Source organism: Lysobacter sp. F6437 (genome assembly GCF_052547215.1).
Window position 1 is genome coordinate 1 of the sequence record NZ_JBQWRB010000005.1, and the last position, 57,528, is coordinate 57,528.

Below are 57,528 nucleotides of genomic sequence, written 5' to 3' on the forward strand. Positions count from 1 at the left end.
ACTCGGAAGTGAAACGCACATGCGCCGATGGTAGTGTGGCCTAAGCCATGCAAGAGTAGGTCATCGCTGGGCATTTATACCCAAGGCCGGTCCCCGAAAGGGACCGGCCTTTTTTTGTGCGCGGATAATGTTGCGCGCCCTTGCGGGCATCCCGCAGGGCGGCACTTGTAGGAGCGGCTTCAGCCGCGATCGGGGCATCGTTCGCCTGCGCCGACTTCAGGTCGCGGTTGAAGCCGCTCCTGCAAAAGCGCGGGGTGGTCGGGACGGTGGGAGGCCCGGCCGTGACCAGAGAATGGCGGCTTTACAGCAGTCGTGGCGGTTCGCCGCCGACGATTACGATGTCGGCATTTCGACGGGCAAACAGGCCGACGCTGACGACGCCGGGAATCTGGTTGATCGCCGCTTCCAGTGCGACGGGGTCGACGATGCTCAGTCCGTGGATATCGAGGATCGCGTTGCCGTTGTCGGTGACCACGCCCTTGCCGTCGGCGTCCTGCCGCCAGACCGGTTGGCCACCGGTGCTGCCGAGGATCTCGCGCGCGACCAGGCTGCGGGCCATCGGGATGACCTCGACCGGCAACGGGAATCTGCCGAGGATGTCGACCTGCTTGGCCGGATCGATAATGCAGACGAACTTCGCACTGGCCTCGGCGATGATCTTCTCGCGCGTCAATGCGGCACCGCCGCCCTTGATCAGGCGTTTGTGTGGATCGCACTCGTCCGCGCCGTCGACATACAACGACAGCGCGCCGGTGGAATTGAGGTCGAGCACGTCGATGCCGAGTGCGCGCAATCGCTCGCTGCTTTGCTCCGAACTGGAGACCGCGCCCTGGATGCGATGCCTGATCCGACCCAGGGCCTCGATGAAATAGGCCACGGTTGATCCGGTGCCGACACCGACGATCATGCCGTCTTCCACGTAATCGATGGCTTTTTCGCCGGCCAGGCGCTTGGCTTCTGACATGTTCGGAGCTACTCGAGGGAAAGGAGGTACTTGTACTGCGCGGCGGAGACCGGGAATACCGACAGCCGGTTGCCGCGCCGGATCAGGGCGAACTCCTCACCCAGGCGATCGGCATGGCGCTTGATCTCGTCGAGCGGAATCGTGCGCGACAGTTTGCGCTCGAACTTGATGTCGACCAGCTGCCAGCGCGGTTCCTCGCGGGTGGCCTTGGGGTCGTGATAGTGCGACTTCGGGTCGAACTGGGTCTCGTCCGGGTACGCTTCGCTGGCCACCGTCGCGGTACCGACGATGCCGGGAACGGTGGTATTGGAGTGGTAGAACAGCACGCCGTCGCCGACCTTCATTCCATCGCGCATGAAGTTGCGCGCCTGGTAGTTCCGCACGCCGTTCCACGGCTCGATGTCGACCCGCTGCAGGTCGTCGATCGAGAACGCATCAGGCTCTGACTTCATCAACCAGTAGCGGCGGCGTGCTGTCATGGAGTGGCCAGTCGGAAATCGTGGGTGTTGGATTCGGTGCAGACCGCATCGAGGCCGACGTCCCAGTCGGCGGTTTCGAGTGACTCCACCTGCTGGCTCGCGAACGCTGCACCTACCAGCCATGGCGGCGCCGGGCGATCCTGACGGAAGGCGAAGCTGCGATCGTACCAACCACCGCCCATGCCGAGCCGTGCGCCGCTGTCATCGAAGCCGACAAGCGGCACCACCACCAACGACATCTGTTGCGGATCAAGCAGCGAGGCGGGGGCGAGATCGGGTTCGGGAATGCCATAAACATTGCTGACCAGGGCATCGCCGGGACGCCAAGGCGCGAATCGCAGGTGATCCCCAGCCAATACCGGGAGGCAGTACACGCAGCCGGGTGGCAACTTCAGTTGCCAGGCATGCAGGGCGATCTCACCGTCCATCGCCCAGTAGCCGGCAACATAGCCGTCGCTGGGCATGAAGGGCAGGGCAAGCAGGTTCAGGGCGAGGTGGTCGGCGGCGGCAATGCGATCGGCCGCGGGCAATGCGCGACGGCGCTGGCGGAGTTCGGAACGAAGTTGGCGGCGGGATGCTGCGTGGTCGACGGTCATCCAGTCGGATCCTGGTCGCGTGTGGCATGACGGGGCCGCAATGCAGGGACCGCAGCACAGCGGCAGCTCCCTGGCACCAATCCAGTGGCGCCACGGATTCCGGCCGCAAAAAAGAAAAGTCCTCCGCCGATGGCGATGCGCGCGAAACGACCTTGAACCCGGGGTTCAAGTGGGGACGCCTGGAGGCCTTCGGGCTTCCCGCTACCAGGGCGGACTTGCACTCCGGGCTTCCGTTGCGCCCCCATGGTCGCAATTAAGGGACAAGGCGTATGTTTGCGCACGCCGTCGTCCACAGCAGAGGACGTGCGGCGATTATAGCGCGACAGGCGCGATGGGAAGGCCCGTCTGTCGGTGTCGGCGATGCCGGGTTCAGGCAATTGCCCGGACCGCTCGCGCGTCATCCGGCGGGGGTGTCGAACAACCCGTCGAGCTTGCGTTGCAGGTCGCCAAGGCTGCGGGCGATTTCGCGACTGCTGCTCTCGTCTTCGTTGCGCAGCTGCTGCAACTCGTGCGCGAAGTTGAGTGCGGCCAGCACGGCGACGCGGTCAAGCGCGGCCATCCGGTTGCCACCGCGGATCTCGCGCATCTTGCTGTCGAGCAGCTTGGCCGCGGCAAGCAGGCTGTCGCGCTCGTCCGGCTCGCAGCCGACGGTGTATTCACGGTCGAGCAGGTGGATGCTGACCGGTTGGCTGCTGCTCACGTGTGCTGCTCCAGCGATTTCAGCCGCGCGATCATCGCTTCGACCCGGCTACGCGCCTGCTCGTTCTTGGCCAGCAATGCCGAGCGCTCGCCGGACAGGGTTTCCTGTTGCTGGCGCAGGCTGCGGTTCTCTTCCTGCAGGCGACGGGTGTTGTCGGCCAGCTCGTCGATTCGCTCGACGAGGGCCTGCAGTTGGGCGAGCAGTTCGGCACGGTCCATCCGCGCACGATAGCAGGCGCCGGGGGTGGGTCAAGGAGCGGCGTTTGGGGAAGGCCCGTCGTGTTCAGCCCGGCGTCGCCTCGATCGATTGGTGTTCGCGCAGGAATGCCTGGCACTGTGCCGGTGCCATCGGCCGGGCCAGCCAGTAGCCCTGGATCTCGTCGCAGCCGTGGACGCGAAGGAAGTGCATCTGGGCTTCGGTTTCAACGCCCTCCGCGACCACGGTCAGGCCCAGCGAGTGGGCCATGGTGATGATGGTGCTGGTGATCGCCGCGTCGTCGGGGTCGTGGGTCAGGTCGCCGATGAACTCCTTGTCGATCTTGAGCGTGGTGATCGGCAGCCGCTTGAGGTAGGACAACGAGGAGTACCCGGTCCCGAAGTCGTCGATCGCGAGGCTGACCCCGAGTTCGCGGAAGGCCTGCAACGTCGCCGCGGTTTCGTCGGCGCTGCTCATGATCACGCTTTCGGTCAGTTCCAGTTCCAGGCAACTGGCCGGAACGCCGGTCTCCGCCAGGACCCGGGCGACGACCCCCGGCAGGTTGCCGCGCAACAACTGCAACGAGGATACGTTCACCGCCATCGACAAATCAGACAATCCTTCCGCGCGCCAGCGTTGCAGCGTGCAGCAGGCCTGGCGCAAGGCCCATTCGCCGATTTCCAGGATCAGGCCGGTCTCCTCGGCCAGCGGAATGAACCGCATCGGGCTGATTTCGCCGTGTTCTAGGCTGTTCCAGCGCAACAGGGCCTCGACGCCGGTAATGCGGCCGTCGGCCAGCGACAGCCGGGGCTGGAACGCCAGCGACAGCTCGTCGGTGTCGAGCACCTTGCGCAGCGCGGCGGAGATGGTGGCGCGGACGCGGATGTCGACATCCATGCTTTCCGTGTATTGCATGAACGCGCGGCGGCCAATCGCCTTGGCCTGGTACATGGCGGTGTCGGCGTGCTTGAGCAGGTCGGTCGGGTCGCGGGCGTGGTCGGGGTACAGGCTGATCCCGATCGACGGCGAGATCACCACGTTGTGGCGCTCGTCGAAGTCCAGTGGCCCCTCGAACGCGACAAGCAGCTCGCGCGCCACGTGCTCGGCCTGCATCGCATCCTGAAGGTCCTCCAACACCACGGTGAACTCGTCACCGCCGAGGCGGGCCACGGTGTGGTGGGCGCCGACGGTCTGCTGCAGTCGGTGGGCGGCCGCGCGCAGGATGCGGTCGCCGGCGGCGTGGCCGAGCGAGTCGTTGATGTCCTTGAACCGGTCGAGGTCGAGGAACAGGACCGCGATCTTGCGGCCGCTGGCCCGGGCCTGCCCGATCGCCCGCGACAACCGCTCCGACAGCAGCGCACGATTGGGCAGGGTGGTCAGGGTGTCGTAGTTGGCCAGGTAGCGCAGCTCCTGCTCGGCACGCTTCTGGTCGGTGATGTCGCTCAGCACCGCGACGTAGTGGCCGTGCTGGCCGTTGCCGTCGTTCACCGCGCTGGCCTGCAACCAGCACAGGAACTCACTGCCATCCTTGCGTCGTTGCCAGATCTCGCCGGACCAGCGTCCGGCACGCTGCAGTTCCGCGCGCATGCGGGTGTAGAAATCCGGGTCGTGCTGGTTGCTGTCGATCAGGCTGGTCGAGCGGCCGAGCACCTCCCTGTCGCTGTAGCCGATCATCCGGGTGAAGGCCGGATTGATCGAGGCGAACATGAAGTCGCGATCGAACACCGCCACCGCCTCGGCCATCGAACGCAGGACCTCGCTGGAAATGCGGCGTTCCCGCTCGGCGCTGCGGCTGGCGGTGATGTCACGGGCGGTGCCGGCCACCCGCAAGGCGCGGCCATCGGCATCGCGATCGACGACCCGGCCGCGGGCGCGTATCCATCGCCAGTCCTCGTCGCTGGCGTCGCGGGTGCGGTGTTCCGACATGAACAGGGCAACCTCTCCGCGCAGGTGTTGGCGCAAGGTATCCAGCACTCCCGGAAGGTCTTCTTCATGGATCGAATGGGCGTTGCTGACGCGGCTCTCCACCGCGATTTCAGCTTCCGGTCGTGCCGTGGCCGACTCGGGCACGCGCATCCGGTGCATCGCGTGGGTCGCCACGTCGTAGTCCCAGAACTGGTCACCCGAAGCCCAGAGCGCGAGCTTCAGCCGCTCTTCGCGTTCACTGATCTGGCGGAACCACTCCTGTTCGCGATGGCGGCGCCGGTGCCAGCGCCAGCCGAGGGTCGCCAGCAGCACCAGCATTGCAACCACCGCCGCGGTGATCGCGAGCGGGTGGCGCCACAACGGTGGCGCGACGACCACCGGAACCCGCAATTCCATCCCGCCCCAGCCGCGGTCGCGGTTGCTGGCCTGCGCCCGGAACACGTATTTCCCAGGGGGAAGCCGGGTATAGGTGATGTCCGGGCGCGCTCCGTTGTCGATCCAGCCGCGGTCGAAGCCGTCCATCCGATAGCGGTAGCTGATGTTCGCGGCGGGGGCGAAGTCGAGTGCACCGATGCGCAGCCGCAGGATGTCGGCGCCATCGGCCACTTGCAGCTTCGCCGTGTTCCACATGATCCCGCCGTCATCGGGGGCATCGGCGCCGATACCGGCGGCCAGCAGGCGCAACGGCGGGACGTAGCCCGAGTCCTTCATCCGCGCGGGATCGAACAGGTTGAGCCCGCGTACCCCGCCCAGTGCGATCCGGCCATCGGACAGGGTGGCCGCCGCGCCGCCATTGAATTCGAGATCCTGCAGGCCGTCGGCGAGACCGTAGTTGCGCACCGTGAGCGAGCGGGTGTCGAGCTGGATCACGCCGTGGCCGGTGCCCAGCCACAACCGCCCGGAGGGCGAGTCGTTGCTGGCGATGGTGAACACCGTGGGCACAGGCTGGTCGCCCAGCGCCTCGGCCAGCGGGTGCTGGAACGTGATCTCGCCGCCAGCGCTTTCGACGACCCTGCTCAGGCCGGAGTGGGTGCCGACCCAGAGCGTCCCGTCGCGGTCCTGATACAGCGCGCGCACCAGGCCGCCCGGCAGGCCATCGAGGTTGTCGGGGTCGTGGTTGAAATGTCGAAGGAGGCCGGTCGTGGGTTCCAGTACGTCCAGGCCACCACCGGTGCCGAACCAGATCCGGCCACGTCGATCCTCGAGCAAGGCATGCACGGTCGGGTGGGCGAGTTGGTGCGGATCGTTGTCGCGATGGCTGTAGTGGACGACCCGCCCGCCACGACGCTGGTAATGCAGTGCGCCGCGGTTCTGGGTGCCGAGCCACAGGTCGCCATCGTGGTCGACCAGCAGGCTCCGCAGGCTCGTTCCGGTGAGTTCGCCAAGTGCGATTTCCTCGACCGCCCCGGACCCGGGTGCGAATCGCAACAAGCCGTTGGTGGTGGCCAGCCAGAGCCGGCCATGGCCGGCATCGGCGATCGCCATGACCCGGCGCGCCTTGCCGTCATCGGTGGGTGGCAGCCGCGCGGTCCAATCCTCGAAGCGGTCCCCGGCGACGTCGTAGCCCAGCAGCCGGGCGTTGTCGGTGCCGATCCACAACGTGCCGTCGACCCCTTCATGGATCGCGCGGATGCTGTCGTCGGCCGCGGGGTTATGGGGACGGCTGCCCTCCAGGTCGATGATGTAGCTGAAGCGGGTCCCGCGGGGATCGGTCAGCGACACCCCGCGGAACAGGCCGCCGATCCACAGCATGCCGCTGCGGTCGACCATCAGCGAAGCGATCGAATCCTCCGGCAGGCCGGCATCGAAGCGTGCGTCCTCGCGGATCGAGCGAACCGCGCCGCTGGACGGGTCGAGCCGGCGCAGTCCACCGCTGGCGATGGCCAGCCAGAGCGCGCCGTCCGGTGCCTGGACAATGGCGCGGACCGGCCCGGGATCGGCGTCGCGGGCCCCGGATCGAGGCCATGCCGGAACCAGTGTGCCGTCGCCGGACAGCCGGAACAGGCCGTCGCGTCGCCCCACCCAGAGCTGTCCGTCGCGGTCCATCAGCAGGCTGAGGGTGGCGCCGGGCGCACCGACCAGACGGGCGCGGTGGTTGCGGTCGACCTTGAACAAACCGGCGGCGCTGGCCCACCAGACGTTGCCGTCGCGATCGGCCAGCAACTGCTGGAATGGCGAGGTGCGCAATTTTTGCGGTTCCAGTTGCAGCACGCGCTCGCGTTTGCCGGTGCCCGGGTCGAACCGCTCCAGGCCCTGCATGGTGCCGATCCACACCTGGCCGTCGCGGGGCAGCAGCGCCAACACCTGGCGACCGGCCTGGCCGCCGTCCCGGGTACCCGCGGCGAAGCGGCGGATATCGCCGTTGACCAGGTCGATGCGCGACACGAACTGCGAGTACGAACCCACCCACAGCGCGCCATCGCCTTCCAGTGCCAGTGCGGTGATGTAGCTGTCGGGCAGCGTCTTCGGGTCGCGTGGGTCGTGTCGGAACGATACGTAACGTTGCCCGTCGTAGCGGTGCAGCCCGCCCTGGGTCCCGACCCAGACGAACCCCTGGGTGTCCTGCACCATCGCGGTGACGGTGTTCTGGCTCAGTCCGCGGGCGCTGCCGACCGGGGTGAAGTAGTAATCGCGGGTAGCCGCCTGCACCGGCGTGGACCACGCCGCGGCCAGCAGCAGGCAGGCCAGCACGGTCGTGCAGATGCGGCGCAGGGGGGTGACGGATGGCGGATACGGACGCACGGCACCGCGGCGGTTGGCGTGGCAGCTGGCAGTGTAGGCAGTCCCGCGGGCCGGCAACAAGTTCCGCCGCGGCGGCGCCCTGCGGATTGATAGACTGCAGGGCCCCATCGCGGTGACCGTCCATGTCGCAAAGCGCCCCGCCGACCCTGCCCGAACTGTCCGCCGTGGACGCCGAGATCCGGCGGTTGGCGCTCGCCACGTCCCCCTCCGAACTGCACGGTTCGCTATGCGGCTGGCTGGCCGGCGGCGGCGCGCCGGCTCGGGAATGGCCGGCCCGGGTAATGGTCGATGCCACCCTGGCCACGCCGGCCGAAGGCAGCGCGCTGGACCAGTTGCGGCTTGCCAGCGCGGCCCAGCTCGCGGACCGGAGCTTCGAATTCGCCTTGTTAATGCCGGATGCCGACGCGTCGCTGGCCGTGCGCAGCGGCGCCCTGTTCGACTGGTGCCGCGGGTTCCTCGGCGCCTTCGGGATGGCGGCCGGTGCTGCGCCGAAGCTGTCGGAGGAGGCCACCGAGGCCCTCGGCGACCTCGCCAAGCTCGCCGCCGCCCAACCGCAGGAGGACGGCGACGAGGAGGACGAGGCCGCGCTGGTCGAGATCGAGGAGTTCGTCCGCGTCGCGACGCTGCTGCTGCACGGGGACTGCGTGCTCGCTGCCGAGCATCGCCAGCGGCTGAACTGACATGCACAAGCCCCTGACGATGCCGGCCAAGGCCTACGCGCGGCGCCGCAAGCAGCTGATGCGCATCGCCGGCGACGACGCGATCCTGATCCTGCCGGCCGCGCCGGAGCGCGTGCGCAGCCGCGACACCCACTACCCGTATCGGCAGGATTCGGACCTGCTGTACCTGACCGGGTTCCCGGAGCCCGAGGCGGTGCTGGTGCTGGTGCCCGGGCGCGCGCATGGCGAGACGGTGCTGTTCTGCCGCGAGCGTGACCAGGACCGCGAAGGCTGGGACGGTCCGCGCTTCGGCACCGAAGGCGCGGTCGAGGCGTTCGGACTGGACGACGCCTATCCGATCACCGACCTCGATGACATCCTGCCGGGACTGCTCGAGGGCCGCTCGCGGGTCTACTACCACTTCGGCCGCGACGCCGAGTTCGACCTCAAGCTGATCGGCTGGGTCAACCGCGTGCGCGCGATGATGAAGATGGGCAACAAGCCGCCGCACGAGTTCCTCGAACTCGGCCACCTGCTCGACGAGCTGCGGCTGTTCAAGGACCGCGACGAACTGCGCTTCATGCAACGCGCCGCCGACATCAGCGTGGCCGCGCACGAGGCGGCGATGCGCGCGGTGCGGCCAGGCATGCACGAGTACGAACTGCAGGCCGAACTGGAGCGGGTGTTCCGTGCCAACGACGCGGTGCCGGCCTACGGCAGCATCGTCGGCGCCGGTGGCAACGGTTGCGTGCTGCATTACGTCGCCAACAACGGCCCGGTGCACGACGGTGACCTGGTGCTGATCGACGCCGGTGCGGAGTACCGCGGTTACGCCGCCGACATCACGCGCACGTTCCCGGCCAATGGCCGTTTCGGCAAGGAGCAACGGATCCTGCATGACCTGGTCTGCGCGGCGCAGGCCGCGGCGCTGGCGCAGGCCCGGCCGGGTACGCCCTACCAGGCAGGCCACGACGCAGCGGTCGAGACCTTGACCGAGGGCTTGCTGCAGCACGGGTTGCTCAAGGGCAAGCTGGCGAAGAACATCGCCGACGGCGGCTACAAGCGGTTCTACCGGCACAAGACCGGTCACTGGATCGGGATCGACGTGCACGATGTCGGCGAGTACCGCATCGACGGCGAGTCGCGCCTGCTGGAGCCGGGGATGGTGTTCACGATCGAGCCGGGGCTGTACATCGCGCCCGACGACACCAGCGTGGCGGCGAAGTGGCGCGGGATCGGGATCCGCATCGAGGACGACGTGCTGGTGACGAAGGACGGCCACAAGGTGCTGACCGACGGGCTGGCGCGCAGTGCGGACGAGGTCGAGGCGTTCATGGCGCAGGCGCGGGTGGGCGAATAGGGCGCAAGTGGGTTTTGTTTTGAGGCTCGCGTGTCGTGGTGCGCGTCCTTGGGGCGACAGCCAAAAGCCAAAAGCGGTAGGTCGCGCCTTCGGGCGGGAGCGTCGCCCTGTCCGGGTATTGCTACTCGGTTCGGGCGGCCATCCCTGGCCGCACTCACAGCCGTGGGCCATCCATGGCTCACTCTCCGCAATACCCGGACAGGACGCCGCGTCGCGGTTTTGGGCTGTGGCTTTGTTGGCTGCCCGACGCCACTTCCAAAGCGCACTTCGAGAGCTTCGATGAGGCGTTTCCCGCAGCCACAAAAAATCCCGGCTGCGGCCGGGATTCCTTAGTTCTGCGATCAGGTGCGAAAAACACCTGTAATCAAGACTCATCCCAACGCAGCGAACGCTTCGCGGGTCAGGTTGATCGGGTCGCCGTCGGTGCAGGCCACGTCGTCCTCGATGCGGATGCCGCCGTAGGGACGGAAGGCATCGACCTTGTCCCAGTCCACCGAGCCGGAATGCTCACCGTTGCGAAGTTCTTCCAGCAGCAGGTCGGCGAAATAGATGCCCGGCTCGATCGTCACCACCGCGCCCGGTTCCAGCACGCGGGTCAGGCGCAGGAACGGGTGGCCCGCGGGTGGCTCGATGCGACCGCCCTCGTCGGAGGCGAGGAAGCCGCCGACGTCATGCACCTGCAGGCCGATGTAATGGCCGATGCCGTGCGGGAAGAACTTGGCGCTGACGCCGGTCTCGAGCATCGATTCCGGGCTCATGTCGACCACGCCGAAGTCGCGCAGGATGGTCGCCATTTCCAGGTGCGCGTCGAGGTGGATCTGCTTGTAGTCGATGCCGCCACGGACGCGGTCGCACAGTCGCTGCTCGGCGGCGTCGACCGCGTCGATCATCGACTGGAACTCGCACGACGGATCGAATGCATGGCTGCGGGTGATGTCGCTGGCATAGCCGTCGTGGCTGCCACCGGCGTCGATCAGGAAGCTGCGGATGTCGCGGGGCGGCGCCCGGTCGCGGTCGGTGTAGTGCAACACGGCGCCGTGTTCGTTGAGGCCGATGATGTTGCCGTACGGCAGGTCGTTGGCGTCCTGGCGCGCGGCCTGGCAGTAGGCCAGGTGGATGCCGAACTCGCTGGCGCCCGCGCGGAAGGCGCGCTCGGCGGCGCGGTGGCCGCGTACGCCATGGGCGCTGGCTTCGCGCATCATCGCGATCTCGTACGGGGTCTTCAGCGCGCGGTGGTATTCGAGGTAATCGACCACCGCGGCGGGGTTGTTCGGGACGAACTCGCCCAGCGCGCTTTGCGGCTCGCCGAGGATCGCGCAGCGGCGCGGGTCCTTCGGCAGGTGCTGCAACGCCTCCTCCGGCGTGCGGATCACCACCACGTCGAACTGCTCGACCCAGTAGCCGTTCGGCGCCTCGGGCACGACGTGCCAGTAGTCGAACGGCTGCAGGTAGATCAGCCGGGGCTTCCCGCCGGGGGTGTGGACGATCCAGCTGCCGGGATTGCGGGTCAGCGGCACCCAGGCCTTGAATTGCGGGTTGACCGCATACGGGTAGTCGCGGTCGTCGAACAACTGGTAGTGGAGCGAGCCGCTGGGCACGACCAGGTGGTCGAAGCCGCCACGCTCGAGCGCCTGTGCGCTGCGGCGCTGCACTTCCTCCACGTGGCGTGGGTAGGCGTGCGCCAGGTCGGGAGCTGTCATGGGGATCCTCGTTGGGGGCGTCCGCCAATTCTGACGGATTGCCCCGCGCGCCGCAGGGGCCGTTGGGCACGGTCCCGGTTCAGGCGTAGCTGGCCCCGGGCTGGTCGAGCCAGTCGCGCAGCGCCTGGCGCTGGGACTCGGGCAGGTTGATGAAACGCAGCCCGCCGAGGCGCTGGCCTGCGGCGTTGGCGTCGTCCTGCCACAACAGGTGGGCGCCGACTTCGATCGGCAGGGCGGTGCCGCCGGGGCCATCGAGCTCGAAACGAAGCTGGTAGATGGCGTCGTCGACCAGCGCCGTGCCCGACATCAACAGCATGCCGGTTTCCGACAGGTTGCCGAGCCGCCCGACCGCGCGCCCGGTCATGCAGTCGACCACCGCGACGGTGTCGGGAACGCGCCTGCGCGGGCGGCGGCGGAATTCGGAGGCGTTGTCGTTCATGCCGATTGCTCCTGCCCCTGGGCGTGGCCGGTGATCCCGCGCAGGGCGGTGACCGCGGCTTGCCAGGCGCGGTCGACAAGCCGGGCGTGCCCGGCGGGAACCACCCGGGCCTGGCCGATTGCGACCAGTCGCGCGAGCTGGTCGAGGTCCTGCGGGCCGGTGGCGTCGTCGATGCGCTGGCCGCGCTGGTTGACGAACAGTGCGCGCCCGGTCACCGGGCTGTACCAGGCCAAACGCCGACGGACCACGTCGCCTTGCTGGTTGATAGAGAATTCGATCCAGCTGCCGAACGGAAGGGTTCGCAGGTGGTCGTGGCAGGCCTGTTCGCGCGGCGTACGCGGGGCCGCGGCCACCTTCGGCTTCTCCGCGGTGTCGGCGCCGAGTCGCGCGCGGGCCTTGAGCTTCATCGCCAGCTCGGTGCGCGAGGCGGGGTCGTCGCTGTCGTCGTCCGCGGCGGTCAGGCGGCGGGTGATCGCGGCGGCTTCCTCGCCGTGGTAACCGACCAGCGCCAGTGCCTTTTCGATCCGGTCCGCCAGCCCGTCCGGCGCCGGCACCCCGTCCACGCAGGCGGCGATGATCTGGCGGGTGGCGCCGACATGCTGTTGCCATTCGCCCGACGCCTCGCCATGGCGCAGCAGCACCAGGGTCAGGACATCGCTCCAGGCCTGGTCCAGCAGCCCACCGAGGAACCTGGGAATCGTCCGGCCGCCGGCGGCGTCCTCGATCACCTCGGTGGCCTGGCGCTTGGCCAGGTCGAGCTTCTCGCGCCCCTGGGCGGCATCGACATGGCGGCGCTCGCTGACCTCGGCCTTGCGCACCATCACCTGCAGGTGTTCCTGCAACTGCTGGTTGGCCGAATCGAACACCGCGGCGTCGCCGTCGTAATGGGTGACCACGTGGTCGACCGCGCTCTGCAGCTTGGCGTTGAGCTGCGGGTCGGCCTCGTCCTCGGCCAGCCAGACCGCGCCGGCCTCGGCCACCGCGTTCAACAGCTGCCGCGCCGGATGCTGCTGGCGCACGAAGAAGGCGCGGTCCTGCAGCGCGACCCGCAGCAATGGCACCTGCAGCTGTTCCAGCAGGGCCTTGCTCTGGGTGCCCGCGCGCAACTCGCGGCCGATCTCGGTGTACAGCATGCCGAGCAGCTCGAAAGTGTCGCTGTCCTCGCGCGAAAGCGTCGCCGCCTCGCCGAGCTTCAGCCGGCTCTGCGCGAGCAGCGCTTGGCGGATGTCCGGCACGGTGCTGGGGGACTGCGGGTTGGGTGCACGTGCCTGCAGCGCGCCCAGTGCGGCGTCGACGTCCACGGTGGGAAGCGCGACCCGCGCCCGTGTGGGACTGGTGGCGAGCTTGTCGAGCAGGTCGCGTCGTTCCGCCATCAGCTGGCGCAGCAGCGCCAGCGTCTCCGCTTCGGCGGGATCGGAGGCGGACCCGGCGAAGCTGTCCTGCGGGGCGTCGGGGCCGGGATCGGCAGCCGCGGCGCCGGTCCCGGCGCGGGCCGGGTCGCTGTCGACCGGAGTCGCGCCCCGCTTGTCGTTGCGGCGCGTGCGCAATGGCACGAAGGTCAGGCCAGGCAGCACGTTGGCGCCGTCCAGCAAGTCGTTCATCGACTCGACCAGCATCGCGTAACCGGCCATCAACTGGCGGTCGTACAACTGGTAAAGCTGCAGGCGGGCATCGAGGTTCAGTTGTAGCCGGGTGCAGGCGCGCGCCAGCAGGCGACCGAGCGATTGCGGCCCGACCGGCAGCGCCGCGGCATCGAACGCGGGCGCGCCCGCCAGCACCCCGAACCGCTGGCCCAGCAGCAGCAACGGCAGGCCGGCACGAGATTCGTGCCGCAGCGCGATGGCGCTCAACACGGCGTCCTCGCTGACCTCGCTGTCCTCGACCAGGCGCATGGCGTCGAAGCGCGGCGCTTCGGTTTCGGTCGGAGCCGGGGGGCGGCTGGCCGGGTCGCGGATGGCGACCAGGGCGTCCTCGAGTTCGCCCATGAAGAAGGGGATGAATTCGTCGCGGTGCTTGCGCAGCGTCTTCACGGTTTCGAGGTAGCCCGATTGGAGCGCCGGGTTGCGCGCGAACTCGGCCTGGCGGAACAGGTCGTGTTCCAGCGTCATCAGCAGTCGGTCAAGCTCGCGGGTCAGCTGGGTCGACAGCAGGCCCAGGAGTTGCCCGAGCAGGTGGCGCACGCGCGGGGGCAGCGCCACCATCGCCGGACTCTGTCGCAGCGGTGCGACCGGATCGATGCCGCCGGCGGGGCCGGCACCGCGGCGGGTCGCCTGGCTGGGTACGTGGTGGTCGGACATGCGAGCGGGCTCCCCCCGGGGCCGTGGTTCGATGGACGCGGTTCCGTTTGCGCCGGCCCATGACCTGAATACGCAAGGTCCGGGCCGAAGCGGACGGATGACGCCGACAACGCCCAGATTACCCCTTCCGGACGCGGGAGCGCAGGCCGGGCGCGGGAGCGCGCCGGGCGATCATTCGGCGAGGAACAGCGCCACCACGTCGTTGGTGAAGCGCCGGCCGAGTTCAGTCGGCCGTACCTGGCCGGCCTCGACCTCCAGCCAGCCGTTCCTGGAAGCGGCCTGCAGTTGCGGCCCGATCACGGTCGACGCCAGGCCGGTGCGGGCCTCGAAGGTGGCCAGGCTGAAGCCACCGACCAGCCGCAACGCGTTGAGCATGAACTCGAACGGCCGCCGCCCGGGTGCGATCCGTTCGTCGCCGCCGATTCCCGCCTCGCTGCCGGCCTCGGCCAGGTAGCGGGTCGGATGCTTGTGCTTCCAGCGCCGCAGGATGCTTTCGTCGTGGCCGAGGGTGATCTTGCCGTGGGCGCCGGCGCCGATGCCGAGGTAGTCGCCGTAGGTCCAGTAGTTGAGGTTGTGCGCGCACTGGCGGCCGGGTCTGGCGTAGGCGCTGACCTCGTACTGGGCGTAGCCGGCGTCGGCCAGCAGCGCCTGGCAATGCTCCTGCATGTCCCAGCCGGCGTCGTCGTCGGGAATGCCCGCGGGTGGGCGCGCGGCGAACACGGTGTTCGGCTCCAGGGTCAGCTGGTAATGGCTGACGTGGGTCGGCTGCAGCGCGAAAGCGCGCTGCAGGTCGCGCTCGGCCATCGCCAGGTCCTGGCCGGGCAGGGCGTACATCAGGTCGAGGTTGAAGTTGTCGAAGCCGGCGTCCTGCGCCAGCTTGACCGCGGCCTCGGCCTCGCGGCTGTCGTGGATGCGGCCGAGCCGCTGCAGGCAGCCGTCGTCGAAGCTCTGGATGCCGAAGCTCAGGCGGTTGACGCCGGCGTCGCGGTAGCCCTCGAAGCGGCCGTGCTCGGCGGTGCCGGGGTTGGTCTCCAGGGTGATCTCGCAGCCCGGGGCGAAGCGCAGCCGCGCGCTGGCGCCCTGCAGGAAGCGGTCGATGAATTCCGGCGGCATCAGGCTCGGGGTGCCACCGCCGAAGAACACGGTATGCACGGTGCGGCCCCAGGCCAGTGGCAGGTCGTGGTCGAGGTCGGCGAGCAACGCGTCGACATAGGCTGCGAACGGCAGTTCGCCACGACCCTCGTGCGAGTTGAAGTCGCAATACGGGCATTTGCGCACGCACCACGGGACGTGGACGTACAGCGAGAGCGGCGGCGGGGTGAGGGGCATGGGGCTATTGTCCCACCGGTGATGCGGTGGAGTCGTCTTGCCTTTATGTAGGAGCGGCTTCAGCCGCGATCTGGAGTCGGCGCGCGCGAACGATTTCCGATCGCGGCTGAAGCCGCTCCTACAGGAGGCCGAGCTTTTCGCGCAGGATCGCCAGGGCGCGACCGCGGTGGCTGATGCGGTTCTTGGTCGCGGGGTCCAGCTCGGCGGCGGTCAGGCCTGTGTCCGGATCGAGGAACAGCGGGTCGTAACCGAAGCCGCCCGCACCACGCCGTGCGGGCAGGACCTGGCCATGCCACTCGCCCTGTGCGATCAGCGGGCGCGGGTCGTCGGCATGGCGCAGCAACACCAGGGTGCAATGAAAATGCGCGCCGCGCTGCGCCTCGGGCATGCCATCGAGCGCCGCCAGCAGCTTGTCGATGTTGCGCGCCGCATCACTCGGTTCACCGGCATAGCGCGCCGAGTACAGCCCCGGCGCGCCATCAAGCGCGTCGATGCACAACCCGGAATCGTCGGCCAGCGCCGGCAGGCCGGTCACGCGTGCGGCGTGGCGCGCTTTCAGCAGCGCGTTCTCGACGAACGTCAGTCCGGTTTCCTCGATGTCCTCGACCCCGAGTTCGCCTTGCGCGACGAATTCGATGCCGGCGTCACCGAGCAGGCGATTGAACTCGGCCAGCTTGCCGGCATTGCCGCTGGCGACAACGATGCGGTTCATGCGCGGCAGCACCGGTTCAAGCCCACGCTGTCAGAGTCCGAGCGCTTCGCGCTGCTTTGCCACCAGCTCAGCGATGCCGGTTTCGGCCAGCGCGGTCATCGCCGCCAGCTCCTCGCGACGGAACGCGTGGCCCTCGGCGGTGCCCTGCAGTTCGATGAAACCGCCGCCGTCGTTCATCACCACGTTCATGTCGGTATCGCAGTCGCTGTCTTCGGCATAGTCGAGGTCGAGCACCGGCACGCCGCGGTAGATACCGACCGACACCGCGGCGATCGCGCCGAAGATCGGCGAACGTCCGCAGCTCGGCAGCTTGATCGCGCGCGAGGTGATCAGGCCCTGGACCGCATCGACCAGCGCCACGTAGGCGCCGGTGATCGCCGCGGTGCGGGTGCCGCCGTCGGCCTGCAGCACGTCGCAGTCGAGCGTGATGGTGCGCTCGCCAAGCAGCTTGCGGTCGACGCAGGCACGCAGTGAGCGGCCGATCAGGCGCTGGATCTCCAGCGTGCGGCCGCCCTGCTTGCCGCGCGCGGCCTCGCGGTCGTTGCGGGTGTTGGTGGCGCGCGGCAGCATGCCGTACTCGGCAGTGACCCAGCCTTCGCCCTTGCCGCGCAGGAAGCCGGGCACCCGGTTCTCGACGCTGGCGGTGCACAGCACGCGGGTATCGCCGAAGCTGATCAGCACCGAACCCTCGGCGTGGCGGGTGAAGCCGCGCTCGATCCGCACCTCGCGCAACTGGTCGGGCGCGCGGCCGCTGGGGCGTGAGAACTCGGTCGTGCCGGCAACTGGCATGGGGCGGTTTACCATCGAAGTTAGGGGGTTTGCGGCGCGCGAGTTTACCATTCGCCCCTTGCCCGACCGGCATCGATTACTTCAGGAACCGCCATGATCCGCAGCATGACCGCCTTCGCCAGCGGCGAACGCGCCACCGAATGGGGCACGCTCGGCTGCGAGTTGCGCTCGGTCAACCACCGCTTCCTCGAAATCGGCGTGCGCCTGCACGACGACCTGCGCGCGCTGGAGCCGGTGCTGCGCGAGCGCATCGCCGCGCGCCTGGGCCGCGGCAAGCTCGACCTGACCCTGCGCCTGCGTTCGCCCGAGGGTGCGAGCGGCCTGCATGCCGACCCGACCCGCCTGCGCGAACTCAGCGACCTGGCGATCGACCTGTCCGCGCGTTTCCCTGGCCTGCATACCGAGTTCACCCAGCTGCTGCAGTTCCCCGGTGTACTGCAGGCGCCGGCGACCGATGCCGCCGCGCTGCAGGCGCAGGCCCTCGCGTTGCTGGATGAGGTGCTCGACGAGTTCATCCAGGCGCGCGAGCGCGAGGGTGCGAAGCTGGCCGCGGTGATCAACGAGCGCGTCGACGGCATCGCCGCCATCGCCGCCGGTGTCCGCGAGATCATGCCGGCGATCCGGACCGGCCAGCGCACCAAGCTGGAGGCGCGGCTGGCCGACCTCACCCAGCCGGCGGACCCCGGCCGGCTGGAGCAGGAACTGGTGATCTGGTTGCAGAAGCTCGATGTCGAGGAGGAACTCGATCGGCTCGATTCGCACGTCGCCGAGGCGCGTCGGGTGCTCAAGCTGCGCGAGGCGGTCGGTCGCCGGCTCGACTTCCTGCTGCAGGAATTCAACCGCGAGGCCAACACCCTGGGCTCCAAGTCGGTCGACGCCCGCAGCTCGGCCTCGGCGGTCGAGCTCAAGGTGCTGATCGACCAGGTCCGCGAACAGGTGCAGAACATCGAATGAGCATGCGCGGAACCCTCTACATCGTCGCCGCGCCGTCGGGTGCCGGCAAATCCAGCCTGGTCAACGCGGTACTCGCGCGCGACCCCAACATCCGCCTGTCGATCTCGTTCACTTCGCGCGCGCCGCGACCCGGCGAGCGCCACGCCGAGCACTACCACTTCGTCGACGAGGCCGAGTTCGAGCGCATGGTCGAGGCCGGCGACTTCTTCGAGCATGCACGCGTCCACGGCGACTGGAAGGGCACCGCCCGGCAGTCGGTCGAGCCGCAACTGGCGTCGGGCAAGGACGTGCTGCTGGAGATCGACTGGCAGGGCGCGCGCCAGGTCCGGGCCAAGGTGCCGGGTGCTGTGAGCGTGTTCATCCTGCCGCCCTCGCGCAACGCCCTCGAGCAGCGCATGCGCAGCCGCGGCCAGGACAGCGAGGCGGTCATCGCCCAACGGCTGGCGGCCGCGCGCGAGGAGATGTCGCATTACGGCGAGTTCGACTACGTCATCGTCAACGAGCACTTCGCGGTCGCGGTCGAGGAGATGTGCGCGATCTTCACCGCCAGCCGGCTGCGCCGCGAGGCCCAGGTTGCCCGCCATGGCAAGCTGATTACGACCTTGCTGGCGTAACTGGTTGATTTTCAAGCGGGCTACTTGCCCTTGGGTCGCCGCAACCGCTACAATCCCGTCCCCTTTGTACCTGCATCGACGGCCCCGGCCGCCAGGAGCCCCATGGCCCGCATCACCGTAGAAGACTGCCTGCAAGTGGTCGACAACCGTTTCGAACTCGTCATGATGGCCGCCAAGCGCGCCCGCCAGCTCGCCAACGGCGTCGAGTCGCAGATCGACAACAGCGAATCCAACGACAAGCCGACCGTGCTCGCCCTGCGCGAGATCGCCGCGCGCGAGATCAACGCCGAGTACATCGACGCGATCGAGAAGTCCGAGCGCGAGCGCAAGGAGCGCGAGGCGCTGGAGTGGGCCGCCGCCGAGGTGGTTGCCGACGACGACCTGTCGAAGGGCGACGACTGAGACCGGTCTTCGCGAAAGGTTTGCCACGGACCCCGCCAAGTGCGGGGTTCGTGCTTTCTGCCACCGCATTGCGCCCCGATGCGACGGGCGCGTAGATTGCCTGCATGAGCCCCACCGAGCCCGCCTGTAGCCGCACCGAGCTGTCCGACGACGACGGCGCGGCGTTGCCCGACTACATGAACGAGCTCGAGCGCGCGGCCGGTTATCTTGGTGAGGAACAGCGCGCCCTGTTGCGCCGCGCCTGGACCGTCGGCGCCGCCGCCCACGCCGGCCAGAGCCGCAAGTCGGGCGAGCCCTACATCACCCACCCGGTGGCGGTGGCGCGGGTGCTGGCCGACCAGGGGCTGGATGTCGAAACCCTGATCGCCGCGATCCTGCACGACACCATCGAAGACACCCCGTTGACCCGGGACTGCATCGCCACCGAGTTCGGCGGGACCGTCGCCGAGCTGGTCGACGGTGTCACCAAGCTCGACAAGCTGCACTTCCGGGATCGCCAGGAGGCCAACGCCGAGAGCTTCCGCAAGATGCTGCTGGCGATGTCGCGCGACCTTCGGGTGATCCTGATCAAGCTCGCCGACCGCCTGCACAACATGCGCACGCTCGGCGCCAAGGACGCCGCTTCGCGTGAGCGCATCGCCCGCGAGACCCTGGAGATCTACGCACCGATCGCGCAGCGGCTGGGCATGAACCTGATCAAGGCCGAGCTGCAGGACCTCGGCTTCCGCGCGCTGTACCCGTGGCGGCACGCGGTGCTGGAAAAACGCATCCGTGCGCAACCGGTGGTGCGGCGCGAGGCGCTGGTCCAGATCGAGGCCAACCTGGCCCAGCGGCTGGCCAAGGAAAAGCTGCCGCACCACCTGATCAGCCGGGTCAAGTCGCCGTGGAGCATCTATACGAAGATGCGCGCCGAGCACAAGAACTTCGCCCAGGTCATGGACGTGTTCGGGTTCCGGGTGGTGCTGCGCTCGGTGGCCGACTGCTACCACGCACTCGGTGTCGTGCACGCGACCTACAAGCCGCTCGATGCGCGCTTCCGCGACTTCATCGCGATCCCGAAGGCGAACGGGTACCAGTCGCTGCACACGGTGCTGTTCGGTCCCTACGGCTCGCCGGTCGAGGTGCAGTTGCGGACCGAGGAGATGGACCTGATCGCCGAGAAGGGCATCGCCGCGCACTGGTCCTACAAGGACGGTGGCGAGGGCCCGAACAGCGCGCAGAGCCGCGCGCACAACTGGATCACCGGGCTGGTCGAGTCGCAGCACGCGACCGGCTCGTCGCTGGAGTTCCTCGAGAACGTCAAGGTCGACCTGTTCCCGGACGAGGTCTACCTGTTCACCCCGAAGGGCGACATCCTGTCGCTGCCGCGCAGCGCCACCGCGCTCGACTTCGCCTATTCGGTGCACACCGACGTCGGCAACCAGGCGGTCGCGGCGCGTGTCGACGGCAAGCTGGTACCGCTGCGGACCAAGCTCGCCAGCGGCCAGCGGGTCGAGATCGTCACCGCCCGCTCGTCGATCCCGAAACCGCAGTGGCTGGAATTCGTGGTCTCCGGCAAGGCCCGCACCTCGATCCGGCAGCAGCTCAAGCAGATCGAGCACGAGGATGCCGTGCAACTCGGCCACCGCATGCTCGACCGCGCGCTGGAGGTGCTCGACAGTTCGCTCGAACGGGTGCCGGTACCGCGCATGGACGGCTACCTGCAGGAGAACCGCTACCCGCGGCTGGAGGCCCTGCTGGCCGATATCGCGCTGGGCAACCGCATGCCCAGCCAGGTCGCGGCGCAACTCGCCCGCGAGCCGGGCACGGTGGACCGCCGCGTGGTCGAGCGCCCGCCGATATCGCAGGACAAGATCCTGATCACCGGCGCCGAGCGCGGCGTCATCAGCTTCGCCAACTGCTGCCTGCCGGTCCCCGGCGACGAGATCATGGGCTACCACACCACCGGCAAGGGCATCGTGGTGCATCGGATGGACTGCCCCAACGTCGCCGACTACCGCAAGTCGCCGGAGCGCTGGGTGTCGATCGGCTGGGACCGCAAGGTCAGTGGCGACTTCAGCGCCGCGTTGCGGATCGAGGTCGACAATCGCCCGGGCGCACTGGCGCAGGTCGCCGCCGCGATCGCCGAGGCCGAATCGAACATCGACCGGGTCGAGTACCTGGAGCGCGACACCCACATCGCAGTGTTGCGTTTCTCGATCGAGGTCGCCGACCGGCGCCACCTGGCCGACGTGCTGCGCAAGGTGCGCAAGCTCGGCGTGGTGGTCGGCGTGCAGCGCTTGTAGGAGCGGCTTCAGCCGCGATCGAAAATCGGCTCGCCGCGTGCTTCCCGGTTCTGGTTCGCGGCTGACGCCGCTCCTACAATGGGGCTTGCCCGCCAACTGCCGGAGTCCGCATGTCACGCACCCCCATCCAGACCGAGCAGGCTCCGGCCGCGATCGGCCCGTATTCCCAGGCCGTGCGCATGGGCGCCACGGTGTTCCTGTCCGGCCAGATCCCGCTCGACCCCGCGACCGGCGAGATCGTCGCTGGCGACATCAGCGCGCAGGCGCGGCGCGCGTTCGACAACCTCAGGGCCGTGTGCGAGGCCGCCGGCGGCTCGCTGGCGCAGGTCGCCCGGCTCGGCCTGTATGTCACCGACCTGGGTGACTTCGCCGCGGTCAACGCGGTGATGGCCGACTACTTCGACGCGCCGTACCCCGCGCGCTCGACCATCGAGGTGTCCGGACTGCCGAAGGGCGCCGCGTTCGAGGTCGATGCGATCATGGTCGTTGGCTAGACGCGCCGCCCGCCCTGCGCCCGCGCTGGCCGCGGTCGGCGACACCGCGCTGACGGCGTTGCCCGGTTGCGGCCCGAAGGTTGCCGAGAAGCTCGCCGCGCGCGGTCTGGCGTGCCTCCAGGACCTGTGGTTGCAACTGCCGCGGCAGTACGAAGACCGCACCCGATTGACTCCGATCCGCGCGCTGCAACCCGGCGTCGCGGCGCAGGTCGAGGGCCGGGTCGAAGCGGTCGAGCGTGGCTTCCGCTACCGGCCGATGTTGCGGGTCGCGGTCAGTGACGGTTCGCACGCGACGGTGGTGCTGCGCTTCTTCCATTTCCGCGCGGCGCAGGTCGCGCAGTTCCAGCCCGGCGCGCGAATCCGCTGCTATGGCACCCCGCGGCCCGGCCAGCACGGCCTGGAGATCGTGCATCCGAGTTACCGCCTGCTCGACGACGCGGTCGACGACGAGCTTGGCGAGCGGCTCGACCCGGTCTATCCGGCCATCGAGGGCGTCGGCCCGGCGTCATTGCGCCGCCTGATCGGTCTCGCCCTCGACCGCTTGCCCGATGAGGACGCGCTGGAATTGCTGCCCCGGGAATTGCGCGAGCCGTTGCGGCTGCCCGACGGCAGCATGCTGCCGTCACTGCGCGAAGCCCTGCTGACCGTGCACCGGCCGCCGCGCGACGCCGATGTCGGCACGCTGCTCGCCGGCACCCACCCGGCGCAGCGCCGGCTGGTGCTGGAGGAACTGCTGGCCCACCACCTGAGCCTGCGTCGCCAACGCATTGCCCAGCAGGCCCACGCCGCGCCGGTGTTGCGGGACACCCGGCTCGCGAACCAGTTGCGCGACGCGCTGCCATTCCGCCTGACCGGCGCGCAGCAACGTGTGTTCGAACAAATCCTGGTCGACCTGGCCCGGCCGTCGCCGATGCTGCGGCTGGTGCAGGGCGACGTCGGCAGCGGCAAGACCGTGGTCGCCGCGCTGGCGGCGATGCTCGCCGTCGCCGCCGGTCGCCAGGCGGCGTTGATGGCGCCGACCGAACTGCTGGCCGAACAGCACCTCGCGAACCTGCGCGGCTGGCTGGAACCGCTCGGCGTGCGCGTCGCCTGGCTGGCCGGCAAGGTCACCGGCCGCGCCCGCGCCAACGTGCTCGAGCAGGTCGTCTCCGGCGAGGCGCAGGTCGTGGTCGGCACCCACGCGCTGATGCAGGCCGGCGTCGCCTTCCACGACCTCGCGTTGGCAATCGTCGACGAGCAGCACCGCTTCGGCGTCCACCAGCGCCTCGCACTGCGCGACAAGGGTGCCGGCGACAGCGTCGGCGCCGCCGCGGTCGTGCCGCACCAACTGGTGATGACCGCCACCCCGATCCCACGCACGCTGGCGATGTCGGCCTATGCCGACCTCGATGTCTCCGCGATCGACGAACTGCCGCCCGGCCGTACCCCGGTGCACACCGTGGCGCTCAGCGCCGAGCGCCGGCCGGAACTGGTCGAACGCATCCGCGCCGCCTGCGCCGAAGGCCGGCAGGCGTACTGGGTCTGCACCCTGATCGACGATCCGGAAGAGTCCGACAAACCCGGCGCGGCGATGAAGATCGAGGCGCAGGCCGCGCAGAGCACGTTCGAAGCGCTGTCGGCGCAACTGCCGCAACTGCGGGTCGGCCTGGTCCACGGCCGGATGAAAGCGGCCGACAAGCAGGCGACGATGGCCGCGTTCAAGGCTGGCGACATCGACCTGCTGGTCGCCACCACCGTCATCGAGGTCGGTGTCGACGTGCCCAACGCCTCGCTGATGATCATCGAGAACGCCGAGCGCCTCGGCCTGGCCCAGCTGCACCAGTTGCGCGGGCGGGTAGGGCGCGGCAGCGCGGCGTCGAGCTGCGTGCTGCTGTATCGCTCGCCACTGTCGATGCTGGCGCGCCAGCGGCTGGAAACCATGCGCGATACCAACGACGGGTTCGTGATCGCCGAGAAGGACCTGGAGCTGCGCGGCCCTGGCGAACTGCTCGGCACGCGCCAGACCGGCCTGGCCGGGTTCCGCCTGGCCGACCTTGCGCGCGACGCCGACCTGTTGCCCCAGGTACACGCGATGGGCGAGCGCCTGCTGGCGGAATCGCCGGAGGTTGCCGAGGCGATCGTCGCGCGTTGGGTTGGGGCCGCGGCGCGTTACGCCAGCGCCTGAGTCGATCGCCCCCGGCACAGCCGGCATAATCGGGCAATGACCGAAAAGATTCCGTTGCTGATCGACACCGACCCCGGCGTGGACGATGCGCTGGCCTTGCTTATGGCGTTCAACGATCCGCGGCACGAGGTGGTCGGACTGACCATCGCCGCCGGCAACGTCGGCCTGCGGCATACCGTTGCCAACGCCTTGAAGCTTTGCGAGGTCGCCTCGGTCGAGCCGCCGGTGTTCGCCGGTTGCGCGGCGCCATTGCTGCACGCGGCGGAGGATGCCGGCTACGTCCACGGCCGCGATGGCTTTGGCGACATCGGATACGACCCGGCCGTCCGCCAGGCCGAAGTCGAGCACGCGGCGCAGGCGATCCTGCGGCTGTCGCACGCGCATGCCGGTCGCCTGCTGCTGGTCGCGCTTGGCCCGCTGACCAACCTCGCGGTCGCACTCAAGCTTGACCCGACCCTGCCGCAACGCGTCGCGCGACTGGTGGTGATGGGCGGCGCGGTCACCGGTCGCGGCAACACCAGTGCGGTCGCCGAGTTCAATATCGGGTTCGATCCCGAGGCGGCGCATATCGTGTTCGACGCTTTCGCCCGGGTCGACCTGGTCGACTGGGAGGCCGTGCTCGAGCATGGCCTGCCCCACGCCGACGTCGAGCGCTGGCTTCGATGCGGCAGCCCTCGGGCTGCGTTCTACGAGACCATTTCACGCAAGACCCGGCAATGGGCAGCCGAGCGCCGCGGCCAGCGCTGGCATTCGGCCGACGCGCTGGCGATGGCGCACGCCCTGCATCCGGATGGCGCACTCGAGGTGGCCGAGCGCCCGCTGGCGATCGAGTTGTCCGGCCTGCACAGTCGCGGCGCCACGGTGGTCGACTGGCAGCGGCGCGGCGGCGCGGCCGACAATGCGGCAATCCTGATGCGATACGACCAGGCACGGTTCGAGGGGCTGGTCGAGGCCGCGCTGGCGGTCGGCTAGGGTGGAGGGAGGGCATTTTCCGGGGCGATACATGGGCTTGCGCCGGGCGCAGGCTGGCCGGTATACTGCCCAGCTCCCTTCCGCATAATTGGTGAGTGCCAATGAAAGCCGGCATCCATCCTGAATACCGCGAAGTCGTGTTCCAGGACGTGACCAGCGACTTCCAGTTCCTGACCCGCTCGACCCTTGGCAGCAAGGAGTCGGTGAAGTGGGAGGACGGCAACGAGTACCCGTTGATCAAGGTCGACATCTCGTCGGCCTCGCACCCGTTCTACACGGGCAAGCACAAGATCATGGATACCGGCGGTCGCGTGGACAAGTTCCGCAAGCGTTACGCCAAGTAACCTGCGGCACAACACGCCGTATCCAGGTTTCGAACGACGGCTGCCGAAAGGCGGCCGTCGTTGTTTCAGGTCCACCAGCGCATCTGGACCCTCGATTTCCGGACGTGCATTCGACGGTGCCCGAGGCGTTTGGCGCTGGCGTCGCCCGGCTGCCGCCGTCTCAGTGCGCCCCCGCATTGTGCGATAATTGGGGATCGCGGCGAGCCGCGACCCTTGTCCCCCCATCCGTGTTGCACCGTGGTGCGGCATGTCGACATGAGGAGTGCTCCGTGTCAGCTTCTGCAAAGCCCGCTTCTTCCGACCCCGGCCTCGAACAGGTCACCCTTGCCGCTGGCGACACCAGCGTCGAACTGCCCGTCCAGCACCCGACCCTGGGTGCGCCGTGCATCGACATCGGCAAGCTGCCCAAGGCCACCGGCTGCTTCACCTACGATCCGGGCTTCACCGCCACCGCCAGCTGCAAGTCGGCGATCACCTACATCGACGGCGAAGAGGGCACGCTGCTCTATCGCGGCTATCCGATCGAGCAGTTGGCCGAGCAGTCCAGCTTCCTCGAAGTCGCCTACCTGCTGATCAATGGCGAACTGCCGAACAAGACCGAGTTCGCCGGTTTCGAGCACGAAGTCACCCACCACACGATGATGCACGAGGCGTTCAAGCGCTTCATCGGCGGCTTCCGCCACGACGCGCATCCGATGGCGATGCTGGTCGGCATGCTCGGTTCGATGGCGAGCTTCTACCACAACGACCTCGATCTCGAGGACCCGGAACAGCGCCGCCTGGCCGCGATCCGCCTGATCGCCAAGGTGCCGACCATTGCGGCGGCCTGCTACCGCCATTCGATCGGCTGGCCACTGCGCTACCCGCGCAACAACCTCGACTACACCACGCGCTTCCTGCACATGCTGTACGAAGTGCCGAGCGAGCCGCTGGAGTTGAACCCGATCGCGGCCAAGGCGATGGACCTGTTGTTCATCCTGCATGCCGACCACGAGCAGAACGCCTCGACCTCGACCGTTCGCCTGGTCGGCTCGACCGGCGCCAACCCGTACGTCTGCGTCGCCTCCGGCGTGGCCGCGTTGTGGGGCCCGGCGCACGGCGGCGCCAACGAGGCGGTGCTGAAGATGCTCAGCGAGATCGGCCGCCCGGAGAACGTGCAGTCGGCGGTCGACCGTGCCAAGGACAAGGACTCCGGCTTCCGCCTGATGGGCTTCGGCCACCGCGTCTACAAGAACTACGACCCGCGCGCGGCGCTGGTGCGCAAGATGACCCACGAGGTGCTCGGCGAGCTCGGCGTCAACGATCCGCTGCTGGACGTGGCCCTGAAGCTGGAAGAGGCCGCGCTGAAGGACGATTACTTCGTGCAGCGCAAGCTGTACCCGAACGTCGACTTCTACTCGGGCATCATCTACAAGGCGCTCGGCATCCCGGTGGAGATGTTCACGGTGATGTTCGCGATCGCCCGCACCGCCGGCTGGGTCGCGCACTGGCTGGAGCAGCAGGACGACCCGGAGAACAAGATCGGTCGCCCGCGGCAGATCTACACCGGGGCGGCCAACCGCGACTACGTGGGGATGGATCAGCGCTGAGGCGCCAACCGACCGTCCGAACGACGAAGAACGCCCCGCCCGGGGCGTTTTTCATGCCTCGTAATGTCCGATTTCCTCGTCGGCCAGCAACTGCCGCAGTTGCGCCGCAGTCGCGCGCGCCATCGGCTTTTCGTCGAACGCCGACAGCGGCGCCTGCCGCAACTGGGCCCGGGGCAGGACGGTGAGGTCGAAGGTCAGTTCCTCCGCGCCGAACAGCCATGCGGGGAAATCACCACTGCGCTCGCGGTCCAGTCGCAACCGGTGCGTGCCGGGTTCGGCCGGGATGGCGTGTTGCTCGAGGAAGCGCGCGACCGCGTCGCCGTCGTCACTGTACAGGTGCAATGCCACCGGGCTGTGCGCGTCGGCGGTTCCGTCCAGCACCGGCCCGACCAGCCGCGGATCGAATGGCTGGAAGAATTCGAGCGCACGCAGCGCGGCTTCGCGGCGCCGGCGCAGCTGGTCGACGCTGTCGGGCTGGAACAGGCGCTGGTATTCGCGCAACGCCTCCTCGATCTCGCGGTTGCGCGGCAGCGAGGCATCGTCGGTGATGCCGAGCCGTTGCGCCGCCTTGAGCTTGGCCTGGCGATAGTCGCGCAGGCCGCCTTCGGCGATCAGGCGCGCGGCCTCGTGTGCCAGGCGGTGGCGTCGCTCGCGGACGCGGGTCTCGGCGTGTTGTGCGTGGCGGCCCGGGGAGGCGTCGCGCGGCTTCGACCTGGCGGACGGTTTGTGGCGGGGCATGGCGACCTCCACGTTGAACGACGACACTTCACCTGCGGACCGGAGGCCGGCGACTGCCGGGGCCGGCCGGCGCGCTAGAAGATGTCAAAAGTCTCTTCGGCCTGGGCGGCCTCCGCGGCGCTGGCGTCATCGAAGGCTGCGTAACTCTGCATCCGCTCCAGGTCCTCGGTCTTGATCCATTCGGCGATGCCGCCGCTGCCGGCCGGCAGCAGGCTGCCGTTGGCCGAGACGGATACCTCGACCATGCCTTCGGGTGGCTCGTTGGCTGCGATCGGGCGGCCTTCCAGCGCGACCCGCATGTAATCGATCCAGATCGGCAACGCGGCCTTGCCGCCGTATTCGCCGCGGCCGAGCCCCTCGAAGTTGTCGCGGCCGACCCACACGGTCGTCACCAGGTTGCCGCCGAAACCGGAGAACCAGGCGTCGCGGTAATCATTGGTCGAGCCGGTCTTGCCGGCCACGTCCTCGCGTCCCAGCACCTTGGCCTTGGTGCCGGTGCCGCGCTGGACCACGTCACGGGTCATCGAGACGATCTGGTAGGCGACGCGGGCGTCGATCGCCCTCGGCGCGACCTTCATGTCGGCCGGCGGGGTGACCGGTTCGGCCGGCTTGCTGGCCTTGGGCTCGGCCGGCTTCGGTGCCGACGCGACCGGCCCGAGGTTGAAGCCCTCGACCACGCTGCCGCCGGCCTGGCTGGCGACGGCGCGGCGCTGGCCACTGCCGCAACGCGGGCAGGCGGTCAGCGGGTCTTCCTCGAACACCACCGCGCCATCACGATCCTTGACCTGCTGGATGAACCACGGCGTGACCCGGAAGCCGCCATTGGCGAACGTCGCGTAACCGCGCGCGATCGACAGCGGGGTCAGCGATGCGGTGCCCAGCGACATCGACAGGTTCGGCGGCAGGCTCGATTCCTCGAAGCCGAAGTGGCTGATGTACTTGCGCGCATAGTCGACCCCGATCGCGTCGAGCAGGCGCACCGACACCAGGTTCTTCGAGCGTACCAGCGCCTCGCGCAACCGCATCGGCCCGGAGAACTTTCCGCCGTCATTCTGGGGACGCCAGACGTGGCCGCGACGGTCCTGGAACACCACCGGTGCGTCGAGCACGATCGACGCCGGGTTGAAGCCACGCTCGAGCGCCGCCGCGTACAGGAACGGCTTGAAGCTCGAGCCCGGCTGGCGACGTGCCTGGGTCGCGCGGTTGAACTTGCTGCCCGCGAAACTGAAGCCGCCGGACAGTGCGCGCAATGCGCCGGTCTCGGCCTCCAGTGAAACCAGCGCCGACTGCGCCCGCGGAATCTGGGTCAGCTTGTACTCCGGAGAGGCGCCGGCCTGTTCCTTGCCGTCCGGGCCGGTGGTCGCGCGCCGCACGCGGACCAGGTCGCCGCGCTTGAGCAGGCTGGCCGGGCTGCGCCCACCGAACCCGTCATCGCTGCCGAGGGTGATCTCGCGACCACTGCGCAGTACCAGGGTTGCGCTGCTGCCTTCGATGCCGAGCACGATCGCCGGCAGCATGTCGGTCTGGGTCGGGATCGTGCGCAGGCGGGCGCGCACGACGTCGGCGCCATCACCGTCGGCAAGGTCGAAGTGCTGCTCCACGCCATGCCAGCCGTGGCGACGGTCGTACAGGACCAGGCCATCGCGAATCGCCTGGTTGGCTGCGCGCTGCATTTCCGGGTCGATCGTGGTGGTGACGTGGTAGCCCTTGGTCAGCGCCTCGGCGCCGAAACGGGCGATCATTTCCCGCCGCACCATTTCCGACACGTACGGCGCATACAACTGGATCGGCGGCTCGTGCGGGGTCGCGTGCATCGGCACGGCCTGGGCGCGCGACATCTCGGCCTCGCTGATGTAGCCCAGCGCTTCCATCCGCCGCAGGATGTAGTCGCGACGCAACCGCGCGCGCTCGGGGTTGCTCAATGGATTGCCGCTGGACGGGTGCTTGGGCACGCCGGCCAGGGTCGCCATCTCGTCAAGGTCGAGCTGGTCCAGGCCCTTGCCGTAGTAGAACTCGGCCGCCGCGGCGACGCCGTAGGAACGATTGCCGAAGAAGCCCTTGTTGAGATACAGCTCGAAGATCTCCTCCTTGCTGAGTTCGCGCTCCATCCGCCACGCCAGCATCATCTCGGCGATCTTGCGGGTATAGCTGTACTCGGAGCTCAGGAAGAACTGGCGGGCGACCTGCTGGGTGATGGTCGAGCCGCCGGGGACGCGCTGGTCGTCGGTGGTCGCCAGCAGCCATACCGCGCGCCCGACACCCACGTAGTCGACGCCGTGGTGTTCGTAGAAGCGGTTGTCCTCGATTGCGATGAATGCCTGCTTCAGGCGCTCCGGGACCGCTTCGATCTGTACCGGATAACGACGGGTCTCGCCGAATACCGCCATGAGCCTGCCGTCGCGGGCATAGACGTACATCGGCTCCTGCAGTTCGACGTCATGCAGTGTCTCCACTTCCGGCAGCGTCGGCGAGACCAGGTAATAGACGGTCCCCAGCGCGATCACACCAAGTACCGCAAGGCCGGCCGCGGCCAGCAAAGCCCACCGCAGCAGGCGACTAAAACGGGGCATCAAGGAAAATTCCGAATTGCGGGAGCCGATGGGGTGGAGTATAGAGGAGCCGGGGAACGGCACCTCGCCTGCAATCGGGCATCCGACCACCAGCGTCAGACCGTATTTGTCAGAAACGGGCACTGGTGGGCAAATAGTGGATGCCATGGTTGCGGGCTTGTGAAAAGTCCGTTATCTAGTGACAGAGCCACGGGAAATGCGCGCGGACGCGTGACCGGGCGCAGGGGCAAGGGGAGATAACAGTGGGTGTCATTACCAAAAGCCAGCCGGCGCTCGTCGGCGTGGATATCAGTTCGACTGCGGTCAAGCTTCTGCAGCTTTCGCGAGCGGGCAACCGCTATCGCGTGGAGCATTACGCGGTCGAACCGCTGCCGCCCAACGCGGTGGTGGAGAAGAACATCGTTGAGCCCGAGGCCGTCGGCGAGGCGATCAAGCGCGCGGTCGCCCGCTCCGGCACCCGGGCCAAGCATGCCGCCGCCGCGGTCGCCGGCTCGGCGGTGATCACCAAGGTGATCCCGATGGCCGCCGACCTGGAGGGCGACGAGCTTGAGGCCCAGGTCGAACTGGAAGCGGTCAACTACGTGCCGTATCCGATCGAGGAAGTGAACCTCGACTTCGAGGTGCTGGGCCCGGTGCCCGGCAGCAACGAGTCGGTGCAGATCCTGCTGGCCGCGTCCCGCGCCGAGAACGTCGAGGTCCGCGCCTCGGCGCTGGAGATGGGCGGATTGGCGCCGAAGGTGATGGATGTCGAGGCGTTCGCGATCGAGAACGCCTTCGCGCTGCTGGCCGACCAGCTCAGCGCACCCAAGGACGGGCTGGTCGCGCTGATCGATTCGGGCGCGACCATGACCACCCTCAACGTGTTGCGCAACGGCCGCAGCCTCTACAGCCGCGAGCAGGTGTTCGGCGGCAAGCAGCTGACCGACGAAGTCATGCGCCGCTACAGCCTCAGCTACGAGGAGGCTGGCCTGGCCAAGCGCCAGGGCGGGTTGCCCGATACCTACGAGACCGAGGTGCTGGAGCCATTCAAGGAGGCGATGGTCCAGCAGGTCAGCCGCCTGCTGCAGTTCTTCTATGCCGGCAGCGAATTCAACCGGGTCGACCAGATCGTGATCGCCGGTGGTTGCGCCGCGATCCCGGGCATCGCCCAGATGGTCGAAGAGCAGTTGGGCGTGCCGACCATGGTCGCCAACCCGCTGGCCCACATGACCCTCGGCCCGCGCGTGCAGGCGCATGCGCTGGCCCAGGACGCCCCCGCGCTGATGATTGCCTGCGGCCTGGCCCTGAGGAGCTTCGACTGATGGCACGGATCAACCTTCTTCCGTGGCGCGCCGAGCGCCGCAAGCAGCGCCAGAAGGACGCGATGACGATGCTGGCGCTGTCGGCGCTGGCGGCGGTGGTGCTGTCGTTCCTGATCATCGGCTTCTACAACGGCCAGATCGACGGCCAGAACGAGCGCAACGACTTCCTCAAGACCCGGATCACCGAGGTCGACAAGCAGATCGCCGAGATCGAGGAGCTCGACAAGAAGAAGTCGAAGCTGCTCGCGCGCAAGGAAGTCATCGAGAAGCTGCAGGCCAACCGCTCGCAGATGGTCCACCTGTTCGATTCGCTGGTGCGCACGATCCCCGACGGCGTGGTCCTGACCTCGATCAAGCAGGACAGCGAGACGCTGACCCTGGAAGGTCGGTCGCAGTCCAACGCGCGGGTCAGTACCTACATGCGCAACCTCGAGGGCTCGGGCTGGATGACCAACCCGGAGTTGTCGATCATCGAGGCGCGCGGTACCGACAAGGGCCTGCCGTACGAGTTCAAGCTGATGGTCAAGCTGGCCAATCCGAACGCGCCGAAGGACGAGGATGGCGATGGCATTCCCGACCCGGTGCCGGCGGTGACCGCCGACGCCGAGGCCACCCCGGTTGACGGTGCCGCTCCCGCGACCGCCGATACTGAAGCCGCTGCACCTGAAGCCGCCGAACCTGCGGACGCAGCGGCTGCCGAGGCGGTCGAAGCTGACCCGGCCGAGGGCGATGACGCCACCGGGGATGCCGCTGAAACCACCGCCGCCCCCGCTGCAGGAGCCGCGTCGTGAGCCAGAAGAAGATCAACCTCAAAGAACTCGACTTCAACAACATCGGTGGCTGGCCGCAACAGGCCAAGGTCGGCCTGTGCGTGATCATCGGCCTGCTGATCGTTGGCCTGTCGTGGTGGGTGTTCGTGCGCGACCAGCGCGAGCAGCTCGCCGGGCTGGAGCGTACCGAAACCGACCTGCGCACCGAATTCGAGACCAAGCAGGGGCGTGCCTCCAACCTGGAGCCGCTCAAGCAGCAGCTCGCGCAGATGGAGCAGCAGTTGCAGCAGATGCTGCGGCAGTTGCCGAGCAAGACCGAGATGCCCGACCTCATCGTCGATATCTCGCAAACCGCGCTCGCCACCGGCATCAGCAACGAGCTGTTCCAGCCCGGTCCGGAGCAGCCCAAGGAGTTCTACGCCGAAAAGCCCATCGCGCTGCGCATGGTGGGTACCTACCACCAGTTCGGTGGATTCGTCAGTGGCGTGGCTTCGTTGCCGCGCGTGGTCATCATGACCATGCACGACATCTCGTTGAAGCCGCGGGGCGAGGCGAAGGGCGGCATCACCACCAACTCGCCGCTCGAACTGGCCGGCACCGTGAAAACCTACCGTTACCTCGACGAAGAGGAAATGGCCGAGAGTACGCAGGCCGAAGCCGGCAAGGGGGGAGCCTGAGATGCGTGACCTGACCGTTCGCACCGGGGTGCTGCCCCGTGCGCTTTCCGCAGACATGCCCGCACGCGTGCCGCGCTTGCTGGTCGGCACGCTGGTGGTGTTGGCCGTGGCCGGCTGCTCGCGCGGCGTGACCAGCACTCCGGGCGATGCACCGAACCTCGAGACCTGGGTGGCCGAGGTCAAGGCCCGCCCGGCACCGCCGCTGGACCCGTTGCCGGTGATGCAGCAGTTCGAAACCTTCGAATACGCGGCGCAGGGACTTCGCGATCCCTTCAGCAACGCGTTCACCGACCGCAGCAACGGCAGCGGCCCGCGTCCGGATTCGGACCGGCGCAAGCAGACGCTAGAGCAGTTCCCGCTCGACAGCCTGGACATGGTCGGCACGCTCGGCGATGGGGGTTCGATCGTGGCGCTGGTGATGGCGCCGGACAAGGTGACGTATCGAGTTCGACCCGGTGCATACATGGGGCAGAGCGACGGCCGGGTGACCGACGTGCTCGAGGACCGCATCGAGTTGGTGGAACTGGTTCCAGACGGCGCCGGGGGCTGGCTCGAACGTCCAGCCACCGTTGCCTTAGAAGATCAATAGATTGGGGGATTGCACGATGACCGTTTTCAAAGCCACACGATCGCGGCCTGCCCGGCGCCCCCTCTCGCGGGCAGTTGCGCGCAGCGCCGGCTTCGGCCTGGTGCTGGGCACGCTGGCCGCGTTCAGCGCCGTCCAGGCGGCCACGCCCACGGCGGGCGCGACGTTCGCCCCGGCCCTGCTCGCGCAGGTCGCACCGGCCTCGAGCCTCGACCCCGCCAAGCAGTTGCCGGGCGCGATCTCGGTGTCGAACATCGACTTCAAGCGCGGTGACGGCGGCGCCGGCCGGCTGATCCTGCGCTTCAGCGGTGAAGGCGCCGCGCCGGACCTGCGCAACGAAAGCGGCCAGGTCGTCATCAGCGTCGGCAACGCATCGCTGCCGGCTTCGCTGCAGAAGCCGCTCAACGTCTCCGACTTCGCCACCCCGGTCGAGCAGATAAGTGCCCGCAGCACCGGCGGCGGCACCACCCTGGTGCTGGACACCGAGGGCGCGTACGAGTCGATGGCCTACCAGACCGGTAACGAATACATCGTCGAGGTCGTGCCACGCGCGGCGGTCGCCGTCGCCAGGGCCGAAAGCAACGACAACGATGTCGCGATGGGCGCCACCAGCGCCACCACCAGCGACACCAAGACCTACAGCGGCCGACCGGTCACCTTCAACTTCCAGGACGTGCCCGTACGCACCGTGCTGCAACTGGTCGCCGAGGAGTCCAACCTCAACCTCGTCGCCGCCGACAGCGTCACCGGCAACGTCACCCTGCGGCTGGTCAACGTGCCGTGGGACCAGGCGCTGGACATCGTGTTGCGCGCCAAGGGCCTGGACAAGCGCCGCAGCGGCAACGTGATCTGGGTGGCCCCGCAGGCCGAGCTGGCCAAGTACGAGCAGGACAAGGCCGACGCGCGGATCGCGATGTCGAACCGGGTCGAGCTGGTCACCGAGTACATCCAGATCAACTACCACAACGCCGAGCAGATCTTCAAAATGCTGACCGAGGCCAAGGGCATCGGCGGCTCGGGTGCGGGTGGTGGCCAAGGGGGCAACGTCGATACCGGCTTCCTGTCCTCGCGCGGCCGGCTGGTTGCCGACGGGCGCACCAACACCTTGATGATCAGCGACACGCCGGAGAAGGTCGAGGCGATGAAGGAACTGATCGGCGAGATCGACCGCCCGGTCGACCAGGTCGTGATCGAGGCGCGCGTGGTGGTCGCCACCGAGAGCTTCATGCGTGAGCTGGGCGCCGAGTTCGGCGTGTCGGGCGTCACCAATGACGGCAAGGCGTACTTCAACAGCACGATCAAAAACAATATCGACACGCAGAACTCGCTCGTCGAGGCGGCCGAAGAAGGCACCATACCGACCCTGACGCGGGGCCTGATGACCAACCTGGGCGTCACCAACCCCGCCGGTGCGGTCGCGCTGTCGCTGCTCAACGCCGGCTACGCGCTCGACGTGCGGCTGTCCGCAATGCAGCAGGAAGGTCGTGGCGAGGTGATCTCCAACCCGCGCATCGTCACCAGCAACCAGCGCGAGGCGGTGATCAAGCAGGGCCGGGAAGTCGGTTACGTGACCATCCAGCCGGCCACCGCCGGCGGTGTCGCCACCCCGAGCGTGCAGTTCAAGGAAGTCGTGCTGGAGATGAAGGTCACCCCGACCATCACCAACGACGGCCGCGTGTTCCTCAACCTCAACGTCAAGAAGGACGAGATCGAGGGCTTCGTGGATACCTCGATCGGCGACGTGCCGCAGATCAGCACCCGCTCGGTCAACACCGCGGTGCTGGTGGAGGACGGCCAGACCGTGGTGGTCGGTGGCGTCTACGAGTTCGCCGACCGCGATGACGTCAGCAAGGTGCCGTTCCTGGGCGACATCCCGTTCCTTGGCAACCTGTTCAAGAAGAAGGGACGCAGCAAGGAGAAGGCCGAGCTGCTGATCTTCGTGACCCCGAAGGTGCTCGAGGTCGCGCAGCGCAACCACCGCTGAGCATCTCCTTCATCGACAGACGCGACGGGGCCTTCGGGCCCCGTTTGCGTTGGGGGGATACCGGGCGTTCGTCGCAGAACCTGAATCCGCCCCACCGTCGGCTGAACCTCGTCACGCCACATCGGTCAAACTCGGTCCAGCCCCGCACCCGAGACGCCGATGGAAGACACCGCGATCGACAGCCGCCCCGAGCGCGCGCCCGAAGCCCGCAGCGCCGAGTCGACCCGCCTGCACCAGGCATTCATGCAATTGCGCGATGCGCTGTCGGCTGAAATCGTCGGCCAGTCCGCGTTGATCGAGCGCCTCCTGATCGCACTGCTCGCCGATGGCCACCTCCTCGTCGAGGGCGCGCCCGGGCTGGCCAAGACCAGCGCCATCCGCGCGCTTGCGGAGCGATTGGAAGCCGACTTCGCCCGCGTCCAGTTCACTCCCGACCTGCTGCCGTCCGACCTGACCGGTACCGAGGTCTGGCGCCCGCAGGACGGCCGCTTCGAGTTCCAGCCCGGACCGATCTTCCACCCGATCCTGCTTGCCGATGAAATCAACCGGGCTCCGGCCAAGGTGCAGTCGGCGTTGCTGGAGGCGATGGGCGAACGCCAGGTCACCGTGGGTCGAGCGACCTATCCGTTGCCGCCGCTGTTCCTGGTGATGGCCACGCAGAACCCGATCGAACAGGAGGGGACGTTCCCGCTGCCGGAGGCGCAGCTCGACCGCTTCCTCATGCATGTCCGCATCGGCTATCCCGAGGCCGCGGCGGAAACCGAGATCCTGCGGTTGGCGCGCGAGCGTGCACGCGAGGTGCTGCAACCTGCGCGGGTTCTGGAACAGCGGATGCCGCAGGCCGACGTGTTCGCCGCGCGCGCCGCGGTGCTGCAGTTGCACGTCGCCCCGGCGGTCGAGCGCTATCTGGTCGAACTGGTGCTGGCATCGCGCGATGCTCGGCGCTACGACGCCGAACTTGGCCAGCGCATCGCCTGGGGCGCGAGCCCGCGCGGTTCGATCGCGCTGGAACGCTGCGCACGCGCGCACGCCTGGCTGGCAGGACGCGATTACGTGACCCCCGACGACATCCGTGCGATCGCTCCGGACGTGCTGCGCCACCGCATCCTGCCCAGTTACGAGGCCACCGCCGAAGGCTGGGACGGCGACCGCCTGGTCGGCGAACTGCTGGCAAAGGTGCCGCTGCCGTGAACCGCGGCGCCACGAGTGGAGTGGGGCGACTGGCGTGACCGACGGCATCACCCCGACGCTTGCCGAACTGGTCGCCCTGCGCGCGCTGGCCGGCGGTCGACGCAATGCCCGGCTCGGACGCCACGGCATCAGCGGCCAGTCGTTGTCGCCATTGCGCGGCCGCGGCATGGAGTACGCCGAGTCGCGCGAGTACATTGCCGGCGACGACGCCCGCCATATCGACTGGCGGGTCACCGCGCGCACCGGGCGCGCACACAGCAAGGTCTACCAGGCCGAACGCGAGCGACTGAGCCTGATCGTCGCCGATACGGCGCCGTCGCTGTACTTCGGTACCCGGGTGCGCTTCAAGTCGGTACAGGCGGCGCGTGCCGGCGCGATCGCAGCCTGGGCCGCCGCGCGGGACGGCGATCGCATTGCCGCCCTGCGCGGCAGTGACCGCGAACCGCCGGTGACGCCGGCGGGTGGCCCGCGTGGCGCCCTCCGCGTGCTCGATGCGTTGGCGCGCTGGTACTCCCGACCGCCACCGGACGACGCCGGGCTCACGGTTGCGCTCGACCATGCGCAACGTCTGCTGCGTCCCGGTTCGCGGCTGGTCGTGCTGGCCGATCCGCACAGCGTCGCCGAGCTGCCTGCGCGGCGCTGGCCGGTGCTCGCGCAGCACCACGAGGTGATCGTGCTGCTGCTGACCGACCCGCTGGAGCTGGCGCCGCCTGCGGCCACGCTTCCGTTCCGCAGCGGTGGCTCGCGGGTCGAGCTCGATCTCGGCGACGCCAGCCGGCGCCAACGCTGGCGCGCCGAGTTCACCCGCCCGCTGGAAGCCGCACTGGAATCGCTGCCCGCGCGCGGCATCCGCGTGCAGACGCTGTCCACCGACGCGGCCAGTGACTCGTGGCTGCCGCTGCTGGGCCGGGCCCGGCCGATGGTGGCGTGATGGCCGACCCCAGCCTGGTCCTGCGCGACATCCACCAGCCGCCCGCACCGCCGTGGTGGCCGCCGGCGCCGGGCTGGTGGCTGCTGGCCGCGTTGCTGTTGCTGGCAATTGCGGCATGGGCCTGGTGGAGCGCCCGCAAGCGCAAGCGTCGGCGCGCCATTGCAGCCGTGTTCGACACCGCCGTCGCCGCCGCCACTACTCCCCCGGCGCAGGTCGCCGCGATCTCGGAGTTGCTGCGGCGTGCCGCCCGTCGGGTCGACCCGAGCGCCGACCGCCTGCACGGCGATGCATGGCTGGAACTCGTCGACCTCGGTGAAGCGCCGGGCCGGTTGCTGCTGGAAGGCGGCTATCGGCCGGAGGTCGATCCACGGCAGGTCGACGAACTGCGAGCCGTCGCGCGCGCGCGCTTCCTGGAATGGACGCTGCGGCGAGGAAAGGCCGGACGATGAGTGTCGAGGGACTCGCCGGGTCATTCACCGAGCTGCTCGGCACGGTCATGCCCGGTTTCGCCGGTTTCGCCTGGCCCTGGCTGCTGCTGGCGCTGCCATTGCCGCTGTTGGCGCGCTGGCTGCTGCCTCCGCGACGCAGCGCATCGGCCGCGCTGAACGTGCCATTCGGTCACCGCCTGGAATCGATCGCGCACGGTGGGGTCAGCCTGCGGGGTGGCCGTATCCCGTGGCTGTACTGGCTGGCATGGGTGCTGCTGTGTTTCGCAGCGGCGCGACCGCAGGTGCTTGGCGAGGCGATCCAGCCGCCGCAGGCCGGTCGCGAACTGATGCTCGTGCTCGACCTGTCGGGCAGCATGAGCGAGCCGGACATGCAGCTCGGTGGGCGGCCGGTCGACCGCCTGACCGCGGCCAAGGCCGTGCTCGCCGATTTCCTCGATCGCCGCGATGGCGACCGCGTCGGCCTGCTGGTGTTCGGCCGCCGCGCCTACGCACTGACACCGCTCACGCTCGACCGCGAAAGCGTGCGCCAGCAACTGGCCGACAGTGTGGTCGGACTGGCCGGGCAGGAGACCGCGATCGGCGATGCGCTGGGGTTGGCGGTCAAGCGCCTGCGCGGCGCGTCGCAGAACCCCGGGGCGGACGAGGAACACGTGGTGATCCTGCTGACCGACGGCGTCAATACTGCGGGCATGCTCGATCCGATGAAGGCTGCCGAACTGGCCGCGGCATCCAATGTGCGGGTCTACACCATCGCATTCGGTGGCGACGGTTCGCTGTCGCTGTTCGGCTTCCAGATGCCGATGCCCGGCGCCGGTGACGAGATCGACGAGGACACCCTGCGCGCGATCGCCGAAACCACCGGCGGCCGGTTCTTCCGTGCCCGTGACACCGCGCAACTGGCCGGGATCTATGCCGAGATCAACCGGTTGGAGCCGGTCGAGCGGGCGGGTGAGGCGGTGCGGCCGCGGATCGAACGCTACGCGGCTCCGTTGACGGTAGCGTTCGCATTCGGTCTGTTGGGTTTCGCGTGGCCGCGTCGGAGGCTGGCATGAGCATCGATCCGTCGGCACTGCACTTCCTTCGCCCGGACTGGCTGTGGGCATTTGTCGCGCTGCCGCTGCTGGCGTGGTGGTGGCTGCGGCGACGGCGGGCCGCGAACGTCTGGCGCGATGCGGTCGATCCGCACCTGCTGCCCAGGTTGCTCGATCGGGGCACTGCAGGCCGTGGCCAACTCGCATTGGTGTTCGGCATGCTTGGCTACCTGCTGGCGGTACTGGCACTCGCCGGGCCGAGTTGGCGGCAGACCGAGCAGCCGTTGTGGCAGGCGCGCACGCCACTGGTGGTCGCGCTCGACCTGTCCAGCGCGAGCCTCGCCAGTGACCTGCCACCCTCGCGGCTCGCGCGGGCGCGGGCGAAGCTCGAAACCCTGCTGGCCGAGCGCGACGGCGGCCAGGTTGGCCTTGTCGTCTACGCCGACGACGCATACACGGTGGCACCGCTGACCGAGGACGCGGCCAACGTCGTCCTGTTCCTCGATGCGTTGCATCCCGGCGTGATGCCGGTCGACGGCCAGCGTGCCGACCGTGCGATCTCGTGGTCGGCGAAGCTGTTGCAACAGGCCGGCTTCGACCGCGGCCGGATCCTGTTGTTGACCGACCATGCCGATGCGGATGCGCGCGATGCCGCCGCGTCGGCGCGCGCAAGTGGCTATCGCGTGTCCGTGCTCGGGCTCGGCAGTACGCAGGGCGCGCCCTATCGCAACGCCGGAGGCACTCTAGTCACGGCAGCCCTGGATGCGGCTTCGCTGCGCCAGCTCGCCCAAGCGGGCGGCGGTGACTATGCTGGCCTCAGCGACGACATCAGCGACCTGCAATCGCTTGGCGTGCTCGACCCGATGTCGACCGGCGCCGAGACCACACAGGGAGAGAGCGGCCGCAGTTGGCACGACGACGGCTACTGGCTGTTGTTGCCGCTGATGTTGCTGGCACTGCTGGCGTTCCGCCGCGGCGCGCCGGTCGCGCTGGTGGTGCTGGTGTTGTGGCTGCCGGGCCGCGGCGTGCAGGCCGCCGAGCTGTGGCAACGTCCTGACCAGGCGGCACACGAGCAGATGCAACAGGCGGCGCAGGCCTACCGCGACGGTGATTTCAAGCGCGCCGCCCAACTGTACGGCGGACTCGACAGCGCCAATGCCCAGTACAACCAGGGCAATGCGCTGGCCAAGGCGGGCGACTACCCTGCGGCCGTCGAGGCCTACCGGCAAGCGTTGCGACAGTCGCCGGACATGCAGGACGCGATCGCCAACAAGCGCGCGGTCGAGGCGGCGATGAAGCGCAAGCCGCCCAAGGGCGGGCAGCAGGAGAAGAACAAGCCATCGGACAGCAAGGACGATGCGTCCAGCGGCGACACCGGTGAACCGCAGCAGGAAGGCGAGGGTAACTCGTCGTCGCAGCAGCAGGGTCAAGGCCAACCACCCAAGTCTCCACCATCGCAGCCACCGCAGTCGCAACCTGACGACGCCGGTGACAGCACTCCGCAGGACACACCGCCGGAGCAGCCCCGCCCGGCCGACGCCGCGGCCCAGCAATCCGCCAACGAGGCCCAGCGCCAGCGCATGCAGGAGGCATTGCAGGCAGCGAAGGAAGATGGAAAGGCCGACGATCCCGCGGAGGCCGGCCCGACCGAATCGCCGGAGCAGCGCGAGCGCCGACTGGCCAACGAAGCATGGCTGCGACGGATCCCGGATGACCCCGGCGGACTGCTGCGCGAAAAATTCAGGCTCGAGCACCAGCGTCGCCGGATGCAGGGCGGATGGGAGGAATGACACCGATGTCGCGAAGCGTGCTGCAAACCGTGGTGCTGTTGTTGCTGGCGATGACCAGCCTGGCGGCGGGCGCGCAGACCCGCGCCTGGCTCGACCGCGACCGCATCGCCCTGGGTGAAACCGTCACCCTCAACATCCAGACCGATGCCGGCGCCAGCCCTGACTACGACCCGCTGGAGCCGGAGTTCGGGATCAGCGGCCACAGCAGCAGCCGGCAGGTCGAGCTCAGCAACGGACGCATGCAGAGCCGCACCCTGTACGCGGTCGCGCTGAAGCCGCGCCGTGACGGCGTGCTGACCATTCCCGCATTGCGCGTCGGCAACGACCGCACCTCGCCGCTGTCGCTGGTAGTCACCCCGGCCAGTACCCGCACCCCGGCGCGCGCGGGCGACGACGTCTTCCTCGAAAGCGAGGCCGATGACACCAGTCCCTATGTGCAGCAGGCGGTGGGACTGGTGGTACGGCTGTACTCGGCGGTGCCGCTGGTGTCGGGTGAACTCGACCAGCCCGCCCCCGATGGCGCCACCCTGCGCCAGGTCGGCGACGATGCCCAGTACAGCCGCGAGATCGACGGGCGCCGCTACAACGTGGTCGAGCGCCGCTACCTGCTGATCCCGGAACGCAGCGGCGCGTTGCAGATCCCGGGCGCGACCTTCGAGGGGCGGGGCGCCACCGGCTTCTTCGACGACTTCCTCGGTCGAAGTGGTGCGTTGCAGGCCAGCGCCGCGCCGCGTTCACTCGAGGTGCTCCCCGCGCCGGCCGGGGCGCCGCAACCCTGGCTGCCGCTGCACGACCTGCGGCTGAACTACCGGTCGACCCCGCAGGAGCTGCGCGTGGGCAGCGCCGCCACGCTGACCGTCGAGGCGATCGCCGATGGCGTCAGCGCCGCGCAGATGCCCGAGCTGCAACTGCCGCCGATCGACGGCGTGCAGGTGTTCGCCGAACCGGTGCAGGCCGATGAGCGCTTCAAGGACGGCCGCCCGCAGGTCACGCTGACGCGCAGCTTCTCGCTGGTGCCGACCCGCGGTGGCGCGGTGGAACTGGCCGGGCTGGCGCTGGACTGGTGGGACGTGGGCGCCGGCGAGGCCCGCAGCACCCGGTTGCCGCCGCTGCAATGGCAGGTCGCCGGCACGCCTGCCGCCACTGGGGGCCAGACGGTCGCCACCGCACCGGGGGGCGTGACATCCCAACCGGTGCCGCCGCCCGCCACCGAGTCGACATTGCAGGGCACGCTGCACGGGGCGAGTCGCGGCTGGGTGCTGGCGACCCTGCTGTTCGCGGCGTTGTGGCTGCTGACCCTGCTGTGGGGGTTGCATCGCAGCGCTCCGGCCACTGCGGTCACGACCCCCCGGCCGGTTTCGCCGGGCGCCACCACCAAGCCGGACCCGGCAGCGTTCAAGCGCGCGCTCGCTATCGGCGATTTCGCCGACGTTGCCGACAGTTTGTGCGCATTGGCGCGCCCCCCTGCATCGAACCTGGACGAAGTCCGGACGCGGCTCGACGACGCAGCGCAGCGCGACGCCATCGACGCGCTGCAGCACGCGCGCTGGGGCGGTGGCGATGGCGTCGCCGCCCGTGGCCTGATGCGTACCGCCTTCGCCCGCGGCCCCCGGTGGCGCGAGGTACCGACCGTCGCCAGGCCGCCACTGCCGCCGCTGTATCCCGACGCCTGACCCCTCGCCGCCGGGCCGCCGGCGCGACAGGCCGGGTTTGCTAAGCTCGCCCGCACCTACGAGGGGAACTGCACGACGATGACGGAAGCGAATACCGGCGCCAACACCGCCAAGCGCAAGATGCCGTTGCACTGGAAGATGGCGATCGGATTCGTGGCCGGCCTGTTGCTGGGCATGATCGCGTACTACACCTCCGGCGCCGACGCCGACTGGGTGCAGTGGCTCACCACCTACGTCACCCAGCCAGCCGGGCAGTTGTTCCTGCGGCTGATCTTCATGCTGATCATCCCGCTGCTGTTCTCGGCGCTGGTGGTCGGCATCGCCGAGATGGGCGACGTGCGCTCGCTCGGTCGGGTCGGCTGGAAGACGCTGGCCTACACGGTGGTGGTGTCGGGCATCGCGGTGGTGATCGGGCTGGTGCTGGTCAACTGGTTGCAGCCGGGCGTCGGCGTCGATCGCGCCGCCGCCGAGCAGATGCTGGCGGAGGGCTCCGAGCGCGCGGCGGCGATCGTCAGCAGCAGCACCGGTCAGCCGCAGGGCATGGACATGCTGTTGTCGATCGTGCCCAGCAACGTGATCACCGCCGCCGCCAACAACTCCATCCTGGCGGTGATGTTCTTCGCGATCATGGTCGGCATCGGCCTGGTGCTGACCCGCAGCGCCGCCACCGACACCCTGCAACGCGGCATCGAGGGCCTGTTCGAGGTCTCGATGACCCTGATCGGGCTGGTGATCAAGCTGGCGCCGTACGCGGTGTTCTGCTTCATGTTCAACCTCGCCGCGCTGTTCGGCTGGGACCTGCTGGTGCGGCTGGGTGCGTACGTCGGCGTGGTCGTGCTGGCGCTGGCGTTGCACATGTTCGTGGTCTACTCGCTGGCATTGAAGTTCGCCGGCGGCTATTCGCCGCTGAAGTTCTTCAAGGGCTCGCAGGAAGCGATGGTGATGGCGTTCTCGACCGCATCCAGCAACGCGACCCTGCCGACCGCGCTGCGCGTGGCCGACGAGCAGCTCGGCCTGCCGCGCAAGATCTCGCGCTTCGTGCTGACCGTCGGCGCGACCGCCAACCAGAACGGCACGGCGCTGTTCGAGGGTGTTACCGTGCTGTTCCTGGCGCAATTCTTCGGGGTCGAGCTGTCGCTGGTGCAACAGGTCACGGTGATGTTCGTGTGCATCCTCGGCGGCATCGGCACCGCCGGCGTACCGGCCGGCTCGCTGCCGGTGATCGCATTGATCTGCGGCATGGTCGGGGTGCCGCCGGAAGGCATCGGCATCATCCTCGGCGTCGACCGCTTCCTCGACATGTGCCGCACCACCCTCAACGTCACCGGCGACCTGGCCGCGGCGGCGGTGGTCTCGCGCGGCGAGGCGGACCCGCCGCCGGAGTTGCTGGCCGACTGAGCCCGCGCGCCGCCTGCCCCTTTGCTGGCGGCGGATTCCAGCCCGGGGCGACACGGCCCCGGCGGGATGGGACAATGACGGCTGTTTTTCGCCATCGATCCCATCATGCCTACGCCGACCCGTCGCGACCTCGCCAACGCCATCCGCTTCCTCGCCATCGACGCGGTGCAGGCGGCCAATTCCGGCCACCCGGGCATGCCGATGGGCATGGCCGACATCGCCGAGGTGTTGTGGAACGACTACTACAGCCACAACCCGAACAACCCGGGCTGGTTCAACCGCGACCGCTTCGTGCTGTCCAACGGCCACGGCTCGATGCTGCAGTACGCGCTGCTGCACCTGTCGGGTTACGACCTGTCGATCGATGACCTGAAGAATTTCCGCCAGCTGGAGTCGAAGACCCCGGGCCATCCGGAGAACTTCATGACCCCGGGCGTGGAGACCACCACCGGTCCGCTCGGCCAGGGCTTCGCCAATGCGGTCGGCATGGCGCTCGCCGAGAAGCTGCTGGCGCAACGATTCAACCGTCCCGAGCACGCGATCGTCGACCACCGCACCTGGGTGTTCATGGGCGACGGTTGCCTGATGGAGGGCATCTCGCACGAGGCCGCCTCGCTGGCCGGCACCTGGGGACTGCACAAACTGGTCGCGTTCTGGGACGACAACAGGATCAGCATCGACGGCAACACCGACGGCTGGTTCACTGACGACACTCCGGCGCGGTTCGAGGCCTACGGCTGGAATGTGATCCGTGGCGTCGACGGCCACGACAGCGACTCGATCAAGCGCGCGATCGACGCGGCGATGCTCAGCAACGACAAGCCGACCCTGGTCTGCTGCCGCACCACCATCGGCTACGGTTCCCCGGCCAAGGCCGGCAAGGAGTCCAGCCACGGCGCCCCGCTCGGGCCGGACGAGATCATCGCCACCCGCGGCGCGCTGGCGTGGGAGCACGATGCATTCCATATCGCCCCGGAAATCTACGATGGCTGGCGCGCCGGCAACGCCGGCCTGGTCCGCGAGGAGCAGTGGAACCGTGCGTTCGACGGTTACGCGCAGCGCTACCCGGAGTTGGCCGACGAGCTGACCCGACGCTCGCATGCCGAGCTGCCGGCGGACTTCGTCGAGCAGGCCGACGCCTACATCGCCAAGCTGCAGGCCGAGGGTCCGGTCGTGGCCTCGCGCAAGGCCTCGCAGATGGCGATCGAGGCATTCGCGCCGCTGCTGCCGGAACTGGTCGGCGGCTCGGCCGACCTGGCCCATTCCAACCTGACCCTGTGGAGCGGCAGCAAGTCGGTCGCCACCGACGACGCCGATGCCAACTACATCTACTTCGGCGTGCGCGAATTCGCGATGACCGCGATCAGCAACGGCCTGTCGGTGCACGGCGGCTTCATCCCGTACGACGCCACCTTCCTGGTGTTCAGCGACTACGCCCGCAACGCGGTGCGCATGAGCGCGCTGATGGCCGCGCACGCGATCCACGTCTACACCCACGACTCGATCGGCCTTGGCGAGGACGGCCCGACCCACCAGCCGATCGAGCACGTCGCGAGCCTGCGTTACATCCCCAACAACGACGTCTGGCGCCCCTGCGATGCGGTCGAGTCGGCGGTGTCGTGGCGCGCCGCGATCGAGCGCGGCAACGGCCCGAGCTGCCTGGTGTTCTCGCGCCAGAACCTCGACCACCAGCCGCGCAGCGAGGCACAGGTCGCCGACATAGCGCGCGGTGGCTACGTGCTGAAGGAAGGTGGCGCCAACCCGCGACTGATCCTGATCGCGACCGGTTCGGAAGTCGGGTTGGCGATGCAGGCGGCCGCGCAGCTGGGCGACGACGTGCGCGTGGTGTCGATGCCGTCAACCGACGTGTTCGACCGCCAGGACGCTGCCTACCGCGAGTCGGTGCTGCCGAACGCCTGCCGCAGGCGCGTGGCGATCGAAGCCGGCGTGTCCGACTTCTGGCGCAAGTACGTGGGTCTCGACGGCGCGGTGATCGGCATCGACACCTTCGGCGCCAGCGCCCCGGCGGGCAAGCTGTTCCCGCACTTCGGCTTCACCGTTGAGCGCGTGATCGAGGCGGCCAACTCACTTTGAGCCCGAGGCTTTCGTAGGAGCGGCTTCAGCCGCGATCGGAAATCGGTTCGAGCGATCAAGCACCCGATCGCGGCTGAAGCCGCTCCTACGAAGAGGCCACTTTGGGGCAAAGGGGCGGGATCAGCGTGTCTCGCGAAGGGCAAGTGCCAGCAAGCGGGCTTCCAGGTGCTCACCGAAGCCGGTGGGCCGTTCCAGATCCATCCGCGCCATCGCCTCCGCATCGGCGCGATGGCCACGCAGCAATGCCCGCGCCACCGTCCGCAGCTTGCCGGCCGTGCTGCCGGTATTCGCCTTCAGCCATGCCAGCGCCTTCACCAGACGTTGCTCGACCGCGGTGAAATCACTGCCCAGCGGGTAGTCGGGCAGTGTGCCGTCGCAGCGCAGCGGCGCCAGCGTCTCGCGCAGCCACGCCGGGGTGTTGTCCGCTGCGCGCGGATCCATAGCGAAATCCCGGCGCAGCTTGCCTTCGGCCTTCGCGGTCTCCAGCAAGTCCTGCTGGAACCGTGCATCGCAGATCCCGGCCATCGCCACCACGCAATCCTCGTCGGCCTTGCCGCGCACGTCGGCGATGCCGTACTCGCTGATGTAGATGTCGCGCAGATGGCGCGGGATGGTGGTGTGCCCGTAGTTCCAGACCACGTTCGAACGACTGTGCCCATCGGCATCCCGTACCGCGCGGAACATCAGCGCCGAGCGCGCGCCCGGCAAGGCGTGCGCCATCGCCACGAAGTTGTACTGGCCGCCGACGCCCGACACCACCCGGCCGTCCTCCAGCGCGTCCGACACCGCGGCGCCGAGTACGGTCGCCATCATGCAGCTGTTGAAGAAGCGCGCATCGCGGCGCTGCAGCCGCTCCAGCGTCTCGTTGCCGCCGTACAACTCGTTGACCGAGCTGACCCGGCGCATGTCGATCGCGCGGCGGGTGTCGCCGTCGAGATTGCGCAGCCAGTCGTACAGGTCGTGCGAACCGAGGTAGAACGCACCATGCAGGTACTGTCCTTCGCGCCCAAGCCGCGCGTGGTCATCGTCGGTCGCGCCGCCTTCGACCAGCCGTCGCATCACCGCTTCGTCCTCGACCACCTTGCGCCGGATTACCCCGGCCTCGACCAGCCGCTTGAACCCTTCGTTGAGCATTTCGCTGCAGCCATACAGGCCTTGCGCGAACGGCCCCAGCGACGGGTCCTCGGTGGCCGGCGAACGCAACGCCTTGAGTACCTTGCGATACGCGGCGTTGTCGGTGTGGCGCAGCGCCAGCGCGTGGCACAACGCGTCGGCCAGTGCGCCGATGCCGATCTGCAGGGTGCCGCCGTCGACCACCAAGGTACTGGCGTGGAAGCCGATCGCGTAGTCGACCTCGTTCACCGGTTGCCGCGGCAGGCCGAACAGCTTCGGATGCGGCCCCGGTGGCGTCACCACCGCATCGAAGAAACCCTCGTCGACCGCCGCGCTGCCATCCAGCCACGGCAGTTCCGGGTCGACCTCGGCGACCAGCAGCGGTCGTGGCAGCCCGGCGGCAGTGATGGCGTCGATCGCGTCGAAGGTCAGGTCGGTGTTGCACGACAACGACAACCGCGTGCCACCGGGCTCGCGCGCGACCCGCTGCACGATGCAGTTGACGCCGCGGTCGGCGAGGGCGCGCGCGACATGGGTGTAGTTGAGACTGGCATAGCGCCGCTGCGCCTGGCTCGAACCGAGCAGCGCGCCGGACTGGAAGTAGAACTCCTCGACCTCGATGTGCGCCGGCAGCGCGTCGCGACGCATCGCCGCCACGTAGTCCAGCCGCGGGAAGTCGTCGCCGAAGTGGCGCGACACGAACGGGCCGAGGAAGCGCCCTTCCAGTCCCTTGCCCGCGGCGGGCGGGTCCAGCGACAGCGCCGTGTAGAGATGCAGCGGTCGCGACGCATCGGTCCTCGCGCGCGCATACAAGGCATTGAGCAACCGGTGCGGCTTGCCGAGTCCGAGCGGCGCACCGACCTGCAACGGACCGTCGATCCGGGTCAGCATCAGCTCCACCGCGGCCTCGATGGAGTCGAGTTGCACGGTGGCCCCGGAATGCGCCTGCGTCGTCATGGCTGGAGTATCGCACCGAGGTAATCCGCAGCGCCCAAGACCGGTTCCGATGCAGGAGCGACGTAAGTCGCGAACGCGCCAGTGTCCGGGTTCGCCGTGCGGTCGCGATTTGCGTCGCTCCTGCACGAAGCAATTTACGGGTCTTGACAATCACGATTACATTCGTAATCTGGCGAAAAGATTACGGATGTAAACAATGCAGATCAGCGAGGCCGAATCGATCGTGATGGATGTGCTCTGGCGCCAGCATCCGCGCAGCGCCGACGACGTCGTGCAGGCGTTGGCGGAAAGCCGGCACTGGCAGGAGCCGACCATCAAGACCCTGCTCAACCGCCTGCTCAACAAGGGCGCGATCGCCGCCGAGAAGGACGGCCGCCGCTACCTGTACACGCCGGTGCTGGAGCGTGGGGACTGGTTGATCGACGAGAGCGAAGGCCTGCTCGACCGCCTGTTCGGCGGACGGGTCGCGCCGCTGGTCGCGCACTTCAGCGAGCAGCGCAAGCTCAGTGGCGAGGACATTGCCGAGCTGCGCAAGCTGCTTCAGGAGATCGACGATGGTGCTCGCTGACGCGCTGCCGCTGCTGGCCGAAACGACCATCGCCGGCAGCGCCGCGATCCTGGTCGTGCTGATGACGCGGCATTACCTGCGCACGTACTTCGGCGCGGGAGTCGCCTATGCGAGCTGGTCGCTGGTCCCGGCGGCACTGGCTGCCGTGCTGCTGCCGGCGGCGACCGTGGCGACGCCGATGGCGGTCATGGCGCAACCGGTCGCTGCACTTCCAGTGGCGGTCAGCCATGGCCCGACCACGACTATCGATGGGAGCACGGCGGCGATGCTGGCATGGGCGATCGGTGTGCTGTTTTCCATCGCCTGGTTCGCACTGCAGCAACGCAGGTTCCGCCGCGCGCTGGGTACGTTGCGGTCGCGTGGGGACGGCCTGCAGCAGTCCAGCGCAATCCGCGGATTGCCCGCCGCGTTCGGCCTGCTGCGTCCGCGGATCGTGGTACCGGCCGATTTCGACCAGCGCTTCAGCGCCGAGCAGCAACGGTTGATGCGGGCCCATGAGCGCAGCCATATCCGCGGCGGCGACCTGCACCTGAACGCGGCGGTCGTCGCGCTGCGCTGCCTGTTCTGGTTCAACCCGCTGGTGCACCTCGCCAGCCGGCGCTTCCGCCATGACCAGGAACTGGCATGCGACCAGCGCGTCATCACGCTGCACCCCAAATCGCGTCGCGCCTATGGCGAGGCGATGTTGAAGGCCCAACTGGCCAGCCAGGCGCTACCGCTGGGCTGCCACTGGGGTTACGGCCATCCACTCAAGGAGAGAATCGCGATGTTGAACCAACCCGTTCCTACCCGTACCCGCTGGGCTTTCGGCAGTGCCGCTGTCTGCGTGCTGACCCTGCTCGTCGCCTTTACCGCCTGGGCCGCGCAACCACCGCAGGTCGTCGCCGACCAGTTGGCGGGCGTCACCGGCGAGCGGACGCCGCCGCCACGCTATCCCGCGGCCGCGATCGAGCAGGGCATTGGCGGCATGGTGGTGCTGGTGGTCGATGTCGATGCCAGTGGACGTCCCACCGCGATCGAAGTCGAGCGTTCCGAGCCGGCCGGTCTCTTCGACCAGGCGGCCATCGATGCGGCCTGGCAGTGGACGTTCCAGCCGGAGATCCGCGGCGGCAAGCCAGTGGCTGGCCAGGTCCGGGTGCCGATCCGGTTCGAACCCGACGCCGCTCCTTCCCCGACTGTCGGCAGCGACGCGCGCGTGCTGACACCGCCCGCTTACCCCAAAACGGCGGTCGAGCAGAAGCTCACTGGCAAGGTGGTACTTGTGATCGACGTGGATGCCGCCGGCAACCCGGTCGAAGTCGTGGTCGAAAGCTCCGAGCCTGCAGGTGTGTTCGACCAGGCGGCGGTTGATGCGGCTTGGCAGTGGAAGTTCAATCCCGAGTTCGAGAACGGAAAGCCGATCGCGAGTCGCGTCCGCGTTCCAGTTGACTTCGATATCCCGCCCGGTGACGGGAGGGCGGGAACCGCGCCTGGAATCGATCTGCTGGCATTGTCCGGTGCTGGGCAAGTTGCCGAAGTGAGCTGCGACACCATCGTGGTCGATGTCCATTCGGATGCGCGGGTTTGCCTTGACGATTGAGTGCAATCGCGGGGCAGGCGCATTGGGATAAGAACGTGACTCAGAACCGGTCGAGCGGCACCTTCAGGTAGCGGATGCCGTTGACCTCGGCCTCCGGCAACGCGCCGGCGCGGATGTTGACCTGCACCGCGGGCAGCATCAGCGCCGGCATCGACAGGGTGGCGTCGCGGGCTTCGCGCAATTGCACGAACTCCGCTTCGCCGGTGTCGGCGCGGACGTGGATGTTGTGGCGTTTCTGCTCGCCGATGGTGGTCTCGCAGGCGACCTCGCGGCTGCTTCCCGCGCCATAGTCGTGGCAGACGAATACGCGGGTCGCGTCAGGCAGTGCGTACATCTGCCGGATCGAGCGATACAGCGTCGCTGCGCTGCCACCGGGAAAGTCGCAGCGCGCAGTGCCGCTGTCGGGCAGGAACAGCGAGTCGCCGGTGAACAGTGCGTCGCCGAGAAGGTAGGCGCAGCTGTCGTCGGTGTGGCCAGGCACGCCGATCACCCGCGCCGGCAGCGCGCCGATAGTGAAGGTTTCATCGGCCTGCCACAGGTGGTCGAACTGCGAGCCGTCGGTCGCGAAATCGGTACCGAGGTTGAAGACCGGTGCGAACTCGCGCTGCACGGTGCGGATGCCGTCGCCGATCGCAAGCCGCGCGCCCGGCAGTTGCCGCCGGAGCCAGTCACCGGCGCTGAGGTGGTCGGCATGGGCGTGGGTTTCGAGGATCCATTGCACGTCGAGGCTGCGCTCGTGCACATGGTCCAGCACCGCCTCGGCAGAGGCCGTGGAGACCCGGCCGGCGCGCGCGTCGAAGTCGAGCACCGGGTCGATGATCGCCGCCGCCGATCCGTGGGGCTCTGCGATGACGTAGGTCCAGGTGTTGCTGTCGCGATGGAAGAACGGCTGGACATCGGGAACCATGGTTGGGCCTCCGCTGCGGTCGCCCCATAGTACGTGCGTCGTTGGAACGGGCTTGCGTCAGTCCCCGAGCGCCCCGTTCAACAGCGCGGCCAACTGCGCGCCGCCGCGTCGCAGCTGTGCCTCGGCCACCGGCCGCCAGCGTTGCACATAGGTGTCGTCGATCTTCGCGCGCGGCGGGTACAGCCCGGGCTGTACTGCGATCGCGCAGGACGCCTCGGCCCATGCGGCCGGGCCGGCGACGCTGGAGGCGGGCACCGGCGGCAATGACTGCAGGTGCCGAAGGTAGGCCGCGTCGTCGAGGCCGGCGGTGTTCAGCAGGCCGCTGTCCCACAGCCGGTGCAGGTTGCTGCCGTCGCCATCCCGGCTGCCATCGGGCACGCGGACCTGCACGGTGTTGCCGCCCTTGTCGTAGCCGTAGCCGGCGTGCATCGGCTGGTGCACGTCGCCGACGAAATGGACCACGAACTTCAGCGCCTGCCGGCGTGCCGCCAGCGGCTGCGCGTGGTCGGCCAGGATCGCCAGTTGGCGGTCGATCGCGCCGACCACGCAGTTACCGCCGGGGCAGTCGCGCGCTGCGTCGTAGTGGCAGCCTTCCTCGCCGATGTTGACGTAATGCCACCCGGCGCTGCGCCTGCCCAGGTCCGGATCCTCGGCGCGCAACTGGTCGGCCCAGTTGGCGATGCCGGGCAGGGTGGGGTCGGACTCGCCGACCAGCAGGACCATGACCTCCGCCCGCGCCTGCGGGGTCAGTCCGCTCCAGGCCAGCGCCGCGACCAGCCGGTGGCCCTGCGGCCCCCACGCGCCGACCGGCCCGGCCAGCAGCATCAGCAACGCGGCGATCAGGATGGGCAACAGGGTCGGGCGTGAACGGCGCATGGCATGGCTCTCGGGACGGGATGGGCACGGGGGCATTCGCCCGGGCAACAGGCTAAAATACCCCGATTTATCCGCTTCCTCCCACAGTTTCCGCCCATCAGGAGCCCGTAATGGCGATCAAGGTTGGTATCAACGGTTTCGGCCGCATCGGACGCAACGTGTTGCGCTCGGCCGTGCAGAATTTCGGCAACGACATCGAAATCGTCGCCATCAACGACCTGCTGGAGCCGGACTACCTGGCCTACATGCTGCAGTACGACTCCGTGCACGGCGGCTTCAAGGGCGACGTGTCGGTCGACGGCGACAACCTGGTCGTCAACGGCAAGAAGGTCCGCCTGACCCAGGAACGCGACCCGGCCAACCTGAAGTGGGACGAGGTCGGCGCCGAGGTAGTGATCGAGTCGACCGGCCTGTTCCTGACCGCCGAAACCGCGCAGAAGCATATTGATGCCGGCGCGAAGAAGGTGATCCTGTCGGCGCCGTCGAAGGACGCCACCCCGATGTTCGTCTATGGCGTCAACGACAAGACCTACAAGGGCGAGGCGATCATCTCCAACGCCAGCTGCACCACCAACTGCCTGGCCCCGGTGGCCAAGGTGCTCAACGACAAGTGGGGCATAAAGCGCGGCCTGATGACCACCGTGCACGCCGCCACCGCGACCCAGAAGACCGTCGACGGCCCGTCCAACAAGGACTGGCGCGGCGGCCGCGGCATCCTCGAGAACATCATCCCGTCGTCCACCGGCGCGGCCAAGGCGGTCGGCGTGGTGATCCCGGAACTCAACAAGAAGCTGACCGGCATGAGCTTCCGCGTGCCGACATCGGACGTGTCGGTGGTCGACCTGACCGTCGAGCTGGAGAAGCCGGCGACCTACGCCGAGATCTGCGCGGAGATGAAGTCGCAGTCGCAGGGCGCGCTGAAGGGCATCCTCGGCTACACCGAGGACAAGGTGGTCGCCACCGACTTCCGCGGCGACGCGCGTACCTCGATCTTCGACGCCGAGGCCGGCATCGCGCTCGACGACAGCTTCGTCAAGCTGGTCAGCTGGTACGACAACGAGTGGGGCTACTCCAACAAGTGCCTGGAGATGGTCAAGGTGGTCGCGGCGAAGTAAGCGTCGCGCGCCGCTGCCACTCGAAAAGGCCGGGTTCATCGCCCGGCCTTTTTCGTGGGCGCTTGACTTGCGGCAAGGCCGGCTCCATCTCTGCGATGCACCATCGACACGTCCCCACCTGTCCTGTTCTCGATCATGCCCCGACCCGCCGAACTCACCGAAGCGAAACTGGCCGAACTGGTCGACGTGTTCTATGACCGCGTCCAGCGCCACCCGACTCTCGGGCCGGTGTTCAACGCGGCGGTCGACGACTGGCCGGAACACAAGCGCCTGCTGACCACGTTCTGGTGCTCGGTGGCGCTGGGCGCGAAGACCTACCGCGGCAACCCGATGGCCAAGCACCGCGGCCACCCGATCGACGCCGCGCATTTCGATGAGTGGCTGGACCTGTGGCGCCAGACCTCGACCGAACTGCTCGACGAGGAACACGCGAAGCAGATGTGCGAGTACGCCGACCGGATTGGCCGCAGCCTGCGTTACGGGCTCGGCATCGACGCCGCCACCCGCGGCCTTGGCCTGCCGGTGGTCGGCGGGCGCTGAGTCGCGCCGGGTACGGCAAGTGGGCGGCATCCATTCCGCCCGTTGTCGGCCATCCCTGGCCCCCGCGGTGTCCGGTGCTGCATCACGACTGCCATGTCGTCCCTCGGCATCCCTGCTGTCGCCCCGCGATCCGTGCCGGGGCGGCGGCTCCGTGCCGCCTTTGCAACCGCGTTCTCGCGGCGCCGTCGATCAGAGCGATCCGAGCGGTTCGACTCGGGGGATGGTGCGCGATGCGCGACCGGACGTCGCGTCAGAACACGGCGTCGAAGGCGACTTCGCCCTGCACGCCGACCTGGTACGCCGAGACCCGGCGCTCGAAGAAATTGGTGACCTCCTGTACATCCTGCAAGTCCATGAAACCGAACGGGTTGCTTGCGCCGAAATGCTTCGGCATCCCCAGTTGTCCGAGCCGCTGGTCCGCACAGTACTCCAGGTACTGGCGCATGTCCTTGAGCGACAGCCCGACCACGCCGCCCGACAGGGTGTCGGCGGCGAACTGCATCTCGCAGTCGACCGCCTCGGTTAGCATCAGCACCACGTCATCCTCCAGCCCGGCATCGAACAGCCCCGGCTCCTCCTTGCGCACGGTGTCGATCACCTCGAACGCGAACGCCATGTGGCAGCTCTCGTCGCGGAACACCCAGTTGGTGCCCGACGCCAGCCCGTGCAGCAAACCGCGTGAGCGCAGATAGTAGACGTAGGCGAACGCGGCGAAGAAGAACAGGCCCTCGATGCAGCACGCGAAGCAGATCAGGTTGAGCAGGAACTGGCGGCGCTGCTCGCGGGTCTCGATGCGTTGCAGGCCCTGGATCGAATCGATCCACTTGAAGCAGAACGCGGCCTTGGCGCGGATCGAGGGGATGTTCTCGACCGCGTCGAATGCGCGTGCGCGCTCGGTCGGGTCGGGCAGGTAGGTGTCGAGCAACGTGAGGTAGAACTGCACGTGCAGCGCTTCCTCATACAGCTGCCGCGACAGGTACATCCGCGCCTCGGGGGCGTTGATGTGCTGGTACAGGTTGAGCACGAGGTTGTTGGAGACGATCGAATCGCCGGTGGCGAAGAACGCGACCAGCCGTTCGATCAGGTGGCGCTCGGACGGACCGAACTTGTGGCGCAGGTCGTTGACGTCGAGCGAGAAGTCGACCTCCTCGACGGTCCAGGTGTTGCGGATCGCGTCGCGGTACATGTCGTAGAAGCGCGGGTAGCGCATCGGCCGCAGGGTGAGGTCGAAGCCGGGGTCGAGCAGGTGGGGTTGCATGGTGGGTTCCTGAGGGTTCGGGCTTTTTGTAGGAGCGGCTTCAGCCGCGATCTGGAGTCGGTGTGCGCAACCGGGCATCCGATCGCGCCGCTCCTACAGGAAGCGGGGCGGATCGCTACTGGCAGGCCTCGCAGCTTTCCGGGTTCTCCAGCGAGCAGGCGATCGCGTCGAGCGCCGGCACAGGTGCACTCGCCTCCGCCTTCCCGACGGTCGCCTTCGCAATCCGCGTCGCCGGCCGCGAGCGCAGGTAGTACGTCGTCTTCAATCCCTTTTTCCACGCATACATGTACATCGACGACAGCTGACCGATGTTCGGACTCTCGATGAACAGGTTGAGCGACTGACTCTGGTCGATGAATGCACCGCGGTCGGCGGCCATGTCGATCAGCGAACGCATCGGCAATTCCCACGCGGTGCGGTAGACCTGCCGCAGTGACTCGGGGATCGCCTCGATGCCCTGGATCGAGCCGTCGGCGCGCTTGATCGCGTCGCGCAGCTCCGCCGTCCACAGGCCGAGCGTCTTCAGCTCCTCGACCAGGTAGCGGTTGACCACGATGAAGTCGCCCGACAACGTTTCGCGCTTGAACAGGTTGGACACCTGCGGCTCGATGCACTCGTAGCAGCCGGCGATGGAGGCGATGGTCGCGGTCGGTGCGATCGCGATCAGCAGCGAGTTGCGCAGGCCGTGTTCGGCGATGCGCGCGCGCAGGCCGTCCCAGCGTTCGGGGTCGCCCGGCTGTACGTCCCAGGCTTCGAACTGCAACTCGCCACTGGCCGCGCGGGTGTCGGCGAACGCCGGGTGCCTTCCGTGCTCCAGCGCCAGTTCGTTCGACGCCGACAGCGCGTGGAAGTAGATCTCCTCGGCGATCTTCTTCGACAGCGCCCGCGCAGGCTCTGAGTCGAACGGCAGCCGCAGCTTGAAGAACACGTCCTGCAGACCCATCGCACCGAGCCCGACCGGGCGCCATTTGAGGTTGGCGCGGCGCGCGGTCTCGATCGGGTAGAAGTTGAGGTCGATCACCCGGTCGAGCTGGCGCACGGCCAGGCGCACGGTTTCGGCCAGCTTGTCGAAGTCGAAGCGCCCGGCTTCGCCGTGCACAGGCCCTTCCTCGAACAGTTCGACATGGTGCGACAGGTTGATCGAGCCGAGGTTGCAGACCGCAGTCTCGTCCTGCGAAGTGACCTCGAGGATCTCGGTGCACAGGTTCGACAGATGCACCACGTTGCCGGCCTTGGCGGTCTGGTTGCAGGCGCGGTTGGACTTGTCCTTGAAGTTCATCCAGCCGTTGCCGGTCTGCGCCAGCGTGCGGATCATCCGACCGTACAGCTCACGCGCCTTGACCTGCTTGTGGGCGAGACCGGCGGCCTCGGCGGCGGCGTAGGCGCGGTCGAAGGCTTCGCCGAACAGGTCGGTCAACGCCGGCACCTTGTACGGGTCGAACAGCGACCACATCGCGTCCGCCTCGACCCGGCGCATGAACTCGTCGGGAATCCAGTTGGCGAGGTTGAGGTTGTGGGTGCGCCGCGCCTCGTCGCCGGTGTTGTCGCGCAACTCCAGGAACTCCTCGACGTCGGCGTGCCACGGCTCCAGGTAGACGCAGGCCGCGCCCTTGCGCTTGCCGCCCTGGTTGACCGCCGCGACCGAGGCGTCGAGCGTCTTCAGCCACGGCACGATGCCGTTGCTCAGGCCGTTGGTGCTGCGGATCAGCGAGCCGCGCGAGCGGATGCGGCTGTAGCTCAGGCCGATGCCGCCGCTGAACTTGCTCAGCTTGGCCACGTCCATGTAGCGCTGGTAGATGCTTTCCAGCGAATCCTCGGGCGAGTCGAGCAGGAAGCACGACGACAGTTGCTCGTGGGTGGTTCCCGAGTTGAACAGCGTCGGCGACGACGGAATGTAGTCCAGCTGCGCCATCCGCCGGTACAGCGCCAGTGCATCGCCGACGTCCTCGCTGAGCGCGCAGGCCACGCGCAGGAAGAACTGTTGCGGGGTTTCGATCACCGTGCGCGCGGTCGGGTGGCGCAGCAGGTAGCGGTCGTACAGCGTGCGCAAACCGAAGTAGTCGAAGCGGTTGTTGAGGGTGTTGTCGATGGCGTCGTTGAGCTTGCGCGCATTGGCCTGCACGAAGCCGAGCAGGCGCGCGTTGATCACGCCCAGCTCATGGCCACGCTGCACCGACTGCGAGAACGCATTGATGTCGATCGCCGCGACTTCCTTCTCGATCACCCCGGCCAGCAGCCGCGCGGCGAGGCGGCCGTACTCGGGCTCCTCGGCGGTCAGTAGCGCGGCGGTGCGGATCGACAGTTCGTCGAGCTCGCGGGTGCTCGCGCCGTCGTAGAGGCCGGAGATGGTGCGGGTGGCGACGCGCATCGGGTCGATCGCGTACAGGTCGTCGCTGCAGCGGGTGATCGCGCGCACGATCTTGTTGAGGTCGACCGGCTCGCGGCCGCCATTGCGCTTGGTCACCGCCATGCTGAAGGCGGCGGCGGGCGGGGTCAGGGTCAGGCCGGGGGCGTCGGTGGTGGGCGTCGATGCGGTGGCGGTAGTGACAGTGCCGCTCATGGAGTTGGCAAGGTCGGGCGTGTCGGTGCCGTCGGTCGCAACTGCGGCGGGGGTATCGGTGGTCATGGCGTGACTCCGGTGCATGAAGCACGGGTCGCCGGCCTTCCCTCGAAGGACGGCGCACGGAGGCGCGCATGCCATCGACCGGCGGCCTGCATGGCGCAGGC

The 57,528-nt window shown here is 68.4% G+C and carries 47 protein-coding genes and 1 other RNA gene; 28 read left to right on the forward strand and 20 right to left on the reverse strand.

Translation table 11 applies throughout. From position 1 onward, the window contains the following. Positions 1-301: 301 nt before the first annotated feature. The 7 genes from rpiA to ACT9F5_RS13140 form a co-directional block, all read right to left on the reverse strand. The gene (rpiA, locus tag ACT9F5_RS13110) at positions 302-964 is read right to left on the reverse strand and encodes a ribose-5-phosphate isomerase RpiA (RefSeq protein ID WP_445120411.1); all 663 of its coding nucleotides are present in this window, start codon (positions 962-964) and stop codon (positions 302-304) included. Positions 965-972: 8 nt separating this feature from the next. After that, a complete protein-coding gene (locus ACT9F5_RS13115; RefSeq protein WP_445120412.1) occupies positions 973-1,443 on the reverse strand; it encodes an EVE domain-containing protein in 471 nt (156 codons plus the stop codon). Further along, positions 1,440-2,039: a 5-formyltetrahydrofolate cyclo-ligase gene (locus ACT9F5_RS13120; RefSeq protein ID WP_445120413.1), complete on the reverse strand. Its 600-nt coding sequence runs from the start codon at positions 2,037-2,039 to the stop codon at positions 1,440-1,442. Before ACT9F5_RS13120 ends, ACT9F5_RS13115 begins: the two co-directional genes overlap by 4 nt. Positions 2,040-2,155: 116 nt before the next feature. Then, positions 2,156-2,343: non-coding RNA, 6S RNA (gene ssrS / locus ACT9F5_RS13125), on the reverse strand. Between the two features lie 93 nt (positions 2,344-2,436). Then, entirely contained in the window at positions 2,437-2,739 is a 303-nt protein-coding gene (locus tag ACT9F5_RS13130; protein ID WP_445120414.1) for a cell division protein ZapA, read from the reverse strand. Next, on the reverse strand, positions 2,736-2,957 hold the full coding sequence (locus ACT9F5_RS13135) for a TIGR02449 family protein (RefSeq protein ID WP_445120415.1): 222 nt from the start codon (positions 2,955-2,957) through the stop codon (positions 2,736-2,738). The genes ACT9F5_RS13130 and ACT9F5_RS13135 overlap by 4 nt, the downstream gene beginning before the upstream one ends. 64 nt (positions 2,958-3,021) lie before the next feature. Further along, complete coding sequence (locus ACT9F5_RS13140) at positions 3,022-7,602, reverse strand: EAL domain-containing protein (protein WP_445120416.1); 4,581 nt, start codon at positions 7,600-7,602, stop codon at positions 3,022-3,024. 122 nt (positions 7,603-7,724) lie between these two features. Here ACT9F5_RS13140 and ACT9F5_RS13145 point away from each other — a divergent pair, with 122 nt between their 5' ends. Both ACT9F5_RS13145 and ACT9F5_RS13150 read left to right on the forward strand, forming a co-directional pair. After that, complete coding sequence (locus ACT9F5_RS13145; RefSeq protein WP_445120417.1) at positions 7,725-8,282, forward strand: UPF0149 family protein; 558 nt, start codon at positions 7,725-7,727, stop codon at positions 8,280-8,282. A gap of 1 nt (position 8,283) precedes the next feature. Then, positions 8,284-9,621: an aminopeptidase P N-terminal domain-containing protein gene (locus tag ACT9F5_RS13150; RefSeq protein WP_445120418.1), complete on the forward strand. Its 1,338-nt coding sequence runs from the start codon at positions 8,284-8,286 to the stop codon at positions 9,619-9,621. 371 nt (positions 9,622-9,992) lie between these two features. Here the strand turns inward: ACT9F5_RS13150 and pepQ are convergent, their stop codons facing one another. From pepQ to rph, 6 genes are all read right to left on the reverse strand, one after another. Further along, positions 9,993-11,321 (reverse strand): Xaa-Pro dipeptidase, encoded by a 1,329-nt coding sequence (gene pepQ / locus ACT9F5_RS13155; RefSeq protein WP_445120419.1) that lies wholly within the window; start codon positions 11,319-11,321, stop codon positions 9,993-9,995. A gap of 79 nt (positions 11,322-11,400) precedes the next feature. After that, complete coding sequence (locus ACT9F5_RS13160) at positions 11,401-11,760, reverse strand: PilZ domain-containing protein (RefSeq protein WP_445120420.1); 360 nt, start codon at positions 11,758-11,760, stop codon at positions 11,401-11,403. Next, entirely contained in the window at positions 11,757-14,057 is a 2,301-nt protein-coding gene (locus ACT9F5_RS13165; protein WP_445120421.1) for a DUF1631 family protein, read from the reverse strand. The genes ACT9F5_RS13160 and ACT9F5_RS13165 overlap by 4 nt, the downstream gene beginning before the upstream one ends. 171 nt (positions 14,058-14,228) lie before the next feature. Next, positions 14,229-15,386: a radical SAM family heme chaperone HemW gene (gene hemW, locus ACT9F5_RS13170; protein WP_445120422.1), complete on the reverse strand. Its 1,158-nt coding sequence runs from the start codon at positions 15,384-15,386 to the stop codon at positions 14,229-14,231. A 118-nt stretch (positions 15,387-15,504) separates the two neighbouring features. Beyond that, complete coding sequence (gene rdgB, locus ACT9F5_RS13175) at positions 15,505-16,098, reverse strand: RdgB/HAM1 family non-canonical purine NTP pyrophosphatase (protein ID WP_445120423.1); 594 nt, start codon at positions 16,096-16,098, stop codon at positions 15,505-15,507. Between the two features lie 30 nt (positions 16,099-16,128). After that, positions 16,129-16,887 (reverse strand): ribonuclease PH, encoded by a 759-nt coding sequence (rph, locus tag ACT9F5_RS13180; protein ID WP_445120424.1) that lies wholly within the window; start codon positions 16,885-16,887, stop codon positions 16,129-16,131. A gap of 93 nt (positions 16,888-16,980) precedes the next feature. On the opposite strand from rph, the gene ACT9F5_RS13185 reads away from it, so the two are divergent. From ACT9F5_RS13185 to ACT9F5_RS13225, 9 genes are all read left to right on the forward strand, one after another. Continuing rightward, positions 16,981-17,841 (forward strand): YicC/YloC family endoribonuclease, encoded by an 861-nt coding sequence (locus ACT9F5_RS13185; RefSeq protein WP_445120425.1) that lies wholly within the window; start codon positions 16,981-16,983, stop codon positions 17,839-17,841. A 2-nt stretch (positions 17,842-17,843) separates the two neighbouring features. After that, positions 17,844-18,455 (forward strand): guanylate kinase, encoded by a 612-nt coding sequence (gmk, locus tag ACT9F5_RS13190; RefSeq protein WP_445120548.1) that lies wholly within the window; start codon positions 17,844-17,846, stop codon positions 18,453-18,455. Positions 18,456-18,557: 102 nt separating this feature from the next. After that, a complete protein-coding gene (gene rpoZ / locus ACT9F5_RS13195; RefSeq protein ID WP_445100577.1) occupies positions 18,558-18,857 on the forward strand; it encodes a DNA-directed RNA polymerase subunit omega in 300 nt (99 codons plus the stop codon). A 104-nt stretch (positions 18,858-18,961) separates the two neighbouring features. Further along, entirely contained in the window at positions 18,962-21,142 is a 2,181-nt protein-coding gene (locus ACT9F5_RS13200) for a RelA/SpoT family protein (protein ID WP_445120426.1), read from the forward strand. A 110-nt stretch (positions 21,143-21,252) separates the two neighbouring features. Beyond that, positions 21,253-21,636: a Rid family detoxifying hydrolase gene (locus ACT9F5_RS13205; RefSeq protein WP_445120427.1), complete on the forward strand. Its 384-nt coding sequence runs from the start codon at positions 21,253-21,255 to the stop codon at positions 21,634-21,636. Further along, the gene (gene recG, locus ACT9F5_RS13210; protein ID WP_445120428.1) at positions 21,614-23,800 is read left to right on the forward strand and encodes an ATP-dependent DNA helicase RecG; all 2,187 of its coding nucleotides are present in this window, start codon (positions 21,614-21,616) and stop codon (positions 23,798-23,800) included. Before ACT9F5_RS13205 ends, recG begins: the two co-directional genes overlap by 23 nt. 36 nt (positions 23,801-23,836) lie before the next feature. Continuing rightward, on the forward strand, positions 23,837-24,772 hold the full coding sequence (locus tag ACT9F5_RS13215) for a nucleoside hydrolase (protein WP_445120429.1): 936 nt from the start codon (positions 23,837-23,839) through the stop codon (positions 24,770-24,772). Positions 24,773-24,873: 101 nt separating this feature from the next. Beyond that, positions 24,874-25,116, forward strand: coding sequence for a type B 50S ribosomal protein L31 (locus tag ACT9F5_RS13220; protein WP_215219584.1), 243 nt, complete (start codon positions 24,874-24,876; stop codon positions 25,114-25,116). Positions 25,117-25,385: 269 nt separating this feature from the next. Then, positions 25,386-26,705, forward strand: coding sequence for a citrate synthase (locus ACT9F5_RS13225; RefSeq protein WP_445120430.1), 1,320 nt, complete (start codon positions 25,386-25,388; stop codon positions 26,703-26,705). Positions 26,706-26,756: 51 nt separating this feature from the next. Here ACT9F5_RS13225 and ACT9F5_RS13230 read toward each other — a convergent pair whose 3' ends face one another. Further along, positions 26,757-27,443 carry a hypothetical protein gene (locus ACT9F5_RS13230; protein WP_445120431.1) on the reverse strand — a complete coding sequence of 229 codons (687 nt, stop codon included), beginning with the start codon at positions 27,441-27,443 and terminating at the stop codon, positions 26,757-26,759. Positions 27,444-27,517: 74 nt separating this feature from the next. Further along, entirely contained in the window at positions 27,518-30,013 is a 2,496-nt protein-coding gene (locus ACT9F5_RS13235; RefSeq protein WP_445120432.1) for a PBP1A family penicillin-binding protein, read from the reverse strand. A 242-nt stretch (positions 30,014-30,255) separates the two neighbouring features. On the opposite strand from ACT9F5_RS13235, the gene ACT9F5_RS13240 reads away from it, so the two are divergent. The 13 genes from ACT9F5_RS13240 to tkt all read left to right on the forward strand — a co-directional run bounded on the left by ACT9F5_RS13240 (position 30,256) and on the right by tkt (position 45,888). Continuing rightward, positions 30,256-31,314 (forward strand): type IV pilus assembly protein PilM, encoded by a 1,059-nt coding sequence (locus tag ACT9F5_RS13240; protein WP_445120433.1) that lies wholly within the window; start codon positions 30,256-30,258, stop codon positions 31,312-31,314. Then, the gene (locus ACT9F5_RS13245) at positions 31,314-32,105 is read left to right on the forward strand and encodes a PilN domain-containing protein (protein ID WP_445120434.1); all 792 of its coding nucleotides are present in this window, start codon (positions 31,314-31,316) and stop codon (positions 32,103-32,105) included. The genes ACT9F5_RS13240 and ACT9F5_RS13245 overlap by 1 nt, the downstream gene beginning before the upstream one ends. Beyond that, on the forward strand, positions 32,102-32,761 hold the full coding sequence (locus ACT9F5_RS13250) for a type 4a pilus biogenesis protein PilO (protein ID WP_445120435.1): 660 nt from the start codon (positions 32,102-32,104) through the stop codon (positions 32,759-32,761). Before ACT9F5_RS13245 ends, ACT9F5_RS13250 begins: the two co-directional genes overlap by 4 nt. A 55-nt stretch (positions 32,762-32,816) precedes the next feature. Next, positions 32,817-33,350 carry a pilus assembly protein PilP gene (locus tag ACT9F5_RS13255; RefSeq protein ID WP_445120549.1) on the forward strand — a complete coding sequence of 178 codons (534 nt, stop codon included), beginning with the start codon at positions 32,817-32,819 and terminating at the stop codon, positions 33,348-33,350. Positions 33,351-33,366: 16 nt separating this feature from the next. After that, positions 33,367-35,331: a type IV pilus secretin PilQ gene (locus ACT9F5_RS13260; RefSeq protein WP_445120436.1), complete on the forward strand. Its 1,965-nt coding sequence runs from the start codon at positions 33,367-33,369 to the stop codon at positions 35,329-35,331. A gap of 159 nt (positions 35,332-35,490) precedes the next feature. Continuing rightward, entirely contained in the window at positions 35,491-36,522 is a 1,032-nt protein-coding gene (locus tag ACT9F5_RS13265; protein ID WP_445120437.1) for an AAA family ATPase, read from the forward strand. Between the two features lie 34 nt (positions 36,523-36,556). Beyond that, complete coding sequence (locus ACT9F5_RS13270) at positions 36,557-37,453, forward strand: DUF58 domain-containing protein (protein WP_445120438.1); 897 nt, start codon at positions 36,557-36,559, stop codon at positions 37,451-37,453. Further along, on the forward strand, positions 37,453-37,902 hold the full coding sequence (locus tag ACT9F5_RS13275; protein ID WP_445120439.1) for a DUF4381 family protein: 450 nt from the start codon (positions 37,453-37,455) through the stop codon (positions 37,900-37,902). The genes ACT9F5_RS13270 and ACT9F5_RS13275 overlap by 1 nt, the downstream gene beginning before the upstream one ends. A 47-nt stretch (positions 37,903-37,949) precedes the next feature. After that, positions 37,950-38,954: a VWA domain-containing protein gene (locus ACT9F5_RS13280; protein WP_445120550.1), complete on the forward strand. Its 1,005-nt coding sequence runs from the start codon at positions 37,950-37,952 to the stop codon at positions 38,952-38,954. Next, on the forward strand, positions 38,951-40,723 hold the full coding sequence (locus tag ACT9F5_RS13285; protein WP_445120440.1) for a VWA domain-containing protein: 1,773 nt from the start codon (positions 38,951-38,953) through the stop codon (positions 40,721-40,723). Before ACT9F5_RS13280 ends, ACT9F5_RS13285 begins: the two co-directional genes overlap by 4 nt. Positions 40,724-40,728: 5 nt before the next feature. Then, positions 40,729-42,396 (forward strand): BatD family protein, encoded by a 1,668-nt coding sequence (locus ACT9F5_RS13290; RefSeq protein ID WP_445120441.1) that lies wholly within the window; start codon positions 40,729-40,731, stop codon positions 42,394-42,396. 78 nt (positions 42,397-42,474) lie between these two features. Next, the gene (locus tag ACT9F5_RS13295) at positions 42,475-43,794 is read left to right on the forward strand and encodes a cation:dicarboxylate symporter family transporter (protein WP_445120442.1); all 1,320 of its coding nucleotides are present in this window, start codon (positions 42,475-42,477) and stop codon (positions 43,792-43,794) included. 105 nt (positions 43,795-43,899) lie between these two features. Beyond that, positions 43,900-45,888, forward strand: a complete 1,989-nt coding sequence (tkt, locus tag ACT9F5_RS13300) for a transketolase (RefSeq protein WP_445120443.1) — start codon at positions 43,900-43,902, stop codon at positions 45,886-45,888. A gap of 120 nt (positions 45,889-46,008) precedes the next feature. Here the strand turns inward: tkt and ACT9F5_RS13305 are convergent, their stop codons facing one another. Continuing rightward, the gene (locus ACT9F5_RS13305; RefSeq protein WP_445120444.1) at positions 46,009-47,958 is read right to left on the reverse strand and encodes an acetyl-CoA hydrolase/transferase C-terminal domain-containing protein; all 1,950 of its coding nucleotides are present in this window, start codon (positions 47,956-47,958) and stop codon (positions 46,009-46,011) included. A 196-nt stretch (positions 47,959-48,154) separates the two neighbouring features. Here ACT9F5_RS13305 and ACT9F5_RS13310 point away from each other — a divergent pair, with 196 nt between their 5' ends. Both ACT9F5_RS13310 and ACT9F5_RS13315 read left to right on the forward strand, forming a co-directional pair. After that, on the forward strand, positions 48,155-48,526 hold the full coding sequence (locus tag ACT9F5_RS13310) for a BlaI/MecI/CopY family transcriptional regulator (protein WP_445120445.1): 372 nt from the start codon (positions 48,155-48,157) through the stop codon (positions 48,524-48,526). Then, positions 48,513-50,105 carry a TonB family protein gene (locus tag ACT9F5_RS13315; RefSeq protein WP_445120446.1) on the forward strand — a complete coding sequence of 531 codons (1,593 nt, stop codon included), beginning with the start codon at positions 48,513-48,515 and terminating at the stop codon, positions 50,103-50,105. Before ACT9F5_RS13310 ends, ACT9F5_RS13315 begins: the two co-directional genes overlap by 14 nt. A gap of 40 nt (positions 50,106-50,145) precedes the next feature. Here the strand turns inward: ACT9F5_RS13315 and ACT9F5_RS13320 are convergent, their stop codons facing one another. Beyond that, positions 50,146-51,012 carry an MBL fold metallo-hydrolase gene (locus ACT9F5_RS13320; RefSeq protein ID WP_445120447.1) on the reverse strand — a complete coding sequence of 289 codons (867 nt, stop codon included), beginning with the start codon at positions 51,010-51,012 and terminating at the stop codon, positions 50,146-50,148. A 57-nt stretch (positions 51,013-51,069) separates the two neighbouring features. Beyond that, entirely contained in the window at positions 51,070-51,888 is an 819-nt protein-coding gene (locus tag ACT9F5_RS13325; RefSeq protein ID WP_445120448.1) for a S1/P1 nuclease, read from the reverse strand. Positions 51,889-51,998: 110 nt separating this feature from the next. On the opposite strand from ACT9F5_RS13325, the gene gap reads away from it, so the two are divergent. Both gap and ACT9F5_RS13335 read left to right on the forward strand, forming a co-directional pair. Further along, the gene (gene gap, locus ACT9F5_RS13330) at positions 51,999-53,003 is read left to right on the forward strand and encodes a type I glyceraldehyde-3-phosphate dehydrogenase (RefSeq protein ID WP_445120449.1); all 1,005 of its coding nucleotides are present in this window, start codon (positions 51,999-52,001) and stop codon (positions 53,001-53,003) included. Between the two features lie 135 nt (positions 53,004-53,138). Then, positions 53,139-53,543 (forward strand): globin domain-containing protein, encoded by a 405-nt coding sequence (locus ACT9F5_RS13335; RefSeq protein ID WP_445120450.1) that lies wholly within the window; start codon positions 53,139-53,141, stop codon positions 53,541-53,543. 250 nt (positions 53,544-53,793) lie between these two features. On the opposite strand, the gene ACT9F5_RS13340 is transcribed toward ACT9F5_RS13335, so the two are convergent. Then, complete coding sequence (locus tag ACT9F5_RS13340) at positions 53,794-54,801, reverse strand: ribonucleotide-diphosphate reductase subunit beta (RefSeq protein WP_445120451.1); 1,008 nt, start codon at positions 54,799-54,801, stop codon at positions 53,794-53,796. A gap of 115 nt (positions 54,802-54,916) precedes the next feature. Then, positions 54,917-57,271 carry a ribonucleoside-diphosphate reductase subunit alpha gene (locus ACT9F5_RS13345; protein ID WP_445120551.1) on the reverse strand — a complete coding sequence of 785 codons (2,355 nt, stop codon included), beginning with the start codon at positions 57,269-57,271 and terminating at the stop codon, positions 54,917-54,919. Positions 57,272-57,528: the final 257 nt, after the last annotated feature.

Excerpts from the sequence above, each read along its gene's own strand:
- rpiA (WP_445120411.1), bottom strand. The coding sequence starts at position 964 with ATGTCAGAAGCCAAGCGCCTGGCCGGCGAAAAAGCCATCGATTACGTG.
- ACT9F5_RS13115 (WP_445120412.1), bottom strand. The coding sequence starts at position 1,443 with ATGACAGCACGCCGCCGCTACTGGTTGATGAAGTCAGAGCCTGATGCG.
- ACT9F5_RS13120 (WP_445120413.1), bottom strand. The coding sequence starts at position 2,039 with ATGACCGTCGACCACGCAGCATCCCGCCGCCAACTTCGTTCCGAACTC.
- ACT9F5_RS13135 (WP_445120415.1), bottom strand. The coding sequence starts at position 2,957 with ATGGACCGTGCCGAACTGCTCGCCCAACTGCAGGCCCTCGTCGAGCGA.
- ACT9F5_RS13145 (WP_445120417.1), top strand. The coding sequence starts at position 7,725 with ATGTCGCAAAGCGCCCCGCCGACCCTGCCCGAACTGTCCGCCGTGGAC.
- ACT9F5_RS13150 (WP_445120418.1), top strand. The coding sequence starts at position 8,284 with ATGCACAAGCCCCTGACGATGCCGGCCAAGGCCTACGCGCGGCGCCGC.
- pepQ (WP_445120419.1), bottom strand. The coding sequence starts at position 11,321 with ATGACAGCTCCCGACCTGGCGCACGCCTACCCACGCCACGTGGAGGAA.
- ACT9F5_RS13160 (WP_445120420.1), bottom strand. The coding sequence starts at position 11,760 with ATGAACGACAACGCCTCCGAATTCCGCCGCCGCCCGCGCAGGCGCGTT.
- ACT9F5_RS13165 (WP_445120421.1), bottom strand. The coding sequence starts at position 14,057 with ATGTCCGACCACCACGTACCCAGCCAGGCGACCCGCCGCGGTGCCGGC.
- hemW (WP_445120422.1), bottom strand. The coding sequence starts at position 15,386 with ATGCCCCTCACCCCGCCGCCGCTCTCGCTGTACGTCCACGTCCCGTGG.
- rdgB (WP_445120423.1), bottom strand. The coding sequence starts at position 16,098 with ATGAACCGCATCGTTGTCGCCAGCGGCAATGCCGGCAAGCTGGCCGAG.
- rph (WP_445120424.1), bottom strand. The coding sequence starts at position 16,887 with ATGCCAGTTGCCGGCACGACCGAGTTCTCACGCCCCAGCGGCCGCGCG.
- ACT9F5_RS13185 (WP_445120425.1), top strand. The coding sequence starts at position 16,981 with ATGATCCGCAGCATGACCGCCTTCGCCAGCGGCGAACGCGCCACCGAA.
- gmk (WP_445120548.1), top strand. The coding sequence starts at position 17,844 with ATGCGCGGAACCCTCTACATCGTCGCCGCGCCGTCGGGTGCCGGCAAA.
- rpoZ (WP_445100577.1), top strand. The coding sequence starts at position 18,558 with ATGGCCCGCATCACCGTAGAAGACTGCCTGCAAGTGGTCGACAACCGT.
- ACT9F5_RS13200 (WP_445120426.1), top strand. The coding sequence starts at position 18,962 with ATGAGCCCCACCGAGCCCGCCTGTAGCCGCACCGAGCTGTCCGACGAC.
- ACT9F5_RS13205 (WP_445120427.1), top strand. The coding sequence starts at position 21,253 with ATGTCACGCACCCCCATCCAGACCGAGCAGGCTCCGGCCGCGATCGGC.
- recG (WP_445120428.1), top strand. The coding sequence starts at position 21,614 with ATGCGATCATGGTCGTTGGCTAGACGCGCCGCCCGCCCTGCGCCCGCG.
- ACT9F5_RS13215 (WP_445120429.1), top strand. The coding sequence starts at position 23,837 with ATGACCGAAAAGATTCCGTTGCTGATCGACACCGACCCCGGCGTGGAC.
- ACT9F5_RS13220 (WP_215219584.1), top strand. The coding sequence starts at position 24,874 with ATGAAAGCCGGCATCCATCCTGAATACCGCGAAGTCGTGTTCCAGGAC.
- ACT9F5_RS13230 (WP_445120431.1), bottom strand. The coding sequence starts at position 27,443 with ATGCCCCGCCACAAACCGTCCGCCAGGTCGAAGCCGCGCGACGCCTCC.
- ACT9F5_RS13235 (WP_445120432.1), bottom strand. The coding sequence starts at position 30,013 with ATGCCCCGTTTTAGTCGCCTGCTGCGGTGGGCTTTGCTGGCCGCGGCC.
- ACT9F5_RS13245 (WP_445120434.1), top strand. The coding sequence starts at position 31,314 with ATGGCACGGATCAACCTTCTTCCGTGGCGCGCCGAGCGCCGCAAGCAG.
- ACT9F5_RS13255 (WP_445120549.1), top strand. The coding sequence starts at position 32,817 with ATGCCCGCACGCGTGCCGCGCTTGCTGGTCGGCACGCTGGTGGTGTTG.
- ACT9F5_RS13260 (WP_445120436.1), top strand. The coding sequence starts at position 33,367 with ATGACCGTTTTCAAAGCCACACGATCGCGGCCTGCCCGGCGCCCCCTC.
- ACT9F5_RS13265 (WP_445120437.1), top strand. The coding sequence starts at position 35,491 with ATGGAAGACACCGCGATCGACAGCCGCCCCGAGCGCGCGCCCGAAGCC.
- ACT9F5_RS13275 (WP_445120439.1), top strand. The coding sequence starts at position 37,453 with ATGGCCGACCCCAGCCTGGTCCTGCGCGACATCCACCAGCCGCCCGCA.
- ACT9F5_RS13280 (WP_445120550.1), top strand. The coding sequence starts at position 37,950 with ATGCCCGGTTTCGCCGGTTTCGCCTGGCCCTGGCTGCTGCTGGCGCTG.
- ACT9F5_RS13285 (WP_445120440.1), top strand. The coding sequence starts at position 38,951 with ATGAGCATCGATCCGTCGGCACTGCACTTCCTTCGCCCGGACTGGCTG.
- ACT9F5_RS13290 (WP_445120441.1), top strand. The coding sequence starts at position 40,729 with ATGTCGCGAAGCGTGCTGCAAACCGTGGTGCTGTTGTTGCTGGCGATG.
- ACT9F5_RS13295 (WP_445120442.1), top strand. The coding sequence starts at position 42,475 with ATGACGGAAGCGAATACCGGCGCCAACACCGCCAAGCGCAAGATGCCG.
- tkt (WP_445120443.1), top strand. The coding sequence starts at position 43,900 with ATGCCTACGCCGACCCGTCGCGACCTCGCCAACGCCATCCGCTTCCTC.
- ACT9F5_RS13305 (WP_445120444.1), bottom strand. The coding sequence starts at position 47,958 with ATGACGACGCAGGCGCATTCCGGGGCCACCGTGCAACTCGACTCCATC.
- ACT9F5_RS13310 (WP_445120445.1), top strand. The coding sequence starts at position 48,155 with ATGCAGATCAGCGAGGCCGAATCGATCGTGATGGATGTGCTCTGGCGC.
- ACT9F5_RS13315 (WP_445120446.1), top strand. The coding sequence starts at position 48,513 with ATGGTGCTCGCTGACGCGCTGCCGCTGCTGGCCGAAACGACCATCGCC.
- ACT9F5_RS13320 (WP_445120447.1), bottom strand. The coding sequence starts at position 51,012 with ATGGTTCCCGATGTCCAGCCGTTCTTCCATCGCGACAGCAACACCTGG.
- ACT9F5_RS13325 (WP_445120448.1), bottom strand. The coding sequence starts at position 51,888 with ATGCGCCGTTCACGCCCGACCCTGTTGCCCATCCTGATCGCCGCGTTG.
- gap (WP_445120449.1), top strand. The coding sequence starts at position 51,999 with ATGGCGATCAAGGTTGGTATCAACGGTTTCGGCCGCATCGGACGCAAC.
- ACT9F5_RS13335 (WP_445120450.1), top strand. The coding sequence starts at position 53,139 with ATGCCCCGACCCGCCGAACTCACCGAAGCGAAACTGGCCGAACTGGTC.
- ACT9F5_RS13340 (WP_445120451.1), bottom strand. The coding sequence starts at position 54,801 with ATGCAACCCCACCTGCTCGACCCCGGCTTCGACCTCACCCTGCGGCCG.
- ACT9F5_RS13345 (WP_445120551.1), bottom strand. The coding sequence starts at position 57,271 with ATGGCGGTGACCAAGCGCAATGGCGGCCGCGAGCCGGTCGACCTCAAC.